The following is a 57,051-nucleotide window of genomic DNA, read 5'->3' as shown; positions in this document are numbered from 1 at the left end:
GCCTACTTCGGCGTGGCCCTGCCCGCGCATTTCCAGTTCTACTTCGACGTGGAGATGTTCAAGGGCCAGGGCGTCAGCGGCGCCACCGGCATGGCCGGCCTGCCCAACGGCGACGTGATCCGCTCCGGCTCCGCCAACCTGGGCAAATCGCCCTACGTGGCGCGCCGCTTCCTGCGCTGGACCCTGCCGCTGGGCGACGACACCGAGGACAACGAGCGCGCCATGGACCAGCTGCCCGGCAAGGAAGCCGCGCGCCGCATCGAAGTGAAGATCGGCAAGATGGCGATCAATGACGACTTCGACAAGAACCGCTACGCCGACGGTACCCGCACGCAGTTCATGAACTGGGCGTTGTTCAACAACGTGGCCTGGGATTTCGCCGCCGACACGCGCGGCTATACCGAAGGCCTGATGCTGGGCCTGGTCGAAGCGGGCTGGAGCCTGCGCTACGGCATCTACCGCATGCCCACCGAAGCGAACGGCTCGCACCTGGTGGAATCGCTGCGCAAGGCGCGCGGGCAGCAGCTGGAATTGACCCTCCAGCCGGACAAGGATGGCTGGGCCTTGCGCGCCCTGCTGTTCCAGAACCAGGCGAGCATGGGCGTGTACCGCACCGTGATAGCGCAGGCGCTGGCCACCGGCAGCACGCCGGATATCCGCGCGGATGACCGCCCCGGCCGCAAGAAGTACGGCGTCGGCCTCAATGGCGAACTGCCGCTGGCCGATGGCGGGGAAACCGGTTTATTCATGCGTGCCGGCTGGAACGACGGGCGCAACGAATCGTTTGCGTTTACCGAAGTGGATCGCACGCTGAGCGGCGGTTTCCAGCTGTCCGGCACGCATTGGGGACGCCAGCAGGATCACTTCAGCCTGGGCCTGGCGATCAATGCGCTGTCTTCGCCGCACCGCGAATATCTGGAGCTGGGCGGCAGCGGTTTCGTGCTGGGCGATGGCGCCTTGAATTACGGCCGCGAACAAATCATGGAGGCGTACTACAGCTTCGTGCCGTTCGAGCATCTGACGCTGAGCCCGGATGTCCAGTGGGTGCGGCACCCTGGCTACAACCGCGACCGCGGGCCGGCGAGATTCGTGGCGCTGCGTGCGCACGTAGAGTTCTGACGGGACCGCGACAACCTCTCAATCCTCGTCATTCCGGCGCAGGCCGGAATCCAGTGACGTCGGGGCTCGATTGTCGCGATATCGCCCACGCATTTCGCTTTTGGGCGATGACGCGACAATCCAACACTGTCGCTACTGGATTCCGGCCTACGCCGGAATGACGGCTAGGCGTGGAGGTGTTCGAATCCCTCGATCGCCGCCTCCTCCGTGCGATGCATATCGAACACCAGCACCTCGTTCTCCCCCGCCTTCAACCACGAAGCCGGACAGAACAACCGCTGCTGCGGCCCGATCCGCCAATACCTTCCCAGCAGATGCCCGTTCACCCACACATAGCCCTTGTCCCAGGCGCTCATGTCCAGATAGGTATCCGCCGTCTTCTGCAGCGCCAGCGCGCCCTTGAAGAACAGCCCCGGCCGCTCCGGCTTGTGCGCCAGCGGACGCAGCCCCGCCAGATAAGCATCGTCGAGCGGAAAACCATGCGCCGACCAGTGCTGCTGCACTTCGCCATCCAGCCGTATCTCGCCCACGATGCCCTTGCGGTCCGCCATCGCCTGCCCATAGCCGACGTGCCCGAAGCTGTCGACCAGGATCTCGATCGCCTCGCCATCCTGCGCATGCGGCGCCGGCACCTCCACGTAGGTGGCCTCGCGCAAGCCCGGCTTGCGCACGCGCGAGATGTAGCCGAGATAACGCCCCGCGCCGAACACGGTCGCGTAATCGCGCACGCCTTCGACGGACAGGCGTCCGCCCTTCGGTGACATCGCGCGATACAGCACCATGCCGTGGTCCTGCCCGAACAGCAGCTCGTTCGCCACCGGCCCCTGGTCGAGCGGCTTCGCCGGCGTAAGGTTCTCCCACAGCGACGCATACGGCTGCAGCTCGAACTTCGCGAACCGCATCGCCGGCGGCGCCGCCGGAACCGCCGGCAGCGGATGCGCCAGCTTCTCGCCGATGATGCGGCGGAACTCGCGGTAATCCGCCGTCGCCGCGCCGCGCTCGTCGATCGGCGCGCCGTAGTCGTAGCTGGTGATCACCGGATCGAACTTGCCGTAGTCGGCATCCGCATTGGCGCCCGCGCCGAAACCGAAATTGCTGCCGCCATGCGCCACGTACAGATTGAACGAGCGCCCCTCGGCCATCAGCTTCTTCAGCGTCGCCGCGTAATCGCCGCGCTGGAACTCCTGGTCGCCCCAATGCGTCAGCCAGCCGGGATAACCCTCGCCCACCCACACCGGCGCCTCGCCGGCGATCGCCTGCGCCGCGGCGAAATCGGTATCGCCGTCCAGGCCCAGCGCGCTGCCGGGCAGATACGTCTGCTGCTTCTGGATCGTGCCCAGCCCATCCGAAATGGAGAACGGCCCCTCGATGCCGCGCTCGCGCCACATCGCCTGGATCCGCTGCAGATACGCCAGGTCGCCGCCGAACGAGGCGTACTCGTTCTCCACCTGCACCATCAGGATCGGCCCGCCCTTGTCCGCCATCAGCGGCGCGATATGCGGCGCGATCGTGTCCAGATAACGCGCCACTGCCCGCATGTAGCGCGGATCGTCCTTGTCGCGCACGCGGATGTCCGGCTCGCGCAGCAGATACGGCGGCAGCCCGCCGAAATCCCATTCGGCGCATACGTACGGCCCGGGCCGCAGATACACCCACATGCCCTCCTGCTGGCACAGCTTGATGAAGCGCACGAAGTCGCGGTTGCCGCTTTCCAGATCGAACACGCCGGGTTCTTGTTCCAGCGCGTTCCACATCAGATAGATGGCTACCGTGTTCAGGCCCATCGCCTTGACCATGCGGATGCGCTGCGTCCAGTACTCCGCCGGCACGCGGATCGGATGCATCTCGCCGCTGCGGATCTGGAATGGACGTCCATCCAGCAGGAACTCGCGCTTGCCGAGTGCGAAGCGATGGACGCGGCCATCGGGCGCAGGCTCCGCCTGCTTCGGCGGAGCGGTTGCCGCGTCGACACGCAGGCTCAATGCACCCAACGGTGCGAGCGCACTCAGGCGCAGGAAGGCTCTTCGCCGCACGGGAACTCCTCAGGCTGGCAGGGGATGGAGGCGCATCCGCGTGGCGTCCGGGCTGGGCGAAAGCCGTTCGATGGTAGCGCGGGCCGGCAGGCCCCGCCGTGCGCGAATGCCCACGGCTGCCGCGCCCTGGCGAGCGCCCCGGGCCCGGAGTAACCTCCGGGGTCCTTGAGGGGGAATCAGGGTCATGCCACACGGAACAGGGAGTTCTGGCACGGGCGGGAGCGGCTCCGGCAGCGGGAGCGGGAGCGGTTCTGGCAGCGGCGGTTCGGGAGGCGGGCGCCCGCGCAGTTCCACGCCTTCGTCGTCGTCTTCGACCTCGGGGCAGCCACTGCAGCATTCGTCCACCTCGTCCACGCGCACGTCCAGTACGACGCTGTCGCCCATGGTCACCCCATCGCCCAGGCCGACCACGCTGTCGCCCGTGTTACGCAGTGGCGCGGCCAGCGCGCCACGGCCTTCGATCACCACCACGGCATCGACGACCTCCACGCCGCCGCCCTCGTCCACCACCTCCTCCTCAGCGCTTTCGCCCATGCTGCCCTTGCATGGCGGCGCGACGCATTCGACCGCGCCGGCCACCTCGTCCGGTGCAGCATCGCCATCGAGCTCGCTGTCGCCGATGCCACCGCCGCCGACCGCGCCGCCGACGCTGTCGCCCATGCCTGGCTACAAGGCCTCGTCCGACAAGACATTGACCTCGGGGCAGGCTTCTTCCGGCGGCTTCCGCCCCGCCGGCACCGAAAAAGTGGTGCAGGCCAAGCCAATCGACGAGAGCGAGTTCCGCTCACCGTCCAACCCGACCACCTCCGGGCACAGCAGCGGCTACCACGAGAGCTTTCTGCCGACGGACGCCATGCGGTTCCTGTCGCGGCGCAAGGTCAACACCGACGGCACGGCCACCATGCCGGCCTGGAGCGGCAACAGCGTGCTGCCCAAGTACGCCGGCAGCACGATCCTGGAACCGAACGTCAGGCCCGTCGCCGAAGCCAGCGACGGTGCGCGCACGGATACCGCGCAGACCGTGCTGAGCGTGCCCGGCGGCAAGCCCGCGGGCCATACCGGCTCCGGCGTCAAGACGACGGGACAGGCCGCGGCGCACGACTTCCTGCGCCACCAGGGCATGCGCACCCTGCAGGAACCCGGCGTCACCTCCGGCGTGGCAGGCACCGTCGCCGGCGCCATGACGGTCATGAGCGTCGCTCCGGGCCAGATCGCCAGCACCGCGCAAGGCGCCGGCAACCTCAAGGACGTGCAGGCCCGCTCGAGCTACGAGGAGCGCAGGAACGACGCCAAGCGCAAGCTTGGCGCGTACTACCAGTCGCTGCCGCCGAAAGAGCAGAACGTCGTGATGAAACTGGCCAAGCAGGGCATGGGCGATCTCAAGGACAGCGGCCGCCGCCTGCTGCCCGATCGTCCCCACTCGCCGCTGCGCGATCCGACCGGCGGTACCGGGGCCGCCCTCAGCGGCGGCGGCTACCTGCCCATGCCGCCCGTGCTTACGCCGACACCGCCGTCATCCGCGTTCGCGCCCATACCCGCCAGCAGCTCGTCGAGCTCGTCGTCGACATCCAGCGCGCACCAGACGCCGACGATCGGCACGCCTGTCGTCACCGCGCCCCCGAGACTGGCCACGACGACCACCACCACGACCACCGTCGCCACCGCCACGCCACCGACCACGCCGAGCACCGCGGCCGGCGGATCCGGCGCCGATGCCCGCGGCATCGCCATGGACATCACCAGTTCGTTCCGTTCCGATCGCAAATAGCCGTACGCGCGCAGCCTGCCGCGACCGGATGACGATCCGGCTCAGTCGCCGGCAGCGGCGCAGAGCCGGAACCGATGCGCGACCTCCCCGGCGAGGCGCCATGGATCGCCGGCGGGTTCCGTAACGTACGGCTCGCGCGAGCGCGCCCAGGACTGCTCCATCGCGTACCAATCGATCGGCTGCGTCCGACTGCCGTTCAATCCATCCTGCAGCGTGTCGAACAAACGCCGCCACCGTTGCGCATACAGCCCGTCGACCAGGCCCGCCAACTCGCGATTGGCATAGTCGTGCAAGCCGCCGCGATCGGCACCCGAGCGGTCGCCCCAGCTGGCCAGGATCGAGCGCTGGTCGTATTCGAGCTGCGCAGCTTCGGCGTCGTCGCGCGCGGCGGCCTTTGCGTGCATCAGCCAGCGGCCGAGCAGGAAGTCGGGGTCGGAGGCGAGCAGGCGGTCGAGCATTGCCATGTCGTCCATCCATGCGGTGGTCAGCGCCTGGAACTGCTTCCTGTCTTTCGCTTCGTAGGCTGCCTTGATGCGCGGCAGCAGCAGCCGCGATTGATTGCTGAGCGCCTGCCGCGTGATGTCGACCAGGTCGTGGCGATACGCAGAGGTGGTGCGCAATGCCGGCGCCACCTCGAGCAACTCGCATACGGCGCCGTTGAAGCGTGCGGGATCGTAGCGCGCAGCGGTGGGCGACCAGGTCGCCGCGCTGCGTATATCCAGGCTCGGCCTTGCGCCAAACAGACCGTCGTGCGGTTCCGACCATTCGCCCGACGGCATCGCATAAGCGGTCCGCGCGAGGATCCGCCACGCAGCGCGCGCATGAGCGTCGCCTCCGCCGTAGCGGTACACCGCATAGCGCTCGAACCAGCGCGGCGCATCGTCCGGCACCGGCGTCCAGGCCAGGGCCGTGAACAGCGCATACGTGGCCGGATCGGTGCCGCTGCCCTCCGGCATATAGGCGATGCCACGCAGCGAACCCGCATCCTCGCGCCGCCACGCGGCGAAGCGCCGGATCCACACACCGGCGTTCGCCCCGAGCGTGGTGTGGCCGCCGAAATTGGGAATGGTGCCGAATGCGAACGGCGCGCCCGCCCAATCGCGTTTGCGGTCCATGCCGTTGTAGCGGTCGGACAGGCCATCGACGATCAGCAGGCGCTCATGCGGCACCGCTTCCATCACCGCGTGCGGCGGATTGTGCTGCCAGCCGAGCAGCACCCAGCGCGCGGCTGGATGCGCGGCATCCAGCGCAGCGAACACTTGCTTCGCCGCGTCACGCACCGGCACGTCGCCAGCCCTGCCGCCCTCATGCAACAGATCCATCTTGTACAGCACACCATCGCCGAACAGCTCTCGCTGGTGGCGATAGAACGCAGCAGCCACCTTGGCGAAATCCGCATCGCGCGGATCCAGCCAGTCCGGCCGCTGGAATCCCACCCACTCGCCCTGCGGCACCAGGGCCGCACCGGGCTGCTTCGCCGCGAAGCCCGGCGGCACCGTGCCGAAATAACCCGGCAGCACCGGCTGCATGCCCAGTTCGTGCAGGCGCTCGACGATACGGCGACCCAATGCCACTCGCTGCGCGAACAGTTGCGCCGATATCGGCCCGCCGAAACCCGACATGTTCTGCAGCAGCCACCACGGCTGATGCGCGGGTGCCGGAATCCACGCGCGCAGTTCATCATCGCTATAGCCGAACTCACGGAACGCGCGGCGGTACACCTCCTCCGCGCCCACCGGCACGAACACCTCGTTGATGCCGCGCAATGCGAGCAGGTCGATCTTGTGTTCCCATCCCGGCCAGTCGAGATAGGCATCGGAATAGCCATCGTCGACGTCGTTGAGCGCGAAGCGGTCGGGCACCACCGCATGGCTTTCGATCGGATGCGTCGGCGCAGGCAGCGTGGCGGGCAGCCGGTCGAGGCTGTCGCCCGGCCAGCCGATGCTCACGCGGGGCACCTGTTCGAGATAGGCCTCGACGCCGGTAAGCAGCACCGCCGGGGAAGTACCGGCAATCTCGATATGCCCCGGCGTACCGCGGATGCTGTAGCGATCGCCGCCACCGGGAGCAAGCGCGGACAGTGCGATCTGCGCTTCATGCCGTGGCAGCAGGCGCTTCAGCGCCATTCGGGCCGGTGCCGTGTCGAAAACCGCATCGGCATGCGCAACACAGGAAATCAGCGCCAACATGGTCACCGCGAGCAGCTGCCGCAACGCCAGGTGCCGCAAGGATGTATCGGTGGCACGCATCGACTTCCCTCTCCGCAAAGATCAGGCCGCAGATTATCCGCTCCCCCCGCGAGCCGGCTAAGGGCTTGCATGCATTCTCTTCACGCCGCCAGCCACGCACTGGCGGCCTGGAATAACCGCGGCTAGGCTCCAACCTCCTTGATGGGGGAATCAGGGTCATGCCAAGGAAGCAGGACGGCGGCGCAGGTTCAGGGGCGGCCAAGCCGAGCACCATGCCCGCGGGCGCTCGCGCGGCTGCGGCTGCGGCCGCTTCGTCCCCGCCGGCCAGGCACACGCCTCCGGCATCACCGCCTCCGCTTGCTCCACTGTCCGCCGCCGCGAGCTGGCTTGCAGCTGCGCGGATGAGGCCTGCGGCGACTCCCGCCAGGCCGCCGCGGCGCCATCAGCTCCACATCCGGGCGGCGGCACGTGCGGCACAGGCTGTCGCTGCAGCAGCGGCGGCAGGGACGCCGCCGGTGACGCCTCCTTCCTCCCCCGGCCCCGCGGCGCCCACGCATCAGCCGCCCCGCGCCACAGCAGCTGCCGCCGCTGCAGGCGCAGGAGCGGGAGCACGGCAGATGTCGCCGCCGCCTCCGCGCCATTCCACGGCGTCAACCCATCGGCCACAGGCAGCCGCCGGAGCCGGAGCCGGCGCGTTGCAGGTGCCGCCGTCCGCACACTGGTCCGTAGCGTCCCCGCAGCAGACTCCCCGTGCGGCAGCCGCCGCCGCGGCGGCGTCCGGCACATCCGATTCGCTATCGCCGATGAGCGCCGCCGCCCATCCCGCGCAATCGGCATCCGTGGCGCCATATCGTGCGCTGGGTGACCTGACACTGACCGCAGCGAAAGCCAGAGAAGGCGGATTCAGGACGCAAGCCACCGCCAACGTCATCGCCGGCAAGAAGATCGCCGCGCAGCATTTCCGGGTCCCCTCCAACCCGACCAAGGCCAAGCACAAGAGCGGATACCACGAAGCAACGGTCACCACCGACATGGCGGTATTCCTGTCCCACCGCACCGTGGGCAGGATTGAATCCACTCTGCCGGTCAATACAGGCAACAGCGCATTGCGCGACTACTCACGCGCGACGATTTTCGAAGCCAATGTCAGACCGCTCATGGAAGCGGGCGATGGCGCCAGGCCCGACACGGCAAGGACCTTCCTGAGCGTGCCCGGCGGAACGGCGGCCGGGCATAGCGGCTCGGGCACGGACACCACGGGCCAGGCGGCGGCACACGATTTCCTGCGTGTGCAAGGGATGCACATGCTGCAGGCGCCAATCATGACGCCCGGTATTGCCGGCGTGGCCTCCGCCGCGCTGATGGTGATGAGCATGGCCCCAGGTCAGTACGCCAGCACCGTCGCGAATGCCGGCAAACTCAAGGACAGGGCGGCCCTGCAAAATTACGAAGGAGATCGAAACGCGGCGAAGCTCGACGTCCGGCACTACTTCATGCGGCTGCCTGCCAACGAGCGGCATGAGGTCATGCGTCATGCCCGCCAGGCGATGACTGACCTCAACGACAACCAACGGCAGTTGCTGCCCGACGCACCCTATTCTCCTATGCGCGACAGCGCCCGGCCCGCCGGGGCCGCCGTTGCCGGCGGTGGGTACCTCCCGTCGCACCCTGCGTTGCCGCCGCTCTTGGCGCTGCCTCCGCCGGCAGCGGCAGCGGCATCCGCGGCCGTATCCAGAAGCGCCAGCATCACTCAGCGCCACACCCCTCAGGCCGCAGCGGCAAGCGCGGCGTCCCCCTCCGCAGCAACAGCGGCCGCCGCCATGGCGGCAACGCCGCCACACGGCGCCGGCCAAGCCACAGGCGGCAAGCGGCGGTTCGCGGACTCTCCGCCCGCAGCGGCGGGTTCGGGGGCGGGTTCGTCGGCGCGCACCGCTGCGATTCACGCCCATCCACAGGCGCCGGCCACACCGGCAGCAGCCGCGGCTGCCCGGCCATCGAACAAGCGCGCGCGAACGCAATCGCCCGCCTTTGCCGCGGCGGCCGCCGCCGCGGCAAGCCCTGCTTCGCCCCAGGCTCTATCGCCGCTCCTGTCGCCACGCTCGATAAACCTTGCCGTGAGCGCTCATTTTCGCGCCAGGCGACGCTAGCAGCCGCACCGGCCGCTATTTGCTCCTGCGTTCCAGCACGAAAGTGTCCAGAGCCTTGCCGGCACGATCGAGCACGGTGACCTTCAGCTCCCGCTCGTCCGCTTCGACCCGCGCGATCTGGTCCTGGCCCAAGGCGAGAATGGTGAAGTCGTTGCCGCGCTCGCCCGGCTTCACCCGTTCCAGCCGGTGCAGATGGCCGGCGATGAACAGATCGACCTTGGCTTCGTTCGCGCGCTTCGTCCACTCCGCGTCGGCGCCGTCCAGCCAGCCCCAGTGGGGAATGTGGCCGAGCACCACCGTGAATGGCGCGCTGCGCACCCTGGGTTCGTCCGCGAGCACACGCTGGAACCAGGCGTATTCCTCGGCGCGGTACGCGCGCAGGTCGTTGAGGCCCGCGTAGACGTTGGTCGCATCCGGCTTGTCCTCGCCGGTATCGACCACCACCAGGTGCACCGGCCCCTGATCGCGGGTGTAGTAGTAGCGGCCTTCCTGCGCATGCAGATAGTCGCCCAGCGAGCGGGCGAACTCGCCGCGGTATTCGTGATTGCCACGCGCGTAGATCAATGGCGTGCGGCCTTGCAACCCGGTGGCCAGCGGCTCCAGGAACCGGTCCTTCAGCTGGTTCTCGCTGGTGGCGTAATGCACGCCGTCGCCGGTATGCACGATGAAATCCACCGGCTGCCGCTGCGCGAGCGCGGCCAGGGCACGGACGCGCTCGACGTCCTCGTGCGTGTCCGTCATCGTCGCGAAGCGGGTACTGGCCTTCGACGCATCGAAGGTGGTGAAGCTGTAGAGCGGACTTTGCACGGTCCGGCCGCGATCCGGCCAGTAGGGTTTCAGCGCAACCACGCGCCGCGAGGCGATGCGGTACTGGTAAGTACGGCCGGGTTGCAATCCGCGCAGCACCACGCGATGCATCGTGCCCACCGAGACCAGGCCGTCGACCTGCGGCACCGCCTCATGGTCGAGCGCATGCTCGCCGTAGCTGACCTTGGCGTCGCTTGGCGCATCGGTCATCCACTCGATCACCACCGAGTCCTCTGCCATGTCCAGCAGCAGCGGACCCATGGTGATGGCCGGCGTGGCGTCGTAGACCTTGTAGGGCGCGTTGGCGTCGTCGTCCGCGGCGGCGGGCGCCGCCGCGGCCTTGGCTGGCATCGGCTGGGCATGCATGGTCGATATCCCGCACAGGAAAATAAGGATCGAACCTGCCTTGATTAGCCCCAAACCGGCCATCGATATCTCCGCCCGCTGCAGTTCAAATCATCCGGACACGCCATGTGGCCGAATGGGCATTCCATGGAAAGGCACGTCCCTGTGCCGTCGCTCATCAATAGTCGTAAGTCACCGAGAAGCGCAGGTAGCGCGGCGCCTGCATCACGCGCGGCGTGCCGTACAGCGGATTCAAGGTGCCGTCGGACTTGGCATACAGGTTCGGCGTGATGTTCACCACCGGCTGGCTGTTGAACACATTGAACACGTCCAGGTGCAGGCCCAGCTTGTGCGCGGCGAAGTCCGGCGTGTACTTCACGCCCAGGTCCACCTGGCGCTGCCACGGCAGGCGGCCGATGCTGCCCGGCGTCACCGGCACGCCGCGGCAGAAGTGGTACGAGGAGCCATAGCCGGACGGATCCGGATTGTCGCCCGGGAACAGCCCCAGGCACACATTCGGCGCACCCGAGATCAACGACACATTGCCCGACACCAGCCACTCCGGCGTGATCTGGTAATAGCCCCACAGCTTGATCTGGTGGCGGTGGTCGTTGCCCTGGTCGCCATTGCTGTAGACCATGATCGGCGCATTGTCCCAGTCGGCCGATTCGCTCGGGCCGTCGGACTGCACGTTCGACTGCGTCCAGCCCTCGGTATTGCCGTAGCTGCGCGAGAACACGTAGTCGAGCTTGCCGTACCACTTGCCGTCGAACGGATGCTCCAGGAACAGGTCGAGCTCGTAGTACTTGCGCTTCATGTCCGGGAAGCCGAGTTCCTCGCGGCTGAGCTTCACGTCGTGGTGCTGGCCCGCGTCGTCCACCACCACGAAGGTGTTGGCGCGGCCGGCGTTGATCAGATAGCAGCTGTTGAGCGAGCTGACGTTGTAGCCCAGCGCCTGCGCCTTGGCGGTGATCAGGTCGACGTCGCAGAAGTCGTCGATCGCGCTGCGCAGCACGCGGCGGGTGGCCTTGGCGCCGTACACCCACTCCTGCCCCAGGGTCTTGGTGAAGCCCAGGATGTACTCGTCCTGGTACATCGACTTCAGGTCCTTGGCCGTCACCGTCTTCGGGTCGGGCAGCACGCCGAAGTTGTTGTTGGCCGAGACCGGTGGCGACATCTGGGTCAGCCCGCTGGGCGTGCCGTCCGGATTGATGCCGCTGTAGGTGAAGTACTGCGTGGTGCTGGTCTGCGCGCCGGCGGCGCTCAGCGCCGGCTCCAGCGGCGAGGCCAGATAGTAGCGGCCGATATTGCCGAACACCTTGAAGCTGGAATCGCCGTTGACGTCCCAGGCAAAGCCCAGGCGCGGCGCCCATTGCGCGGTCTGCTTGATGTACGGCTGCGCGTTGGCGTTGTAGTTGGTGAACTGGTCGTTGCGGATACCGAGCGACAGCAGCAGGCGGTCGTTGAACTGCCAGTTGTCCTCGATGTACTGCGCATGCTCCACCGTCTTGACGTTGGCCAGCTGGCTGTTGACGTTCCTCATCACGTAATAGCCGGTGGCGCCGTTGGGAAAGCCCGCGGTCGGGCCCACGCCCAGGCCTGGATCCAGCGGCGCGGTCGGATGATCCGAATGGCCATAGCTCCAGCTGTAGCCGGGACCGGAGGTCACCCTGCCCTGGTTCAGCGCTTCGGCGGTGAGGTTGTCGATGCCGGCGGTCAGCGTGTGGTCGCCCAGCTTGTACTCCAGCGCCACGCGCAGGTTGGTCACCGTGTTGCCGCGGTCCGGGTCGTACAGCGAAGTGGTGGTCTGGTTGTTGAAGCGCGGCTGGCTGCCGACGATGGCCGGGTTCTGCGCGGTGATGCCCGACACGTAGGTCAGATCCGGGGCATAGCCGACCGGCTGCTGGAACGCGCGCGTCTTCATCTTGCCGTACTGCGCGGTGAGCGTGAGGCTCTCGGTCAGGTAGCCGGTGTACTTGCCCGTCCACAGGTCGCCGCCGTTCTTGGTGCTGTCGGCATGGCTGACCAGGCGGCCGGGCACCATGTTCTGGAAGTCGTAGCGGTACAGGTTGCCCTGGTAGGAGCGCTTGTTGGAGGCGCCGGTCAGTTCGACGATATTGCTGTCGTTGATGTTCCAGTCCAGCTTCGCGTACCACTTGGGCATCTTGTACTGGTAGGTCTGGTACGGCGAGCTGCTGGTCACCGTGCCGACCGAGCTGCCCTGCTGCTTGGACATCTCCGCCGAGGCGAAGAAGAACAGCTTGTCCTTGACGATCGGGCCGCCGACATAGGCGTCGTAGGTGGTGATCCAGTATTCGTTCTTCTCGCGCGGCGAATACAGCGAGCCGGTCGGCAGCGGCGGATTCGGCAGGCCGTTCTGGTAATAGAAGTTCTTGGCCGAGGAACGCAGCGATGCCGGTTCCCAGCTCGCGCGTCCGCCGAAATGCCATTCGTTGGTACCGCGCTTGCCCACCATGTTCAGCACGCCGCCGTCGGAGCGGCCGTACTGCGCGCTGTAGCCGCCGGTGTAGGCCTCTTCCTGGTCGATCGAGCCGTAGGGCAAGGTCAGGCCGCCCTCCGACTTCAGCGGATCGGTCGTGTTGAAGCCGTTGATGTAGTACGCGTTCTCGTTGGCGCCCGAACCGCCGAAGCTGACCAGCGAACCGCCGGTGGCGCTGGTGAAACCGCCGCCGTTGTTCACCGCGCCCGGCGCCAGCCGCGCCACGGCTTCGGCCGAATAACCCAGCGGCAGCTTGGCCAGCTGCTCGGAAGTGATCACCGTGCGCGAGTCCACGCTGGTCACGTCGATCGCCGGCAGTGCATTGGCGGAGACGCTGACGCCTTCGAGGTTCTTGGTGGCGGCCTCGGTAAACGACACGTCGGTGGCCGCACCCACGCGCAGGGCCACGTTGTCGCGCGTCTGCACGGCCTGGCCGCCGCGCTTCAAGGTCACCGTGTAATTGCCCAGCGGCAGCTGGTTGGCCGAATAACGGCCGCGCTCGTCCACCGCCACGTCGCGCTGCAGGCCATTGCCGCTCTGCAGGGTGACGGTATCGCCCATGCCCGCCGGCACCTGGCCGACGATGCTGCCGGTGGTGGACTGCGCATGCGCGATGCCGCCGGTGAGGCTGAGCGCGATCAACAGGCTCAATGGGCTTGGACACAGACTCTGGTACTTGGCTTGACGCTTGTTCATTTCGGCAACTCCCCAATCGTTTTATGGCTCATTGATTGACCGCTCCTTCCCCGCTGCCGGCGCGCGGCCGGCAGCTATCGGCGTCCATGCCGGCCCTTTCAAACCATCCGTTCGAAACTCAGCAGCGCGGCGCTGCCGCGCGGCACGGCGATGCGCGCCGCGCCTTGCGTATCCAGGTGCACGTCTTCGTTGGCATCGGCGAAGCTCACGCCATCGCGGCTGTCCAGCGCCGGCGCGCGCAGGCGCATGGTGTTGCCCTTGCCGTAGCCGGCCAGGCCGCCGACGGCGACGTCGGCGTCGCGCAGGCAGTCCTTGTTGATCATGGCGACCAGCACGCTGTCGCCGCGCCGCGCGGCATAGGCGCCGAGGTTGGCGCCGCCGGTGTCGAAGCGCGCCGGCAGCATGCGTGCGCCGGCAAAGCGCTGCGCCAGCTCGATGCCGTGGAACAGCGGCCGCGGCTGGAAACCCAGTTCGACGTTGCCGGCGATGGCCGAATAGCGGGAACTCACGGCATCGCGGCGCGCGGCGATGTCCGTCGCCGTGGTCGAAGCATTGGCCTCGCGGCCCAGCGAGGCTTCCACCGAAGCCAGCGTGCCGCCATGGAAATGGATGCCCGCCACGCCCAGTTGCGCCAATGCGAGCATGAAGTCCGCGCCCCAGAGCGCGGAAGCGAAAACGTTGCTGACGCCGTCGCGGCCGCCGAAGTAATACGAGTTGGCTTCGGTCAGGCGCAGCGGCAGATGCGTGGCATCGGCAAGGCCCGCCAGGCGCTCGGTATCTTCGATGCAACCTGGATCGCCGCCGAGCAGGTCGCCGATCGAACCGCGCGGCGCGGCATCGCGATAGTAGTGGCGGCTGAGAAAAACGCTGTCCTTGCCGTGTCGCCGGGCGAACTCGGCCACCCAGTCGGAGTTGGCGCCGGTATCCGGTCCGCCGAGCGGCAGGCCGGCCTTCCGCAACGCTTCGGCGTACGGCAGCCACATCGCCTCGAAGCTGGCGTAGTCCTTGGCGTAGTTGTTCGCCTCGTTGCCGATCTGGATCGCCACCAGGTCGTCGCCCACCGCCTTGCGCACGGCCAGGGCCAGCTCCACTGCCATCGCCGGCACGCCGATCTTCAGATTGACGCCGAAGATCAGCTTCCATCCGGTCGCACGCAGGAAGCTGGCCAGTTCGCGCAAGGCCTCCGGGCGCAACACCACCGGATGCTGCGGTCCGCCCTTGCGCGCCGGCTGCGGCGGCAGCGTGCCGCGGTATTCGCTCCATACCGTGAAGTCGCTGGTATTGCCGCCGATGCGCAGCACGCCCCGCGGATTCATGCGGCGCAGCAGTTCCACCAGTGAGCGATTGCCGGCCGAGAAGAAGGTCGGATCGGCCAGCTGGCCGGTCTCGTAGCTGAGGCTCGCCAGCGACTCGCTGACGACGCGCCCCGTTCCTTCCGGTTTGATCGCGAAACTCGCCTGCGCCGCATCGGCCACGGACGATGCCCGCTCCGCTGCCCGCGCCAGCCCGCCCAGCGTACCCGCCAGCGGCAGCAGGGCCGCCGCTTTCAACAGTCCGCGCCTCGTGCGCTCGAACGTGGTCATGCCTACCTCCCCGAAGATCGCCAGCCGTCCGCGCACCTCCCGTGGCGGACGGCCGGATCCGCTCAGCGCGTGGGTGTCAGTTCCAGCGTCAGCACTTCGAACGGCGCCAGCTGCACCGTCGCCGCGTGGTCGGCATCGAGCGAAGCGGGCACCTGCCCGCCGCCGGTCTTCCACACGTCGCGCACGCCGAAGTGGCGCGCGGCATCGGCCGGCAGCTGCAGTTGCCGGGCCAGGTCGAGCACGGCCGTCTGCGGCTGCGCATCCGGATTGCGCAAGGTGACGATGGATTTCTTCGGCGACCACGCGCCCCAGCCGTACACGTCCAGGCGTCCCGGGTCGCCGCCGATCCAGTGCGAATCGCGCAACACGTCGGCGTTGTCGCGCGCCCAGCGCGCGGCCTCGGCCAGCACGTCCCAGTCCGCTTCGGTCAGCAGCGTGGGCGTGATGTAGAGCTCCTGCAGCTGGGTGCCGGTGGCGAAGTACGAGCGCACTTCGCTGGCGAAGTCGTGGCCCGGATCGCTGCCGAGGTTGCGGTTTTCCTTCGCATAGATGATGCCGTGGAGCATCAGCGAATTGAGCGGGAACAGCGGCCCCTTGACCACGATATTGCGGTAGGTCTCGCGGTCGCGGTAAGTGATCCAGCGCTCGCGCTTGCTGCCCACGCCGGTGAGGTCGTCGTCCTCGCCGTCGCGCCAGATCGAATCGGCGTAGCGCAGCCAGAACGGCGAAGCCGTGGTGCCGGTGGTCAGGTTGATATAGGTGCCCGGCTTGGCCGCGCGGATGTCCTCGATCAGCTGGATCGCCGCGCCGAAGTCGCTGTCGAACACGCTGCCCGGGAATACCTTGTCCGCATTGCCGGTGCCGTCGAACTTGAACTGGTTGACGCCGTCCTTGGTCACCAGCTCCATCACCGCATCGTGGAAACGCTGGTAGTACTTCGGGCCGGACAGCGCCAGGCCGCCGTCGATGATCTCGTAGCCGGCCTGCGCGCCGCGCTCGGCGCGCTCCTTCTTCGGCGGGCCGTAGCCGCCCCAGGGCGACAGCCACATGCCGGGCGCGGCGCCGTACCTGGCGGCGGCATCGCGCAGCGGCAGGAAGCCGTGCGGGAAGTCCTTGCTGAAATGCCAGCTGCCGCTGCGGTCGTCCCAGCCGTCGTCGAACAGGAAGGAATCGAGCTTGACGTGGCGCTTCACGCTCAGCGCTTCGCCGAAGGCATGGATGCGGTCCAGCGCCTGCGCTTCCGTGTAGGGCGTGAAGTAACCGATGTCGTACCAGGAGTTGTAATGCAGGAACGGCGCGTAAGGCCGCGCGCGCTCGCGTTCGACGTAGGCGGCGAAATCGCGGCGCAGCTGGTCGCCATGGGTGGCGCCGATCACCGCCGAATAAGTCACCGACTGCCCCTTGCGCAGCGGCAGCTCGCGGTCGATCCACAGATTCACCTTGCTGCCGTGCACCTGGCTGCCTGACAGCGGATGTTCGAAGCCGAGGTAATCGCGGCCCGATACCACCGGCGAGCCGGCCACCGTGCCGATCACTTCCGCATCGGCGATCTTCGCCTGCAGCAAGTCGATGCGCTTGATCGCCTCGTCCTGCTTCAGCGCCGTGACGGTGACGATCTCGCGCAGGTAATCCGAACCTTCGCGCTGCACCAGTTGCCAGTCGACGCGGAAGCGGCCGTCGGCGTCGGTGAAGCTGGTCCGCACCGACTGCCCCTTCAGGCGCTCGGCCAGGCGCGAAGCCTTGGCATTGGCCTTGAGTGCCGCTGTCTTCGGCGCGGCGCTGGCGCGCATGTCGGCCGTGGTGATTTTGCTGCCGTCCGCGAGGGTCAGCACGAAGGGTGCGGTGATCTCCAGCGGGCGCTGGTTGATCTTGTCGTCCACCACCAGGCGATCGAGCTTGCCGCCGGCATACGACCAGCGCGCGGCGATGGCGCTGTTGCCGAAGGCCGCATCATCCGCGGCCTGGGCGGAGCCGATGCCGAGCACGGCGAGCAGCACGGCGATGAATTTGCGGCGCGGCCTGGCTAACGCAGGCCGCAGCGAAGGCGGAAGTTCGGATACGGATACAGGTGACATGCCGCAGTTCTCTCCAGTTCTGGAAAACACCACGGTCCTCCCCGTGGCCTCGTAACACCGTCCCGCGCGCCGCCGCTCCCACGGCGTCGCGCGGTGTCGTCAACCGTCGTAGCGGACCAGCCGTACCTCCGGCAGCAGCGCTTCCACCTGCGCCCGCTGCACATAGCCGGTCTCCTCGTGCAGCGCGTTGGCCGCGCCGCAGGCCACGCCCAGGCGCAGCGCCTGCGCGGGCTCCTGGCCGCGCCGCAGCGCCACCGCCACGCCGGCCAGGAAGCAATCGCCCGAGCCCACCGCATTCGCGCTGTGCGCGATGGCGAGCGAGGCGTGCCAGCAGGCCGCGCCGTCGAACCCCAGCGCGCCTTGCGCGCCGAGCGTCATCACCGGAAATGCCACGCCGCGCGTGTGCAGCTCGCGCGCCACGGCGGCGGCGTCTTCCAGCGTGTCCACCGCGCGGCCGGCCAGGTGGCCCGCCTCGTCGCGGTTGGGCTTGAGCAGGAAGGCGCCGGCAGCGGCGGCCAAGCGCAGCGCTTCGCCGCTGGCGTCGACCAGGCAGGGCAAGCGGCGCGGCGCGATCTGGCGCAGCAGCGCGGCATAGGTATCTGCTTCGAAACCGCGCGGCAGGCTGCCGGAGAACACCATGGCGTCAGTGTCTTCCACGCAGCGCCACAAGGTGTCCAGCAATTGCTGCTGCGCGCGCGGCTGCAGCAACGGGCCGGGATCGAGCACTTCGGTCATGCGCCCGCCGCGCTCGCGCAGCGCCAGGCAGTGGCGCAGCTCGCCGGGAATTTCCACGCCGTGGAACAGCACGCCGCGCTCGCTCATGCGGCGGGCGATCAGGTTGCGGTGGAAGGCGTCGGTCAGGCCGACCAGCTGCACCGGCTCGCCCAAGGCGGCGATGGTCTGCGCCACGTGCAGGCCCTTGCCGCCGGGATACGCCTGCACGGCGGCGGCGCGCTGAACTACGCCGGGCTCCAGCGCGTCCAGCGTATACAGCCGGTCGATCGCGGTGTTGAAGCCGGCGACGGTGATCATGCGGCGCCCGCCAGCAAGGCCGCGACTTCGTCCGCGCTGGCCTGGCGCGTGGTGCCGCCGATGCCGCGCGTGGAAAGGCTGCCGCAGGCATTGCCCCAGCGCAGGCAGTCGCGCAGCGGCAGCTGGCGCAGCCACGCATGCAGGAAGCCCGCATCGAAGGAGTCGCCGGCACCCGTGCTGTCCACCGCTTCGATGGCGAGCGCCGGTGCGATCAGCAGCGCGCCGTCATGCAGCACCGCGCAGCCTTGCCGGCCGCGCTTGGCCACGATCAGGGTGCGGCCGTTGTCCAGGGCGGCCAGCGCCTTGCGCACGTCGGTTTCGCCGGTCAGCGCGCGCAGCTCTTCTTCGTTTGGCAGAAATACGTCGACGTCTTCGAGCACGCCGCGCAGATCGTCGCCCCAGCGCTGCTCGGGATCGAAACCCGGATCCAGCGAGATGCTCAGCCCAGCCTTGCGGGCGCGCGCGAACAGTTGGCGGATTTCGGGGCGCAGCGCTTTCTGCAGATAGAACGAAGACACATGCAGGTGGCCCGCGCCCGCCAGCAGCGCATCGCTGACATCTTCCGCGCGCAGCGCCGCGATGGCGCCGCTGAAGGTCACCAGCGCACGGTCGCGCGGCGTGGACAGCGAGACGGTGATGCCGGTGCGCAAGCTGGCTTCCGGCTGCAGCGAAGCGACATCGATGCCGGCCTCGCGCATGGCGCCGAGGCAGTAGTGCCCCCACGCATCCGCACCCAGCCGGCCATGGAACGCCACCGCATTGCCCAGCCGCGCCAGCCCCATCGCGCAGATCATCGAGGAACTGCCCGGCGTCATCAGGAAATCGTCGGCCAGCACTTCCTGGCCCGGCGCGGGCTCGGCGTGCAGGCCTTTCAGGACCAGGTCGACATTGACCTCGCCCACCACCAGCACGCGCCCAGGCACGGCCGTCGTCACGCGCCGTTTCCGTGCAACGTGAAGGACTGCACCACGCGCGTGAGCACGCCTTGCGAAGGTGCGTCGGGGCGATCGCCAAGACGCAGGCAGCGGAAGAATGCCAGCAGCTGGCCCACCGCCACGTCCGCCAGCAGCGAAGGCAGTTCGCCGTGGTGGCCCAGGCCGGCGAGTTCGATCGCCACGTCGCCGGGCCGCAGTACGTCGGCGGGGATGCCCTCGCCCACCACCAGCTTGGCCAGGCCCAGCTGCTTGCGGTCCAGTTCGCGCAGCAGGTCCAGCTCGTAGCCGCGCACCGCCGGATCCGCCGACAGGAAGCCGACGATCAGCGTGCCGGGGCGGATGCTCGACATCGGCCCGTGGCGCAGGCCCAGGAAAGTCTCGGCCATGGTGATGACCTTGCCGCCGGTCATCTCCACCATCTTCAGCGCTGCCTCGTGCGCGGCGCCGATGCCGCCGCCGCTGCCCAGGTACACCGCGCCCTCGACGTTGCGCGAAGCCAGTTCCGCCAGCGCCACGGCTTGTTCGTCGAACAGGTAGTCGACCACCGCGGCCAGCGCGGCGACGGCCTGCCCGGTCAGCACGCCGGCGCTGTCCAGCAGCAGGCCGGAACCGGCCAGCAGCAGGTTGGTAAAGCTGCTGGTCATCACCAGGCTGCGGTCGTTGGTGCGCTCGTCCAGCACCAGCACGGTGACGCGCGGATCGTGGTTGTAGCGCGTGGCGAGCTTGCCGTTGGCATTGCAGGTGATCACCAGGTGCCGCCATGCCGGCGCATCGGCCAGCACGCGGTCCACCACGCCGCAGCTTTCGGGGCTGTCGCCCGAACGCGCCAGCGAGATCAGCAGGCCCTCGCCCGGCGGCAGCACGCCGCGCCAGTGCGTAAGCAAGGTGCCGGCGGCGATCGCCTGCGCGGGAATGCCTAAGCCTTCCTGCAGCGTGGGCGCCAGGCATTCGCCGATATACATGGAGCTGCCCGAACCGGTCAGCACGATGTGCGGCGGCCGCGGCGACATGGCGCGCGCCAGCCGCTCGCGCACCGCCGGCTCGCGCAGCAGGGCCGCGGTGCCGCGCCAGGTGGCTGGCTGCTGCAGCACCTCGCGCAAGGTGTCGGCATAGCCGGCCGTCTGCTGCTCCGCCACGGGACGGCTGCGCAGTCCGGAAAGACCATCGTTTTCTTTCGTTTTCTTATCAACTATTGACATTTCGGCCGTTTCGCTCGAATGTGAAACCGTTCGATCATGAAACGCAGGGTATTCGAAATGATTCAGAGCACACAAGCCCTTTCGAAAACTTCCGAACGGTTTTCGAAATTGGCGCTTTCACACGGCAAGCGCACCCGCCTGTGGCGCCTGCTGTACGGCCATGGCCCGCGCAACGGCAGCCTGCTGGTGCTGCCGCTGGACCAGGGCCTGGAACACGGCCCGACCGATTTCTTCCCCAACCCGCCCGCGATCGATCCGGACTACCAGTTCCGCCTCGCCGTGGAAGGCAACTTCTCCGCCATCGCGCTGGGCGTAGGCCTGGCCGAGAAGTACATGGGCGAGTACTGCGGGCGTATTCCGCTGATCCTCAAGCTCAACGGCAAGACCAATATCCCCAGCGACGCGGAAGCCACCTCGCCGCTGTTCGCTTCGGTCGAGGATGCGGTGCGCCTGGGCGCCGACGCGGTGGGCTACACCATGTATGTGGGTTCGCCGCGCCAGGCGGACGAGATCCGCCAGTTCGAAAAGGTGCGCCAGGACTGCGAGCGCTACGGCATGCCGCTGGTGATGTGGTCGTATCCGCGCGGCGAGGCGATCGAGGCGAAGGGCGGCAAGAACAGCCTGTTCGCGCAGGACTACGCGGCGCGCGTGGCGATCGAGATGGGCGCGGACATCGTCAAGCTGCACGAGCCCAACGACCACCGCACGAATGCACCGGCGCCGTACGACCAGCTGCAGGAAGATGCCGCCGCGCGTGCCGAACGCGTGGTGCGCTCGGCCGGCCGCACCATGGTGCTGTTCTCCGGCGGCGAGAAGAACGACGACGATGCGGCGGTGCTGCGCAAGGTCGAGTTCTACATGGCCTCCGGCGCGCAGGGCGTGATGTTCGGCCGCAACATGTGGCTGCGCCCGCTGGACCAGGCGGTGGCGCTGGTGCACGAGGTGCACAAGATCATGGCCAGGTACCCGCGCTGATCGTCGGACGTAGGTTGGGGTGAGCCGCAGGCGAACCCCAACAACCCGTGCACCGCCGTCACCACGTTGGGGTTCGCTGCGCTCCCCCCAACCTACGCGACCAGAAAACGCTCACATGCCCAAACCCTGCCTCTGCTGCTCCCCGCCCACCGGCGCCGGCACTGTCCGCATCGACAGCGGCAAGAACCAGCTCGCCACCGCGCCGGACGAGAGCAAGAGCAGCCTGCGCCTGTTCGACTTCAAGCCGCGCAGCATGCTGCACGTGAAGCAGACCCGGGTGGAGCGCCCGCGCTTCCCGGTGATCGACATGCACACCCACCTCACCTGGACCGCCAACGTGCGCAACGGCGTGTCGGTGGGCGAGGAAATCACCGTCTTCGCGCAACCGGAAGACCTGTTGCCGGTAATGGACCGCAAGGGCATCCGCACCCTGGTCAACCTCACCGGCGGCACCGGCGCGGGGCTGGAGCAGGCCATCCGCACCTTCGACCAGGCCGCGCCCGGCCGCTTCCTCACCTTGACCGAACCCTCGTTCGGCCTGTTCGGCGAAGCCGACTATGCCAACCGCCAGGCCGACGCCATCGTGCATGCCCACCGCGCCGGCGCGCGCGGCCTGAAGCTGCTGAAGACGCTGGGCCTGTACCTGCGCGAGCGCATCGACGACGGCCCGCTGGTGGCGATCGACGACCGCCGCTTCGACCCGATGTGGGAAACCTGCGCCGCGCTGGGCTTGCCGGTGTTCATGCACGTCTCCGATCCGGAGGCGTTCTTCCTGCCCACCGACGCGGGCAACGAGCGCTACGAGGAATTGGCGAGGCATCCGGACTGGTCGTTCTACGGCCCGGAATTCCCCAGCAATGCCGAACTGATCGCCGCGCGCGACCGCCTGATCGCACGCCACCCGAACACCACCTTCGCGCTGATGCACGTGGGCAACGGCGCGGAAAACCTCGCAGCCGTGGCGGCCTGCCTGGAGCGCTATCCCAATACCCTGGTGGACATCAGCGCGCGCATCGGCGAGCTGGGCCGCCAGCCGCGCACGGCGCGGCGCTTCTTCGAGCGCTTCCAGGACCGCATCCTGTTCGGCACCGATGCGGTGCCCTCGCCCTGGGGCGACGACGTGCCGCAGCAGCTGTTCGGCGACGCGCTGTACGAGATCTACTACCGCTTCCTGGAAACCGACGACGAGTACTTCGACTACGCCCCCGCGGAAACCCCGCCGCAAGGGCGCTGGTCCATCTATGGGCTGGACCTGCCAGACGCTATCCTGCGCAAGGTATACCATGACAACGCCGCACGACTTCTAGGCCTTCCATGACTCCAAACCGAGCCTCCGCCCCGACGCGCCGCCTGCTGGTGGAAGAGCGTCGCCGCCTGATCGTCGAATACGTCGAGAAGCAGGGCCGGGCCACGGTGGAAGAGCTGGCCAGGCAGTTCAGCACCTCGGCCGTCACCATCCGCAACGACCTCGAATCGCTGGCGCGCACGTCGGCCATCGCCCGCTCGCACGGCGGCGCCCTGCCCGCCACCGCGCCCAATGCGCACGACACGCCGCTGAACATCAAGGAGACGCGCCATCACGCGCAGAAGCTGCGCATCGGCCAGGCCGCGGCGCGGCTCATCCAGAATGGCGAAACGGTGATTCTCGATTCCGGCTCCACCACGGTGGAGATCGCGCGGCAGATCCGCCAGCAGAAATTCGAGTCGCTGACCGTGATCACCAATGCGCTGAATATCGCGCTGGAGCTGTCGGGCCTTTCCAATATCCGCGTGATGATGCTGGGCGGCCTGCTGCGCGAGACCTCGTATTCGCTGGTCGGTCCCGACGCGGAACAGGCGCTGGCCAAGCTTTCCGCCGACAAGCTGTTTCTGGGCGTGGATGGACTCGATCCGGTGGTGGGCGTCACCACGCCGGATCCGCTGGAAGCTTCGCTCAATGCGCTGATGATCCGCGTATCGCGCGAAACCATCGCGGTGTTCGACGCGAGCAAGCTGGGGCAGCGCAGCCTCTCGGTGATCACGCCCGTGCAGCAATTGCATCGCGTGATCACCGACAACAGCGCCGAGCCGAAGGCAGTGGAAGCACTGCGTGCGGCGGGCGTGGAAGTGATGCTGGTCTGAATCCTTAGCAGCGCACGACGTAGGTTGGGGTGAGCGCAGCGAACCCCAACGATGCGTCGCGCCTGCATGGAGCGTGTTGGGGTTCGCTGCGCTCACCCCAACCTACGGCGCCCCTCCCCCTTCATCGCGCTACTGCGATGCGCAGCACTTGCATCGCCGATAACTTTCATTATCCTCCGATTTCCGTCGATTAACTTCCGTTTTGGATCAATAACTTTCATTTTCGCTTAAAACGAAAACGAAACCGGAATAACGATCGACGCGACGCGAAACCTGCCTGACCCGCAACACCGGACCGCTGGGGGCGGTCCGCCTGACGAATCGAAACGTCACTACTTGGGAGGGAGTCATGCGATCGATTGCGTACCAAAGCCTCGCCTTGCTGTTTGCGATGTCCACCGCCGCGCACGCAGCCACCAGTACCGTGCCACTGGGTGGCAATGCCTTCATCACGCAAACCTCGTCCAGCGCGAACGAACTGATCAACGACACCGGCCTGCACAACTGGAATTCCAGCCAGGCGGTGATCAGCGTCTACGTCGACGTGCAGCAGGCCGGCACCTTGTCGCTTGCCCTGGCCGGCGCGCTCAACGGCGCCAGCAGCAGCACGGTGAAAGTCACCGTCGCCGGCCAGTCGCACAACGTGAATCTCAGCAGCACCTCGCCGGGTCCGTTCAGTGCGGGCAACTTCAGCGTGGCGCAGGCGGGCTACGTCAAGGTGGATCTGCAAGGCGTGTCCACCAACGGCGGCTACTACGGCGACATCAGCGGCCTGCAGGTTTCCGGCAGCGCCACCAACGCGGGCGTGACTTACGCCAATGATTCGGCCAACTACTACTGGTCGCGCCGCGGCCCCTCGGTGCACCTGGGCTTCACCGCGCCCGCCAACACCGAATACTTCTACAGCGAGATCAACGTCCCCGCCGGGCAGGACGCGATCGGCTCCTACTTCATGGCCAACGGCTTCAACGTCGGCTACTTCGGCATGCAGGTGAATTCCGCCACCGAACGGCGCGTGCTGTTCTCGGTGTGGGATCCGCCGAGCGGCAGCACCACCCTGGTGCGCAAGAGCGCCAACGTCACCACCAATGGCTTCGGCGGCGAAGGCACCGGCGGCCAGAGCTACCTGGTCTACAACTGGGTGGCGGGCCACACCTATCGCTTCCTTACCCGCGCGCAACCGGATGGCAACGGCAATACGCAGTACACGTCGTGGTTTTCCGACGCCTCCACGCCGGCCACCTGGAACCTGATCGCCACCTGGCAATACCCCGGCACCAGCGCTTATCTCAGCGGGCTGTATTCGTTCCTGGAATGCTTCGATCCGGAACGCGGCTATATCGGACGCCGCGCCACCTACGGCAACGAGTGGGCGAAACCGGCGGGCGGTGCCTGGACTGAGCTTACCTCCGCGTATTACGACGTCGACCCCACCGGCCTCAACAGGCAGCGCCTGGATTTCGCCGGCGGCCTCAGCGGCGCCAACGCGTTCTATCTGCGCAACGACGGCTTCTTTACGCCATCCGTCGCTTCCGGCCAGACCTTCGTGCGCAGCGCGAACGGCACCGCGCCGGACATCGATCTCAACGCCCTGCCCTGAGGCAGCCGCGCCGCTTTATCCCGCGCCGGCCGCGGGACGCACCACCGTCATCCACTGGGAGGGAATCATGCGATCGATCATGTACCGCAGCCTCGTCGCGCTGCTTGCCATGTCCGGCGCCGCCATGGCGCAGGACGCAACCGACACTGTGCCGCTCGGCGGCAACGCCTACGTCACTCATCCCGCGCCCACCGCCGACGAGACCATCGCCGACGACGGCCTGCACAACTGGGATTCCAACAAGGCCGTGGTCAGCGTGTTCTTCGACGTGCAGCAGGCCGGCGAACTGAAACTCGCCCTGGTCGGTTCGCTCGGCGGCGCCAGCCACAGCACGGTGAAGGTGTCGGTGAACGGCCAGTCGCGCTTGGCCAACCTCAGCAGCGCCGGGGCCGGTCCGTTCGACGCCGGCAGCTTTACCGTGGCGCAGCCTGGCTATGTGCGCGTGGATCTGCAGGGCGTGTCCACCGACGGCAGCTACTACGGCGACATCAGCGGCCTGCAGGTGTCCGGCAGCGCCGCCGCGGCTGGCCTGACCTACGCCAACGATCCGGACAATTTCTACTGGTCGCGCCGCGGTCCCTCAGTGCACCTGGGCTTCAAGGCGCCGGCGAATACCGAATACTTCTACAGCGAGATCACCGTGCCGGTGGGCGCGGATCCGGTCGGCTCGTACTACATGGCCAACGGCTTCAACGTCGGCTACTTCGGCATCCAGGTGAACTCGCCCACCGAACGCCGCGTGCTGTTCTCGGTATGGGACCCGCCGAGCGGCGGCAGCACTTCCCTGGTGCGCAAAGGTCCCGGCGTCACCACCAATGGCTTCGGCGGCGAAGGCACCGGCGGCCAGAGCTACCTGGTCTACCCGTGGGAAGCGGGCCATACCTATCGCTTCATCACTCGCGCGCAGCTCGACGATGCGGGCAATACGCTGTTCAGTTCGTGGTTCGCCGATGCGGCCTCGCGCGGACAGTGCAATGCGCACAGCTCGCACGGCAATTGCAGTTGGCATCTGATCGCCACCTGGAAATATCCCGGCGTGGCGACGTATCTGAAGGGCCTGTATTCGTTCCTGGAATCGTTCGATCCGGACCACGGCTTTATCGGCCGCCGCGCCACCTACGGCAACGAGTGGGCCAAGCCCGCAGGTGGAGCGTGGACCGAGCTGACCTCGGCCTACTACGACGTCGACCCCACCGGCCTGAACAAGCAGCGCCTGGATTTCGCCGGGGGCCTGAAAGATGGCAACGCGTTCTATCTGCGCAACGACGGCTTCTTTACGCCGTCCGTCGCATCGGGTCAGACTTTCGTGCGCACGGCAAATGGCGCGCCGCCGGACGTCGACCTCGACAACCTGCCTTGATTGCCGCATAGCGATCCTGGCTCCCTCCGGCCGGGAGGGAGCCAGCATTTCAGGCGGAAAGCCCGCCCCCAGTCGAACCCGCGCCAGGCCCGGCTCAGGCCAGCTGCGCCCGCTCCAGCGCCGCGATGCGCCGTTCCAGCCGCGGCCCCAGATAGCAATGCGAGCCGCATGGCAGCAGCCCCGCCTCGCGGAAGTTGCGCAGATACCAGGACGGCGCGCGGGAGGCGAAGCCGTCGTGGTCGCCGGCCACGTCGTCCTTGCTGGTATAGGCCTCCAGAAAGGCCACGCCCTCCAGCATGTCGACGATGCCGACCAGACCCGCACGGATTTCCGCCGGCTTGAGGTAATGCAGCACGTCGGTGCAGACGATCAGGTCGAAGCGCTCGTCGAAGCGCAGCTCCGCCAGCTGCCCGAACCGCGCCCAGCCGATATTGCGGCTGCGCCCGTAGCGCGCCACCACATATTCGCTGGCATCCAGACCGCGATAGGCGATGCCCGGCCGCAATGCGCGCAGCGGCGCGCGCCACGGCGCCTCGCCGCAACCCACGTCCAGCACGTTGCGGATCGGCCGGCCCAGGTAGTACTCGGCTACCGCCACCACCATCGCCACCTTGCGCCGCAACTCCGTGGGCGAGGCCACCGAATGGCGCGGGTTGCGGTACCACTTGTCGAAATAGGCGCGGTCGTAGGTCTTGGGCATGGGCGATGCGTCGGCTGGCACTGCGCTTATTGCAGCATGAAAAGCCGCGTCGCCACTACTGATCCTTACCGCTTGCATCACCCGTTGCATACAGGCCCCGCGCCAGCATGTCGGCGCATCCGCAGCACCCGGTACTCCGCCATGCCCATGATCCGAATGCGCGTCTCCGGCAACCGCGACAAGATCGATACGCTGATCGGCGCGATCCGCGGCATCGATGGCATCGAACACGTCGAGGACGTGGACGAAGAATCCATGGACGAGATGCGCGACGATTCCAGTTCCAGCGACCTGGTCGACGACAACCAGGCCGACGTGGTGCGCGTGGAGATCGAAGCGCCGCAGAAGAAAGCCGAGCTGGTGCGCAACGTCGCCCTGCTGGCCACGCGCGAGCTGGATATCGCGGTGGAGTTCGTCGACGAGTTCTGAAAGCGCCCGCCACCGCAAGTTCATGCGGCAGCCCGGGTGGTGAATGCCGGCCGAATGCGGCCCGATGCACGGATGGCCCGTGTCGACGCATGGCAAGGTGACGCGTTGTCAGTTCCCGCAACCCTCGCCGACGTCAACCGCCAGGAAGCCAAGACGCATGCGCCGCTCCGCTCCATTCCGCCCACAGGCATTACGCCGACACCTTTCCACCCTGCTGCTCGCCTGCGCCGCGACGCTTGCGCTCGCCGCGCCGCCCGCTTCCGCGCACGGCCGCGACGCGCTCGGCGCCGACGACGTGGCCTGGCTGCGCCGCGACGGCTTCGGCCTGGACAGCGCCAGCGTGGCGCGCTATCGCGAGCTCGGCCGCGACCGCTATCTCGATGCGCAACTGGACGACAAGCTCGGCGACGAGCTGCCGCCGGCGATCGACCAGCTGATCCGCGGCTACGAGGTGGTGAGCACACCGCCCGATCAATTGATCGCCTCGTACCAGGCCGAGCAGGAACGCATCAAGGACATGCCCGACGGCGATGCCAAGGTGGAGGCGCGCAAGGCCCTGCAGCAGCGTGGCAACGACCTGCTGCAGGAAGCCCAGCAAGCCGCCCTGCTGCGCGCTGTGTACGGATCCAACCAGCTCAAGGAACAGATGGTGTGGTTCTGGCTGAACCACTTCAGCATCTACGGGGCCAAGGGACGCGTGCGCTGGGTGGCCGCGCGCTTCGCCGAGGAAAGCATCCGCCCGTATGCGCTGGGCAAGTTCAAGGACCTGGTGATGGCCACGCTGAAAAGCCCGGCCATGCTCGAATACCTGGACAACGCGCAGAACGCCAAGGGCCACGTCAACGAGAACTACGCGCGCGAGCTGATGGAACTGCACACGCTGGGCGTGGGTTCCGGCTACACGCAGCAGGACGTGCAGCAGCTGGCCCTGGTGCTCACCGGCGTAGGCATCGCGCCGCCGGCCGACAAGCAGCGCATCAATCCGAAGATGGCCTCGCTCTACGTGCGCGATGGCCTGTTCGAGTTCAACCCGATGCGCCACGACTTCGACGACAAGCAGCTGCTCGGCCAGCGCATCAAGGGCAGCGGCTTCGACGAAGTGGAAAAGGCGGTGGACCTGATCACCCGCCAGCCCGCCTGCGCGAAATTCATCGCCACCAAGCTGGCCCGCTATTTCGTCGCCGACGAGCCACCGCCGGCCCTGGTCGACAAGATGGCGCGCACCTTCCAGCGCAGCGACGGCGATATCGCCAAGGTGCTGCGCACCATGCTGGAGGCCAAGGAATTCACCGCCGACAGCGGCAAGAAGTTCAAGGACCCGATGCAGTTCGTGGTCTCCTCGGTGCGCCTGGCCTACGACGGCCGCCCGGTGGTGAATGCGCGTCCGCTGCTGAACTGGCTCAACCAGCTGGGCGAGCCGATTTATGGCCGCCTAACGCCGGACGGCTGGCCGCTGGACGCCGCCGGCTGGGCCAGCTCCGGCCAGATGGCCAAGCGCTTCGAGATCGCGCGCGCCATCGGCACCGGCAACAACCGCCTGTTCGTGCCCGAGGGCAGCAACGGCGTGGCGCCCGGCTTTCCGATGCTGACCACGCGGCTGTACTACGACGCGATCGATCCGCATCTTTCGGTGGCCACGCGCGATGCGCTGGGCAAGGCCGCCTCGCAGCAGGAGTGGAACACCTTCCTGCTGTCGTCGCCCGACTTTAATTACCGCTGAGGGATCGCCATGAACCGCCGCCAGTTCCTGCTTGCCGCCGCGGCTGCCGCCGCCTCGCCGATGTTCGGCTACTCCGGCCGCCTGTTCGCGGCGCCGGCCAGCACGCCGCGCCTGCTGCTGGTGTTCCTGCGCGGCGGCTACGATTGCAACAACCTGCTGGTGCCCTGCGGCAGCGACTTCTATTACGAGTCGCGCCCCACCATCGCCATCGCGCGCCCCGATGCCGCCAATGCCAACAGCGCGATCGCGCTGGACAGCCAGTGGGGCCTCAACCCCGTGCTGCGCGATTCGCTCTATCCGCTGTGGCAGCGCAAGCAGCTGGCCTTCGTGCCGTTCGCCGGCACCGACGATATGTCGCGCAGCCATTTCGAGACGCAGGACAATATCGAATCCGGCGAACCCACCGGCCAGCGCAGCGACTATCGCTCCGGCTTCCTCGCGCGGCTTTCCGGCTCGCTGTCGAACGTACCTTCGATCGCCTTTACCGATGCGCTGCCGCTGAGCTTCCAGGGCGGCGGCAAGGACATCCCGAATATCTCGCTGCGCGGCGTGGCCAAGCCGGCCTTCGACGAACGCCAGTCGGCCATCCTGGCCGAGATGTACAAGGGCACCACGCTCGCCGCCGCTGCCACCGACGGGCTGGAGCTGCGCCAGAAGGTCTCCAGGGACCTGCAGGACGAGATGATGAAGGCCAACCGCGGCGCCACCACCGCGAAAAACTTCGCCGCTGAAACGCAGCGCATCGCCACCATGATGCGCGACCAGTACCGCGTGGGCTTCGTCGACGTCGGCGGCTGGGATACGCACGTCAACCAGGGCGGCGCCAACGGTGCCCTGGCCAACAACCTCACCAATCTCGGCCAGGGCCTGGCCGCTTATGCGGATGCGCTAGGCGACGAGTGGAACAACACCGTGGTGGTGGTGGTTTCGGAGTTCGGCCGCACCTTCCGCGAGAACGGCAACAAGGGCACCGACCACGGCCACGGTACGGTGTACTGGGTGCTCGGTGGCCGCGTGCGCGGCGGCCGCATCGCCGGCGAACAGGTGGCCGTGAACGCGCAGAACCTGCTGCAGAATCGGGACTATCCGGTGCTCAACAACTACCGCGACGTGCTCGGCGGCCTGTTCGCGCGCACCTGGAGTTTGTCGCCGGGCCAGCTGCAGGCGGTGTTCCCAGGCGCAAAGCCGCGCGACCTGCAACTGGTCTAGAACAGCGCCACCTTATCCGTAGGTTGGGGTGAGCCGAAGGCGAACCCCAACATCGGCGCGTCCATGCGCATCGCACTGTTGGGGTTCGCCTTCGGCTCACCCCAACCTACGGTTATCGATCGCGCGCTTCGCGCAGCTCCTGTTGCGCTTCTTCCAGGCGGCGCTGTTTCTTGGCGATCTTGTCGGACTTGCCGGTGGCCTGCGCCTCGCCCAGACGGAGGCGATTGCCGGGATTGGCAGCCATGCACGGAGAAAACGCATGGGCGCGCTATGGCCCGATGTGCTTCCTAAAGTTCGGAGCCAAGATCCCGAATGAGGTCGCTGGCGAGAGCTCGCCGGATCAGGCGATGCGGCGATACGTGCCGCTCATTACCGCTTCCCACTGCACGCCGCCGTCGAACGAACTCTCCAGCGCGAGCGTGTAGCTGCCGTCGTCCTTCGGCGTGTACACATGGCGCGTCTGCCCGCGCGGCGAGCTGCGCAGGAACACCAGGCGCTTGCCGTCCCAATGGCCCGGCGCCGGCGCGGACGGCACGAAGCCGTAGCTGTCGAACCAGAACAGTTCGAAGCGATCGTGTTCGGGACCCGCGGCAATCACCGCGTGCGCTTGCAGTGCCGGCTTGCCGTCGCGCTGCTCGCGATAATCGATCACCAGCGACTTGCCGCCCAGCTCGATACGCGCATCCACTTCCGCTGTAGCGGGGCCGCCCTGGCCCCAGCGCGTGGTGGCGATCTGTTCCTCGCCGCTCCAGCGGCCGATCAGAAATCCCAGCGTGTCCTGCATCTAAGAACCTCGTGCGCGGTGCGCTCAGTGCGCGCCCTGGTTGGCAGGCGACACCAGCAGGTCGCCCGGTCGTTCGTCGGCTTCCATCCGCCAGCCTTGGTTGAGTTTCAGGGTCCAGCCCGGACCTTCGATGGTGCCTGTGCGTGCGGCCTGCTTGCCCGGCACGGCCACGTAGAGATGCTTCCAGTCCGGCGCCAGCAACGCGCCCGCGCTCACTTCGATGGCGCCCCAGTCCGACAGCACCTTGATGGTGGGATAGACCGTACCCGCCTCGCCCAGCGGCACCAGGGTGCTGGGATTGAACATCACCTTCGGCTCGTGCAGCGGCAGCACCAGGCGCGGGCCGTCGACCAGCAGCGCCTTGTAGCGCGCGATGTCCTGCTGGTGGCGCTGCTCGCGCGCCTGTTCCGCGGCGAGCAGCGCGGGGCCGCCGTAGGCGATGGCGTCGCGTTGCACCTCGGCGTCGGTGGCGTTGGCGTTCTTGATGCCCAGTGCACCGGCAAGCAGATCGGAGAGTCCAGTGTCCGGCGTTCTGATGCGTTGCCGCCACGCCGGCAGATAGCGATCCAGCAGCAGGCCATAGCCCGGCCCCGTGGCATAGGCGAACGAGCGCACGAAGCTGGGCGCCGACACGTGCGAAACCAGGTCGTCCGCGGTCAGCGCGGTGCGCTCCGCGGGCGACACCGCGCCGATCGCGATGCCGGTGTATTCGGCCAGGCCTTCGTTGCGTTCCAGCGAGCGCTCGCTCTGCGCGGCGTCGGGAAATTGCCGGTAGCGCGCCGCGCGGAACAGCAGCGCATCCGCGGCGTGGCTGCGCCGTGCCTTGTCGTCGGCGGCCGCCACGGCCTTGGCCAGGGCACGCCACTCCAGTTGCATGAGGTAGCGGCCCTGCAAGGTGTCGAGCTGATCGTTGCCCAGCTCATGCGGCGGATCGAGGCCCACCTGCGGCTGGATGCGATGGAAGGACTCGTGCGCCATCAGCACGCGCCGCTGCCCCGCATCCGCCGGCAACGGCCAGCCCATCTGCGCCCAGCGCACGCCGGCCCAGTCCAGCGAGCTGTTGGCGAAGGAGACGTCGTCCGGCAGATGGCCGGTGAACACGCCCTGCTCGGCTTTCAGCAAACCTTGCGCGTCCGCCTGGTTGGCGATCACGCGGCGGGTGGGCGGATCGACCAGCATGATCGGGCCGCACAGGCTGGCACCCCATAGCTTGCCGCCGTCCTTCTGGCATTGCTGCGTCGCCTCGGCGAACCAGGCTTTCGCCTGTGCGGGCTCGAAAGGCGGCGCATCCGCCGCCACGGCTGCGAAGTTCGACGACAGGCACAGCGCGAAGATCAGGCACGAACGCGTACGAAGCATGAGGCCTCCGGCGACGGACTGGCAGGGATCAGTTGACGCTGCGCGACACCAGCAGGCTCTTGGCGATCAGCCCATGCATCCGGCCGAGGCCGCGCACCAGGTGCAGCGTGGCGAACAATAGCAGCACGCCGACGGCCAGCAGCACCAGTGCATCGCCGAACGTAGGAACGTGCGCGCCATAGCCCCAGTGGATGGTGGCCAGCTCGTGATCGAAGTCACCGAAGGTCCACGCCAGCGGCGCCCCGATAAATGCGATCGACACCGACAGCAGGGTCACGGTGATGGTGAAGTAGACGATGCCCAGCGGCAGCATCAGCACCATGTACAGCATGGTGGTCCAGGTGCGCGCGTCGGTGAACATGGCGCCGATGCGGCTCATCAGCGAACGGCCGGCCACCGGAAATGGCGGACGCCGCGGCATGCGCACGCCCAGCATCGTCTCCACGATGCGTCCTTCCATCAGCGACAGCCCGCGCACCGTGCCGAAGAACAGCACGATAAAGGGAATGCCGACGATCAGCACCGCCAGGCCCGCCGACATCGAGATGCCGGTGATCACCCAGGTGAAATAGATGATGCCGGTGGCCAGCGCCAGCAGCATGTAAAACAGCGAGCCCCAGGTACGCGCATCGGCGGCGACGCCGAAGAAGCGCCCGAACAGCGAATGGCGCTTCGGCGGCGGCGGCGGACGCAGCGCGCGCTGGATCTTGATCTCCTGGTCGCGGTAGATGTCGGCTACTTCCTCGGGCGAACCGTAGCTGCCCACCACCTTGGCCAGCATGTCTTCCTGCGACATGCCCGGATGCTCCTGCAGCTCGGCGCGCAGGTGTTCCTCGGCGTCGTAGAGCGCGTCCTGGATCAGCGCCGGATCGGCCCCGGCCAGCGCGGCGCGCAGCTGCTCCAGGTATTGCGCGATGGTGCGCGGCGTGTTCATGTCACCCCTCCTTGCAAGACGGTATCGACGGAATCGCGGGTAGCGCTCCACGCCGCCACCCACTCGCGCAGCGCTTCGCGGCCCAGCTTCGTAATGCGGTAATAGCGGCGCGGCGGCCCGCTGACCGAAGGCTCGACTTCGCTTTCCAGCAAGCCGTAGGCCTCCAGGTTGCGCAGCACCGGATAAAGCGCGCTCTGCTTCCCCGCCAGCACGCCCTCGCCCACTTCCTCCAGCCGCTTGGCGATCTGGTAGCCGTACATCGGCTGCCGCGACTGACCCAGTACCGCCAGCAGCACCAGGGACACGGTGCCCGCCGACAGCTCCTTCTGGAATTTCTTCAACAGGCCGGCGACGTCTTCCACCTGGCTCACCCTCTGGGCTACTTAGCCGTGAGTGAAGCATAGTGTGAAGTTATGGATAGTCCATGCGCTGGAAGTCATGGCGTTGGAATGGGCTTTTGGGCATGACACCGACGTATGTGCAGGTTCTCCGATCGCGGACAGATGATTTGCCCGGCCTTTTGCAAAGGCCTTGGCAAGCGAATATGATGTGCGTCATATGAAACGTTCTCCCACCCGTTCCAAGGAAGCCACCCACGAGCGCATCGTCGATGTGGCAGCACGCGCCATCCGCTGCAACGGCTACCACGGCATCGGCGTCGCCGACATCATGAAGGCCGCCGGCCTGACCCACGGCGGCTTTTATGCCCACTTTCCCTCGCGCGACGCCTTGCTCGCAGAGGCAGCCGACCGCGCAGGCTTCGAGAGCGTGCAGTCGCTGCAGCGCCTAGCCGCGGGTTCGTCGGGGCCGCAGGCGCTGCAGGCAATGATCCAGGGCTACCTGTCCAAGGGCCACCTGGAAAGTGCGGAGACGGGCTGCCACATCGCCGCGCTCGGTTCCGAGATGGCGCGGCAAGTGCCCGAAGTGCGGCACGCGGCGACCCGCCGACTCAAGGAAACGATCGATCTGATCGCCCGGCAGTTCCCGGACTGGGGACAGCCGGCTGCGCGCGAACGGGCGCTCGTCACGTTGGCGACGATGGTCGGCACGATCGTGCTCGCCCGCGCCGTCGACGACCCCAAGATGTCTGACGCGCTAATCGACGCGGCGCTCAAACACCTCGATCCGATCTCGCACTGACGCGGCAAGCGCTGCCGCGTTTTTTTATCGTCCGCACATATTACGACCATCATATAAACACCCCCTTTCAACACGCGAAGGCACGGTTATGAACTCCAAGAACAAGGTTGCCCTGGTCACTGGCGCGTCGTCGGGCATCGGCGAAGCCATCGCGCAGCGCCTCTTCACCGCTGGCTACAAGGTCTATGGCACCAGCCGGCGCGGTGGCGTTTCGAAGAACGAGTTCGAGATGTTGCCGCTGGATGTCACCAGCGACACGTCCATCGTCTCCGCCGTCAGCGACCTGATCCGACTGGAAGGCCGCATCGACTTGCTCATCAATAACGCCGGCTTCGGCACGGCCGCCGCCGGCGCCGAAGAGAGCTCGATCGAGCAGGCCAAGGCGATCTTCGAAACCAACTTCTTCGGTGTGGTGCGCATGACCAAGGCTGTCGTACCGCACATGCGACGGCGGGGCAGCGGTCGGATCATCAACATCAGCTCCGTGCTCGGCTTTCTGCCCATGCCCTATGGCGCGCTGTACTGCGCAAGCAAGCACGCGGTCGAGGGTTACTCCGAATCGCTCGACCATGAGCTACGCACGCACGGCATCCGCGTGTCGACGATCGAGCCGGCCTACACGCGCACGCAATTCTTGACCAGCGCGATCGCGGCGGATACTCCGATGGCCGAGTACGAGAGCGTGCGTACGCATGTCGACGCAGTGACCAAGGAGTTGTTCGCCGAGAGCGACGACCCCACGGTCGTGGCCGAGGCGGTGCTGCAGGCGGCCACCGCCGAGCATCCGAAGCTGCGCTACACCGCGGGCAAGCAAGCCAAGGTCCTGAGCCTGCTGCGTGCCTTTGCGCCGGCGTCTGCGGTCGATGCCGGCATCCGAAAAAAACTTCGCCTGCACCTGCTGCCGACGAAGTAACAGACGATATTGCGCGCGAGGCCAGCCCCTCCATCCACCACACGGTGCCCATCAGCATGAATGACGTCATCATCATCGGCGGCAGCTTTGCTGGCCTCGCCGCCGCACTGCAGCTCGGCCGTGCCCGTCGCAAGGTGATCGTTCTCGATACCGGCCTGCCGCGCAATCGCTTCGCCGGCCACTCGCATGGCCTGCTCGGCCACGATCACAAGCCACCGCTGGATATCCTGGCCGAGGCACGGCAGCAGCTGGCGCGCTATCCCACGATCAAACTGGTCCATGCCTGGGCCGACAGCATCTCCGGCGCCATCGATGATTTCTCCGTCCTCACTGGCGATGGCGAAAGTCTTAGGGCGCGCCGTCTGATCCTGAGCTATGGCGTCGCCGACCAGATGCCTGATGTTCCGGGCTTTGCCGAAAGCTGGGGCACGTCCATCGTGCCTTGCCCCTATTGCGATGGCTTTGAAGTTGCCGGCCAGCATTGGGGCCTCGTCTGGTCCGGCCCGCAGTCGCACCAGTCTGCCAGGCTGTTCCACGATTGGACCGACAGGTTGACCGTCTTCGCTGATGGTCATGACATTCCGCTCGATATCCAGGCTGATCTGGCGAGCCGCAACATACCCGTCGTCGATGGCGGGATCGTCGAAATCGCGCATCACAAGGGCCATATCACCACCGTCAATCTCGATACCCGCCGCCATGTCGCGGTCGACGTCCTGTTTGCCCATCCGCGCAACGAGCCGTCCGCAAGCCTGCATGCATCGCTGGGCCTCGCCACGATCGATACGCCCACCGGCTTCGTCCTCAAGGTCGACGAGCGCCGCCAAAGCAGCACGCCCGGCATCTACGCCGCCGGCGACCTGACGACGCCCTTCTTGCCGTCGGTCACCCAGGCATCATCCCAGGGCGCGATGGCGGGTATCTTCGCTCAGCAATCGATGCTGGTTTGAGTGCACCGATTCCCTCAGGGTGCGACGCACCGTAAAACCGTATTGACTATTTGATCGGGGCTACCGACTTCTTCAGGGCGAATGCTTTTTTTCGTCTACGCCGAAGGCCAACCATGCGACATAGCCTTTGGTTATCAGACCAGGGGGCGTGTCGCCGCTCCATTCCCGCAACCGGTTGAATTAACCGATCGCGCACGTACTTTGCCCTTCCGCGCAAGGCGAAGTACGTGCAGCCACACCTTCATAAGCACGAACTTTGCTTAAGAAATGGGTACACACTTTGGTGCTATGCCCACTTTTTGGCATGCCCACCCAAGCGCCGATTGCACGAATAAAAACCTCCATCGGCGCAGTCCGTGAGACAGCAAAATTGGATGATTACGGGGTCGCAACGACCGCTTGCGGACCCGCCCCGGACCTGGTTTTCCGGCCGATCAGCCGATCGTCGTCAGGTCAGCGCAGGGCGGAGCTATCAAGATCGGATTTCACTTCAAGGAGGGGAGCGCTGCGGGCAGGGGGCCACGCGGCTGGCGAAGGTGGTTTGAATTGAACCTCAAACAGATTTGACGTTATTCAACAGGGAGAAGCATCAGTGATCAGCACCACCATGAAGGTATCGCTCGGCATCGCCATCAGTGCCGTCAGCGCCGTTGCAACGTTCGCCCAGGCCGCATCGCTGGACCCGGCGTTCGGTTCGGCCGGCATCACCTCCACCGCCTTTGGCGCCTACGGTTCCGCTGCCCGGACGGTCATTCAGCCGGACGGCCGCATCGTCACCGCCGGCCAGGACGTCGGCGGCGACTTCGCGCTGGCGCGCTATACGGCCAGCGGTGCGCTGGATACGAGCTTCAACGGTACCGGCAAGGTCACCACCACGCCGTCCGGCAGCTGCTCGGGACAGGCGCGCGCACTCGCCCTGCAGACCGACGGCAAGATCGTCGTCGCAGGCACCTCGTGCCCGAACTTCAGCTCCATCCGCAACTTCACCGTCTATCGCTACAACACGGATGGTTCGCTGGACACCAGCTTCGGCAGCTCGGGCAAGGCGACCGTCAGTTTCTATGCGGGCGCCTCGGAAGCCTTCGCCGTTGCCGTGCAGGGCGGCTCGATCTGGGTGGCTGGCTATGCGGGCTCCAGCTTTGCGCTGGCGCGCCTTACCAGCAGCGGCAGCCTGGATTACAGCTTCGGCAGCGGCACCGGCATGGTCACCTCGGCGCTCGGCACCAGCTCGGCCTACGCCAACGGCCTGGCCATCCAGGCCGACGGCAAGCCGGTACTGGCCGGCTATGCGTCCAGCGGCGGCACCGTCTTCGCGTTGACGCGCTACACCACCACGGGCGCTCTGGACACCACGTTCGGTACCGGCGGCAAGGTCCTGACCAATGTGGGCGGCACCTTCAGCGGCAACGCCGCCATCGCCACGTCGCTGGCGATCCAGGGCGACGGCAAGATCGTCGCCGCCGGTTATGCGAACAGCAGCAGCGGCGGCTACTACCGCTTTGCCGCGGTCCGCTACACGACCGCCGGCGCGCTGGACAGCGGCTTCGGCTCCGGCACGGGCAAGGTGCTTACCGCGATCGGCAGCGGCGATGCGATCGGCAGCGACGTGGCCATCGATGCCGGCGGCGGCATCATCGTCGGTGGCTACTCCAGTGCAGGCAGCTATCGCCAGCTGACCTTGAATCGCTACGACCAGCTCGGCAACCAGGACTACAGCTTCGGTCCGGTGAGCACCGCCGTCGGCAGCGCGAATGCCGCGATCCAGGGGCTCGCCATCCAGAGCGACGGCAAGATCGTCGTCTCGGGTTATGGCAACTCGCCGACGACGTTCGTTGTAGCGCGCTATCAGTAATCTGCTGTATCGCCAGCCTCAAGGGCTGCATCAGGAAAGCCCCCTCCCGCTCGCTGCGGGAGGGGGCGACATGCGTTTACTTTGGAATGAAGGTGGCACAGGGTGGATGCAACGGCAGCTACGAGGAAGGCTTGGGCTTCTGCCGCGGAGAATTCTGCGGCTCATGCGGCGTCTGGGCATCGGGCATGCTGCTGCCCTTGCGATTCGGCACCGGCTGAGGCTCGGGATAACCGGAGGTCCCCGCAGGTCGACGCGGTTTATGCTTCTGCTCTTTGCTCTCGCTCATGATGCACGGCTCCCAGGGCGGTAGCGCCAACATGGCCCGCTGACGATCAAGGTTGCGTCATGCGGTCGTCAATGCGGGCAGGCATGGCCTTTCGACGCCACCGGTCCGGGGCAATGATTCAGCTTACTTGGCCGCCGCTCCACGAACGCGCCATGAAACGCGACTGGCCACCCGACAGCACATACATCGCGCGCTCGAGATGCCGCGCCTTGGCCTCGGCTGATTTCACCTGCTGGAAATAGCGCAGGATTTCCTTCTGCAGGCTTGGAATCAAAGCTTCCCAGGCCTGCCGCGCGACCGGGTTGCTTTCCAGCGCCGCACTGAACTCCGGCGGCATGGAATGGACCGGTCCGCTGCGATAGCCGTCGTCGAACGCGAGCTCCACGTCGACGGCATCGCCCACCTGGCTGGCTGCCGCCTTGCGCACCTCGGCATGCAGGTACAAGTAAAACGAGCCGTCGCCCAGCGGCATCATATTGATACGCCACCACGCCTCCGGCACGCCGTTCACCCGGACCCGCACCGGCATCGGCCTGCGCCAGCCCTGCTTCAGCCGTTGCGCATCGCGCGCACTCACCAGCACGTAAGGATTGATGTTGTTGATCCCGATCGTGGCGCGGAAACGCAGGATGTCCGTACTGTCCATCGCATCAGGCTCCGGTACGTCATGCGGCGGTCAAAGAAGCGCCATCGGCGCATCGCGATTTTCCGGCCGGCGTGGCGGTTGTCAAACGAGTCCGCGGCCAGCGGCCGAGACGATGCCTGCATGCTGTAGTCCGGCTTCCCGCAGAGCGCCTTCCGGTTTTCCTTGATCCTCCGGCATGACACCAGCCGGCCCGCGCCGAAAAAATCCATTACGACTTTCACATGTCTCGCCCGGGTCGCCTTGGGTAACTTAGGCACGCCTTCGCCATGGGTCGTTCGAGGAAATGATCCGGGTGATCTGGCGCGAAGAAGCCGCAAGAAAAAAAGCTTCCGCTAAAAGATAATGATCCCGGCAGTCCCCACTGCCTAGCTTCAACTGACATCGATCGCAAACCGGCTGCTGCGCAAGCGGTCGACCGGTTTGCCGTGCCCCCATCTCCGAGAACCCACATGAAGACCAGCCAGAAAACCGCACGCCGCCATGCGTTCCAGCTCATGACGGCGATTGCCGTGAGCGCGTTCGGCATCGTCGCCGTCAACGCCGCCTACGCGCAGTCGACCAGCTCCAGCATTCTCGGCAAGAGCCCCACGGACGCCTCGGTCACCGTGCACAGCGACAAGGGCATCACCCGCCACGGCTCGCCCAACAGCAAGGGCCGCTACAACCTCTCCGCGCTGCCGCCGGGCACCTACGAGGTGTCGCTGGAGCGCGATGGCAAGACGCTCGCCACGGTGGGTGGCATTCCGCTTTTCGCAGGCCGCGCCTCCCAGGTGGATTTCACCTGCGAGAACGACCAGTGCACCGGGGTGTTCAATCACTGATCGCCCAGGCCCGGTGCCATGCCGTCGCGGCATGGCACCAGGGCCATTGTCGAACGACGCGGCGCGGATCAATGGCGCTTGTCTTCGTCCCGCTGGCGATCGCGCTCCTTGCCGACCTCCTTCTGGATCTTGCCGGCATTCTTTTCGACATTGCCGGCTACCTGCTTGGCCGGATTGTCGGTGATCTTGCCTACGCCTTCTTTGATGGCGCCTTTGACTTCGTGCTTGGTGCCTTCGATGCGATTCTTGTCCATGACATCCTCCAGTTCGCCGCATTACGGCAGGCGTTTTTATAGGAAGAACGCGGTGGCACGGCCGTGAAATCCAGGCATAGCGATTAAGCATTCGCCTTCACTTTCATCTGGCTCAAGCGGCGCTTTCACATCGCGGATGAAAACCTGAAAACCTCCGGCGAGGAAATCGGGAATGGCGCGACGAAAACCTGCTGCTGCCGCATCGGACGCCGCGGCGGTGCGGCTCATGTATGTCAGCGACGATCAGGCAGGCTTGCGGCGATATCGCCGCGGCAAGGGTTTCGTCTATCTGGATGCACGAGGCCGCCGCGTGACGCGGGAAGATGTGCTGGCACGCATCCGCGCGCTGGCAATACCGCCGGCCTATCGCGACGTATGGATCTGCCCGCATCCGCGCGGCCACCTTCAGGCCACCGGCCGCGATGCCAAGGGACGCAAGCAGTATCGCTACCATCCGCGCTGGCGCGGCATCCGGGACGGCAGGAAGTTCGAGCACATCAGGGATTTCGGCGCGGCGCTGCCGCGTATCCGGCGCAGGGTCCGCGCCGACCTGGCGTTGCCGGGATGGCCCAGGGAAAAAGTGCTCGCCCTGGTGGTGCGCCTGCTGGACACCACGCAGATCCGCATCGGCAACGAACCGTATGCCAGCGAGAACGGCAGCTATGGCCTGACCACCCTGCGCTCCTATCACGTGCATCCGCGGCGCGGCCGACTGCGCTTGAGCTTCAAAGCCAAGAGCGGACGCCGCAGCGAGATCGAGCTCGACGATCCGCGCCTGGTCCGGCTGCTGTCGCGCATCCAGCAACTGCCCGGGCAGCGCCTGTTCCAATACCTGGACGACGACGGCAAACGGCAGGCCGTGGACTCGGGCATGGTCAACGATTATCTGCGCGAAATCGGCGGCGGCGATTTCACCGCGAAGGATTTCCGCACCTGGGCCGGCACGGTATATGCCATCGGCCTGCTGGCGCGCACGCCGGTGCCGCCTGACAAACCCAAGCGCGCCAGGCAGCAGGCGGTCAACGAAATAGTCAAGCAAGTGGCCGGTGTGCTGTGCAATACACCGAGCGTCTGCCGCGCTTCATACATCCATCCGCGCGCTTTTACGGGCTGGGAAGACGGCAGTCTGTCGCGCATGGTGCCGCCGGAAACGAGTCGTCACCCGCGGCGGCTGGAATCGGCGGTACTGCGTTACCTCAAGAAACGGTAAGCGCCGCCGCGCGGGCGGCCCGAAGGCCGCCCTGAAAAGATCAACGGTTCTTGTGGCTCTGCTCGCCAGCCTTCACGTGCTGCTCGTGGCTGCCGCCACGCTGGCCGCTGGAGCCTGCCTGCTTGTTGCTGCTGCTGTCGCTGTCGTTCTTGTGGCTCTGCTGGCCTGCTTTGACGTGCTGCTCGTGCGAGGCGTGATCACCACCGCGATTACCGGGGTTGTTGGTATTGGGCATGTTGAAGTCCTCGTGCGCACATGGCGAATGGATGCGGACCGGCGTGCGCGTTTACGGCCGCGGGGACATTCTTGGACGTCGAGGCAGAACGCCGCGTCTGCGACAAATGAAGGCGCCCCATATCAAAGTGAAGGGGCACATGCACGAAGCCTTAGTCGCAGCTTGGCGCTGCCTCCCTGGAATTCGAATAACCAGTAATCCGGCTTCAGTGCGCGGCGGTCATCGACGCCGGTGCATCGCCCGGATCCGCACCCCACGCCTTGTTCGGCTCCGGCCCCATCTGGAGTTCCAGCGTCGCGCCGCCAGCGATGTCGGCATGGCTGAACCATGGTTTGTTCCATGGCTTGCCATTGAGCGTTGCGGACTGGATATAAATATTCTTCGCCGAGTTATTGCGCGCGACGATCTCGAACGATTTGCCATTGCCCATGCGCAAACGCACCCGGTCGAAAATCGGGCTGCCGATAATGTAATCGGGAGTCGCCGGATCGACCGGATAGAAACCCATCGCGCTCAGCACATACCAGGACGAGGTCGAACCCTGGTCGTCCATGCCCGGATAGCCATAACCGCTGGCATCGCTGCCATAGAGATCTTCGAGAACGCGGCGCACCAGCGCCTGCGTCTTCCACGGCTGCCCGCTCCACGCATAGAGATAGGCGGCCTGCTGATCCGGCTGGTTGCCTTGCACGTATTGCCCGATCAGGCCGGTGCAATCGCGGCAGATACCCTTGGGCCGATAAGGCGTGGAGAAGAATGCGTCCAGCTTGGCGTTGAATCCATCGCGTCCGCCGAGCAGTTCGATCAGGCCCTGCACGTCATGCGGCACCAGCCACAGCGTGGACCAACCCGACGCCTCCTTCATCATGAAGTTGTAGTACGGCTCGCCCGGATCGAATGGCGAAATCCACTGGCCGTCCTCGGTACGTCCACGAACAAAACCCACCGAAGGATCGAATACGTTGCGATAGCTCGCGGCGCGGCGCATGAACATCTGCGCGTCTTCCGCCTTGCCCAGGCGCCTGGCGACATCGGCCAGCGCATGGTCGTCCCAGGCGTATTCCAGCGTGGTCGCCGCGCCGGCCTTGCCGCCGGCATAAGGCGGGCTGGGATTTCCCGGCGGAACGATATCGGAGATCCAGCCATTCTTGATGTACTCGGCCAGATAACCGCGCGGCCCGTTCGGGTCGGTGGCGTTCTTGCGCAGATACGCATAGGCGGAGGCGTAATCGAACGGAATGCCGCGCTGCCACGCGCCGTCGTAAAGAAAGACCGCATGGTCGCCATGAAACGAGGTGTTCATGTAGCCCCGCTCGCGCGCCATATCCAGCTCGGAACGCATGATGTCCTGCACCACCTTCGGTTCCAGCAGCATCAGCAGCACGATCTGGTTGCGGCCCGTATCCCAGAATGGCACGGGGCCGTAGCGGTCGTAGCCGGCGACCTGCACCTGGCCCTTGCTGTCGATGAAGCGCTCGCCCTTGCGCGCCACCAGGCGCGGGCTGGCAAACGAGTGGTACAGCGTCGAATAGAACAGCATGCGCTGCTTCGGCGTGCCGCCGGTGACTTCGACGCGCTCGAACAGCTGCGCCCAGGCTGCACGGGCCCGCGCATGGATCCCGTCGAAATCCCACGCAGGATCTTCGGCACGCAGCCGCTGCTCGGCTTCCTCGGCGCTGTGGCCATGCGCGATCTTTACCAGTACCTGCTCGCCGGCCTGGGTATCGAACGTGACGTAGGCGCCGGCATAGCTGCCGGAAATCTTGCGCCGGCCGGCCTCCACATCCTGCCCACCGATACCGTAACCCTCGTGCTCGCGGTTTGCATGGAAGCTGCCGAACGCCGCGAACGGCCGCGAGAACTCCGCCACGAACCAGGCGCCATTGGGGTCGCGCGACGCGCGGCCATCCGTGCTGACGCCGCGGATCGTACGGTCGCCAACCACTTCCACCTCGCCGCCAGCGCGGCGCAGATTGATCACCACGTTGGACCGGCGGCTCGCCGGGAAGGTGAAGCGCATCAGCGTGGTCCGCTGCGTCGCCGTCAGCTCCGCCCTGGTGTGGAAGCTGACCAGATCCACCGCGTAGTAACCGGGCGACGCTCGCTCGCTGGCCTTGTCGTAATACGCTGGCGTGTAATCCGGCGGCACCGTCCAGTCGCCCACCACCGGCATGACCATCGGCGTGCCGCGCCCGCCATAGGTCGAACCGCCGCCGCCGGTGAAGCCGATCATCGTAGGGCGTCCATAGCCGTACGAAGTGGCCACGCCGGTCGGGTAACTGAGATCGACATTGATATTGACCGGCGCCGCTTCGGTCGAGCTTTGCGGCAGACTCGCGCCGGGCGAGGTCATGCCGGAATACAGCGGCTCGCCCGGAGGCGGCGCATTGCCGATCAGTTCCTGCCGGTCCAGCGGGGCGGTGCCGACCAGGGGATTGGCGATGTCCACCGGCGCCGTGGCGGGAGCCGCATGCATGGGGTCCTGCGCCGGTGCGGCCATCGCTGAAGTCACCACGGCGAGCGCCGACAGCGCGGCCGCGACGGCACGATGGGGAAGGCGTGCCATGGAGGTATTCATGCGGTTTTCCTTCTGGAAAAGAACAGGGGCCGGGTGATGCACCCGGCCCCGTCGTTTCTGCTTACCGGTTGCTGTCTCCACCGAACTTGTAGGTCACGCCCAGGTAGTACTGCCGGCCCGGATACATCAACTGGACCAGGCGCGCGCGCGTGTCGCCACCGAGGTAGGTGTGCGGCGTGGCCTTGTTGAAGTTGATGATCGACGCGGTGACCATCAAGTGCTTGTTGATCTCGTAGTCGCCGTTCAGATCGATCTGGTGATACGGCTGCGCATAGATCGGCAAGCCCGCGGCCAGGCCCTGCATGGTGCGGCCCGTCCAGTTCTCGCTGGCGCGCAGCAGCAGGCCGTGCTTTTCGTAGAACAGCGAGATATTCGCCGCGTACTTCGCGCTGCCGATCAGCTCCGCCTTGCCCACCTGCGTGTCGCCCAGCGTCACCGCGGTTTCGTTGGTCTTGTTGAGCGTGTAGTTGGCGATATAGCCGAAGCCCGAGTCCCAGGTGTGCTGCGCGTAAAGCTCGATGCCCTTCGACGTGCCGGAGCGGCCGTTGGCATTGGTGCTGTACTGGCGGAAGTTGGTCTGGGTACCGCCTACGTTCACGTCGATGTTGTTGACGGTGACCGGGACGACGAAATTCTTCACCTTCTTCTGGAACAGGTCGATGCCGACCACGCCGTGGGGGGCGTAGTACCACTCGCCGGCGAGATCGAACTGGGTGGCGGTGAAGGGTTTCAGCTCGGCGTTGGCGCCGGAGCCGTACCAGCCCGGCAGCGGCGCGCCGAACTGCTTGCGGTCGTTGTAGTAGTCCTGCGTGTTGTTGGTGAGCTGGCCGAGCTGGGCCAGGTCGGTGTAGTTGGCGCGTGCCAGCGCCTGCGAGCCGGCGGCGCGCAGGACGAACTGGTCGGCGATGGTCCAGGCGACGTTGAAGCTCGGCAGGAGCTTGTTGTAGCGCTTGTTGGTGGTCGAGTTGGTGAAGTTCTCCACCACCGCCACTTCGCGCGGCAGGTACTGGAAGTCGCCCGGCGCGCACTTGCCGCCGCCCGCGTTGATGCCCGAGGCCGGGCAGATCAGGATGTTGCCGCCGGCATCGTGGTAGTACACCGCGTTGTTGGTGGTGACCTGGTTGGCGACCGTGAGGTCCTGCTTGGTGGAGACGAAGCGCAGGCCGACGTTGCCGCGGATGGTGCCCGTGTCGAAATTCGCCTGCACGTAGGCGGCGGCGATCTTCTCGCCGATCGACGACTTGTTCTGCGGCTTGTTGTAGATCACCCGGTCGTAGGTCGAATTGAGATGGTTGTAGTACGCCGGGAAGTTGATCGCCGGGAAGATGCTGTCCTCGTAGGCATGGTTCGCGCCGTTGAGGTAATTGGGCAGGAGGAAGCTCGCCGGCAGCTGGCCCGCGGTCGGATCGCAGGTCTGGAACTGCGAGGTGGTGCCTTTGCAGTACCAGCGCACCTCGTTGCTCTGCTGTTCGGCATTGGCATCGCTGTACTTGGCGCCGAACTGCAGCGACTGCAGCCACGACGACTCGAACGCCCAGGTGAAGTCCGCTTGCGCGAAGTTCTGCGAGGTGCGGGTATTGACCATGTTGGAGCCGGTCGAACCCAGGTCGACCTGGCCCGCGCCGGCCAGCATGTTCTGCAGTACCGACTGGTCGGCGACGATGCCCGGCTCGCCGCTGAAGGTCCAGGCCGCGCCGGTGCTGCCGTCCACCCACTGGCCGTTCACGAAATTGCGCGGCTTGGCCGCCATGCCCAGTTCGATGGAGGGGCCGCCCTTGGCCCAGGTCCGGCCGACGTTGAACGAGCCGCTGAGGCTGCCGCCGTTATCCCATTCGCCTTCCAGGTTGAGAGTCTGCGAGGTGGCCTTCTCGACGGAGTAATTGCCGTTGAGCCACGGGATTTCCGTCGAGCACACGTCCACCGCCTGGCGGGCGGCGCCGGTGACCGGGTTCACCGCGGCATTGCATCCGACACCCGCCGGCGGCAACACGTAGTTCGCCCCCGTGACGATCGTGCCGGACTTGTCGAAGGTCAGGCCGTTGGGCGCGAGCAGGCGGCCGTTCTGGTCGGCGTAGTTGCTGTTGTTGGGCAGGCCCCACTCGGGAATTTCCAGGGTGTTGGTGATCTGGGTCTGCTGGCGCTGGAAGCGGAAGTAGTTGCCGGTCAGCAGGAAGTGGTCGCTCGGCTTGAACTGCATCGTGGCCTGGGCGCCCTTGGTCTTCAGGGTCAGGTCGTTGCGGCTGGTGGCGAACTGCTGCGGCATCCAGAAGCCGTTGGAGACGTGCCCGGCCTGGTCGACGACACCATTGCCCCACAGGTCGATGTTGTTGTTGACCGCGGACGGATACGGCCTGCCGTTGACGTTCACCGGCGGCTGGGTGCAGGTGGTGTGGTCCGTACAGTTGTCCGACCACCAGTGCCAGCTGGTGGCATCGGCTTCGTAGGTGGTCGCCTGGCGCTTCTGGTAGGAGCCCGCGACGAGGACGCCGAAGGTTTCGTCCTTGTTCTTCCACGACCACAGCGCGGAGACCTGCGGTTCCGTCTTCGAGCTGGTGTCGGAGCTGGCGGCGGTGCCGGAGATGAAGCCTTCGTTCGCCGCCATCTCCAGCGGACGGCGCGTGCGCAGGTCGACGTTGCCGCCGATGCCGCCTTCGTCCAGGCGCGCTTCAAGGCTCTTGTAGAGCTTGATGTCCGCGAACATGTTGGCCGGGAACAAGGTGTAGTTGAACGAACGCGAGAGGCCCGCCGAGGTGTCGGCCGACGCCACGTAGTTGCCGTTCAACTGGGTCAGCGTCAGCTCGGGCGCGAGGCCGCGGATGCTGACGGTCTTGCCTTCGCCCGACTCGCGGCTGATTACCACGCCGGGTACGTGCGCCAGGGCATCGGCGATGTTCTTGGCCGGGAACTGCGCGATGTTCTGCGCATTGATCACTTCGACGATGGAATTGGAATCGCGCTTGTCCTGCATGTTCTGGTCGACCGACTGGCGGAAGCTGGTGACCACGACCGTCTGCAAGGTGGTGGGGTTGCGGTTGTCCCCATTCTTGTCCTTGCCGGTTTTCTTCTCGTCGGTACTGCTGGATTGCGCGCCGTCGGCGGCCTGTTGCGGTTGCGCCGCCGGTGTGGCGGCAGGCGTCGCGGCAGCTGCGGCCGGCTGTGTGGCGAAGGCTGCCGTGGGTGCGTTGCCCATGGCTAAAGTGGCTAAAGCGAGTGCGATGTACAGCGGTTTGCGAGTGAACACATGCGACTGGTAAGTCATTGCTCTCCCCTACATGGTGCGCGCCGTTTTGCATCGGCGCGGATATCCCCCGTTCGATCACGTGCTGCGGATGCGCGTTTGCCCTCCTCTGTCATTGGATCGATTGAAACTAACGGCGCCGGAAAAGCGTCAGTTCCGTCGTCTCCGCGGCATGAACCGAATCACGCTTTATTTGGATCGATCTAAATCCCCGGGCGCCAATTAAGGCGCTGAACGGGCGAGCTGTCACGCTGCGTCGCAAAAAGTTGAGTGGGAAGCCCCAGGGGTTTCAGGCGGCTAGATGGCCGCCTGAGAAAAACTCTTGGCCCTCATTCCGGCGCAGGCCGGAACGACGCTGTCTCGCATGGTTGCGCCAGGTTGGCGGTACGGAGAGTGGCAGATCACCGCGCCTCAAGCCGCGTTGATCGCCAACTGCGCCGCAAACGCACGCTGATACGCCGGCCGCGCCTCGCCCCGCGCGACATAGGCTGCCAGACTCGCAAACTCATCCAGCATCCCCGACGGCCTCAGCCTCAACAACACCGACACCATCAACAGATCGCCCGCGCTGAATGCGCCATCGAGCCATTCCGCATCGCCCAGGCGGGCGGCCAGCTGATGCAGCCGCTGGCGGATGCGCTCCTGCACCAGGGGCGTGCGCTCCTTGGACCAGGGCTTGTCGCCCTCGATGATCCTGACGGTGACCAGATCCAGGATCGGCGGCTCCACCGAATTGAGCGCCGCGAACATCCAGGTGATCGCACGCGCCCTCGCATGCGCATCGCGCGGCAGCAGCTGCGCATGGTGCTCGGCGATATGGAACACGATCGAACCGGTTTCGAACAAAGCCAGCCCGTCTTCCTCGTAGGTGGGAATCTGGCCGAACGGATGCAGCCGCAGATGCGCCGGCTCCTTCATCGCCTTCGGTGAAACCAGGCGCACCTCGTACGGCAGCCCCGCTTCCTCCAGCGCCCAGCGGACACGCGTATCGCGCGCCAGTCCCTTGCCGCCGTCGGGCGACTTCTCGAATGCGGTAATGGTGATGCTCATGGTTGGCTTCCTCCGTGCAAAGGTTGTAGTAAGCGCACCCTGCACGTGGTGCCTAAGGGCGATGGTCGTCCGGCCACCACCCTTAGGCACACGCCTCAGAAGCGCACCGACATCGCTGCTGTTACGTTCTGATCCACCAGGCGCTGGCTGCCGGCCTGGCCGGTATAGCTCAGCGAGAACACGGCGTCCGGCGCCAGCGTGAAATCCAGGCCGGCATCGAGCACGCCGACGTTGCGGCTCACCACCAGCCCGTGCAGGCCATACGCGCTGCCGCCCGCGCGGAAGACCAAGGCGTGGTTGACGTCCACATCGCCCGTGGCGTGGCGCCAGGCCAGGCCGGCGCGTGCATTCACCGCCACCGTGCCGAGCTGGAAACTGTCCGCCACGAAATGCACGCCGAGCGTGGAGTACGTCACGTCCGCGTCGTGGCTGCCGCCGGCCAGCGCCGCGGCGCCGCCGGATTCGCGGAACGACTCGAAGTTCTGCCGCACCTGGGCCAGCTGCAGATACGGCTGCAAGGTGCTGCCGCCCCAATGCACGCCGTAGCCGAGTTCGCCGAAGACCTGCGCGGTATGGCCGTAGTAATCCGTGCCGAGGTGCGCCGCGGCGAGCCCGGGCACCTGCACGAAGCGGTCGGTGGCGATGTCGTGGCGCACGTACGCCGCGCCCAGCTTGAGCGTGAACGCACCCCACTGCGTGCCCGCATACGCGCCGTAGGTGGTGTCGTGCGTGGTGGCGGTAGAGTCGCGGCTGTCGGCGTCGATGCGCGCATGGTCGTAGCCGAACAGCAGGCCCACGCGCCAGCGGTTGTCGAAGATCAGCGTATCGACGCCGCCCATCACGCCGCCCATGTCGCGCGAGATGGCGCCGGCATTGCCGTTGTTGCCCTGGTGGCTCCAGCCGCCGGCGGCCTGCGCCCACAGATGGCTGCCGTCGGCGCAGCCGGCCGCGCAGGAAAGCCGTGCAAAAGCCGCGTCCCGGGCGAAATGGCTGTCCTCGATCATCTGCGTGCCGACCGCGGCGTGGATCTCGCCGGAGAGGCGATCGTAGGCAGCGCCGGCTGCGGCGGGATCGGCAGGCCATTGGCTTTGCAGCGAAGTGCGCAAGGCGCTGCGTGCGGGCAGCGATTGCAAGGCCTTCGCCACCGCCACCTGGTTGGACGAACCGGCAGCGACGAAAGGCTGGCTCTGCGCGAGGGCGCCGGTCAACGGCGCGGCGGCCAGTGCGGCGCCGATGGCCAGCACGTGGCGGATGCGCCGGGCGCCAGCCCGCGGCGCGCCGGGATTACGGTTGCAGATATTCATGCAAAGCTCTCGATGATCGCCACCGGGCGTGGCAACCACCGAGTATCTGCATCGCCTTGCAAATTTATGTGTGCATGGGGCCGATACGATCGCGCTTCGTGCAATGGCACACACTCGCGGTTTCAGAGCGGTACATACATGGCTGCGGCGATACCGCGCCCCATGCCGATTTGGCCCGGGGCGATCGCAACCCATAGGCGCATACCTGAACATGTCAGGCGTCCACACCCAGGCCGAGATCGTCCATCTCGTACAAGGGCCGGATCTCGATCTCGCTCGGCCCCGGCATCGGATTGGGGCAGCGCTTCACCCACGCCACCGCTTCGTCCATGTCCTTCACCTGCCACAGCCAGAAACCGGCCACCAGCTCCTTGGTCTCGGCGAATGGCCCGTCGATGACCAGGCGGCCCGCGCCGTCGAAGGCCACGCGCTTGCCGTCCGAGGAAGGCCTGAGGCCATCGCCGGACAGCATGATGCCGGCCTTGGCCAGCTCATCGTTGTAGCGGTCCATCGCCTCGAGCATCCGCATGTTCCAGGCCGTGGGCTTGAAGCCCTGCTCGCTGTCTTCGGTCGCCTTGACCAGCACCATCACGCGCATCGCCGTTCTCCTCGATTTGCGGCCGGCAGATCGGCCTTACACAGGAGCGACGAACGAGCCGGGCGAAAATCGACATCGCAAACTATTTCGATGTTCGGCGCGTTGGCAGGCGTGGCCCTCGCCGCTCCGGGCTAAGGTAGTCTTGCCCAGCTCACGTCATGCCCTTCGCGCCGCAGGGCGAAAGCCACCACCTTGCCCTGCCCGTCGCGCCGGAATACCAGGCGCTTGCGCGGTTGCCCTTTGAGGAAGAACACGTCGGCGGCTTCGGCCAGCAGCGGCTGCAGCGTGCCGCCCTCGGTGCCGCCCAGCAGAGTGCCGTGTTCGATGCGCACGACGTAGCGCAAGTCCGGCGCCGCCTGGTAGCGGCCCGTGTACTCGGCGAGTTTTGCCGCCGGCAACGCGATCGCCGGTGGATCGTCGTTGACCACATAGACGTGCGCGGAAGCCAGCTTCCACTCGTTCCGTTCGAGCCGCCAGGTTTCGGTCATCAGGTAATGCGCCAGCAGCGCCTGGCCGTGGAACATCTCGCGCTCTTCGTCCCGGTGGATGACGAAAGCGCTGTCGCCATGCCGTTGCACGCGGTAATCGGTGATCGCAATGGAACCGCTGACACCATGCGGCAGCGGCACCAGCGAGGTGAGGAAGGCCTGGCGGTCCATGATCGTGCCGTTCTCGTCGACGTAGATGGCGTCGCCCGCCAGCGTGCGTTCCCACAGTGCACGGTCGCCGGGGGCGATGGCGTCCAGCAGCGCCTGGTCCTTCGCTCGCAGCGTGGTTTCGAGCGGAGCTTCGGCGGGGCCGGCCAGGGCAAGAGCGAGCAGAAGAGTGATCATTCCGGCAGCTTGGCGCCGCCGTTCGCGCGCGTCTTGAACGAATGTGACCTGGCGCGCCAGGCCGTCGGCGTGGCGCCGGTCAGGCGTGTTATGGCACGCGTCATGTGCGCCTGGTCGGCAAAACCGCAATCGGCGGCGATCTCCGCCAGCGGCTTGCATTCGCCGGTGATGCGCAGCCATGCGGCGCGTGCGCGCGCATCGGCGCGGAAGCCGCTGGGCGATACGCCGTACAGGCGGGCGAAGCCGCGCGACACCGTCTCGCGCGCAAGGCCCATGTGCTCGGCCCATGCGTTGATCCGCGGCGAATCCGTTTGCATCAAGGCAGCGGCGAGGACGTCGGCGGGGTCTTCCATCAGCGCTGGCCGCATGGGCCTGTACGCAAGCTGCTCGCGCAGGGCCACGGCCGCTTCCACCACGTCGCGCTCGGCCAGGCGCGCCAGCATGTCCACGTCGCAGCCGGCATGGACGCCGCCGCATCCCGCGTCGCGCGGCCAGGCAAGGCGTAGCACGGTCAGTCCGGCGCTGAGCATGCGGTCGGCATGGCAATCGAGCGTGGGCTGCACCAGGACGTCGCCTGCCGCGACGCGCATGCGCCCGGCGTAGCCCGATTGCTCGAAGCGGCCGCGCAACAGCACGGTGGCGTAGGCTTCGTAGTGCTGGTGCCGGGGCGGCGCATAGCCGGGCGCGAGACGTTCGATGCCGCGCCTTGCCATACGAAAGCCGTGTGGGGTCGCCATGCGTCGCACCTCGCGCGTTCTAGCCGCTCTATAGCAACGGTGGCGTGCGGCTGGAAGTGCGGGTCGTCGTGGGGCGCGGCGGCCGGGCCTGGCTTGCCCGCGCCGTATCAACCATCCATCGCCATGGCGACTTTCCGCAGCGGCGGCTGCCTGTAACGCGCGGCCAGCAGCGCGATCGGAATACCCACCAGCACGATATGGCTGAACCATTGTTCGCCCAGGCTGACCATGCTCACGCGCTGCAGGATCGCCGGCCAGCGCAGCGGCAGAACGATCAGGTACATCACGCACCACAGGCCCAGGCCATAGAGGCTGCCCGCGATGAAAGGATGCCGCACGGCCCACTCCCGCCGGCGCGCCAGCATCACATAGCCCCAGACCATCACGCTCATGATGGCGAAATGCAGCAGCACGCCCGCCAGCATGCCCGCCAGACCCGCATTGCGCGCCCCGGGCCAGACGCCAGAGGCGATGGCGAACAGCACGCCGAGCGGCGGGTGGCCTTCGAGCATGGCATAGACGAAGGCCGAACCCAGGTCCAGGAAACCGGCGATCAAGGTCGCCTTGATGATGAGCCGCTTCGACTCGTTGTATGCATCGTTCGCCATCGTGTGCTCCCGCATTCCAGGCCAGACCCCTCGCTGGAGTCGGCCGGCAGGCTAGCAACCGTGCCGGCGGTGCAGTTGCGCTTTTCGGCGAACGGACCGCTTGCGGCCGTCAACCGGTACGCGGATGGCTTCCACGCATACCTGGCGTGGCGCAAACTCTGCTGCCCATGACGGAATCCATCGATCCCAGGCAGCGCCCCCGGTTCTGGCTGATCCACTTCGGTGGCTGGCTGGGCTATGGCGTGGTCAGTGCGCTGGGCGCGCTGCCCTATCGCAATGTTTTTCCGGTGCTGATGTATTTCCTCGGCACCACGGCGATGGCATTTCTGTGCAGCCCGGCCATCCTCGCCATCAGCCATCGGCTGGCGGTGGCGAAGGCTTCATGGCCGCGCACCTTCGGCATCGTCATCGCCTGCGCCTATGCGATGGGCATCGTGTGCTCGACCACCGGCGCCGCGCTGGAAACGGCATTCGGCCATCCGCCGGCGGAGTCGGCGCATTGGTATGCGGTGGCCTTCGTCGGCTTCGCCAACGCCTTCAGCCCTACGCTGATGCTGGTGGCGTGGGCCGCGCTTTATCGCGGTGCCTGGCATTGGCAGGAAGCGCAGCAGCGCGAGCGCCAGTGGCTGCTCACCGAAACGCTGGCGCGCGACGCGGAGCTGAAGGCATTGCGCTACCAGATCACGCCGCACTTTCTGTTCAACACGCTCAATGGCGTGTCCACCCTGGTCGGCGAAGGCGAAACCAGTGCGGCGCGGCGCATGATCGCGCTGCTGGCGGACTTCCTGCGTTCGACCCTGGAGCCCACGCGGCAAGGCGACGTGAGCATGGCCAAAGAACTGACCCAGGTGCAGCAGTACATCGAGATCGAGCAGATCCGCCTCGGCGCGCGCCTGGCCGCTACGGTGCAGTGCGATGCAGGCGTGCTGGATACGCCGGTGCCGCACCTGCTGCTGCAACCGCTGGTGGAGAACGCGATCCGCCATGGCATCGCGCCGTTCGCCGAAGGTGGCAGCTTGTCGCTCAGCGTGACGGGAGATGGCGAGGTCGTGCGCATCCTTATCCGCAATCGTGCCGAGGGCATGCTGAGCAAGCGTCCGGAAGGCGGCGGACTGGGATTGGCGAACACACGTGCCCGGCTTGCCGCGCGGTACGGCGATGGCTGTCGCTTCGCCGCGCAAGGCACGCCGGATGGTGGCTGGGAAACGCTTATCGAGATCCCGCGGCTTGCGGGTGCGGCTGCAGGTCCGGCGGCATGATCCGCGTGCTTATCGTCGATGACGAACCGCTGGCGCGCCGCGGCGTGCGGGTGTGCCTGCGGCGGGTGCACGACGTCGAGATCGTCGGCGAAGCGGACTCCGGCGAGAGCGCGCTGGAGCGGATTGCCGCCCTACGCCCGGACCTGCTCTTTCTCGACGTGCAGATGCCCGGCATGGATGGCTTCGGGATGTTGTCGAAGCTCGATCCTGCCGAGCTGCCGCTGGTGATTTTCCTCACCGCCTACGATGCCTATGCGCTGGAAGCGTTCCGCGTGCATGCGCTGGACTATCTGATGAAGCCGATCGACGACGACCGCTTCGACGAAGCGCTGCGGATCGCTCGGCACCGCCTGCACGAGCAACGGGCCGGCGAGCAGGTCGACAAGCTGCTGCGCCTGTTGCACGCCGGCGCGTCGCCCGGCGATGCATGGCTGACCCGCTTCGAGGCCAGGCAGGGCGGCCGCACGCTGTGGATACCCGTGGACGAGGTCGACTGGATCGAGGCCAGCGGCGATTACGTGATCCTGCACTGCGGCCCGCGCATGCACATGCTGCATGCGCGCATGGATGGGATCGAGCAGCGTCTCGATCCTGCGCGCTTCGCACGCATCCACCGCTCGGCCATCGTCGCGCTCGAGCGCGTGCGCAGGTTCGCCCTGCTGCCGACGCGCGACGCCTTGCTCACGCTGGCCGACGGCACCGAGCTGCGGGTGAGCCGGCGGTTCCGGCATCGGTTGCGGTTGGACAGCATGGGATGACTGGACGCTCCCGCTGAAGCGACCGCGCTCACGCCGACGTCTTCGTCACTTGGCAAGCAGCCCGTTTTCACACCCGGTTCGCGGAATGCCGCAGCACCCATGGCGCGATGCGCGCAGGTAATTCCATTTGCAGTATTAACAGCGGGCCGCCCGGATCGGACGATTTATATCCGCATGGTCGACCGGCCATTGGCGGCTACAAGCTTGCATGTGTTTCTCAATAACCGCTGCGGACCCGCCGGAGCGCCCGCGATCCGCACGCTTCCTTCCGCCACGGCGCGCCAGAAGGAGATCGCCATGTTCATAAGCACCCTTTCGTCCCGGGCATGGCTCGGGCTTCGCCTGGCACCGATCGTCATTGCCTGGCTTGCGGTTATCCTGGTGTTATCGACACCCGTGCGGGCCCAAGCCGCCAACCTGGTCAGCTGCACCGGTACGGAGACCGTGAGCTTTGCGCCCGGCCTGACAAATACGCCGCACCCGCTGACCGTCACCACGGCGGACAACTTTCCGGTATGCATTCATGCCTCGGCCCCGATCTTGATGCCCGCCACGGCCCAGGCGCAGATTTCGCGCACGGCCTCGTGCCTGGATCTGCTTGGCGGCGGCCCCGGTACGCGCGTGCTGCATTGGGCGAACGGCCAGACCAGCACCTACAGCTTCGTCAGCAGCGCCAATGTGGTGAACGGGAACATCGTCACCGTATCGACCGGCACGATTACCGACGGTCTCTATAAGGGCGCATCCGCCACCGGGAATGTCGTACTGACTCCGCTGCTGGCAAACGGCACCCTGAATTTGAACGACACCTGCAACTCGGCGCAAGGGATGATCAGCGCCAGCGGCACGTATATTTTCAATGTATTGCCACTCTAAGGGCGATCTGGCTTGAACGATGGACTTATGGTCCCGCGCCACGCTTATGCGGCGCGGGATCTGCAATGCCAGTCGTGCCGCAAAGCGGTGGTGCATCGTGCCTGCCCGCCGATCCTCGTTGAGGATTCCGCGTATCTCAACTGCCGGTATTCACGCGGCGAACCTCGCGCAGGTCTTCGGCGCGGCAGCCTGCCTCGCTCAGGATGGTGAGCAGGAAATCCGTCTTGCCCATGCTGTAGCGGAACGGCTCGTAAGGGTATTGATCCGCCAGCCGCAGTTTCAGCTCGCCATAGGCTTGCGCGGTGCCCGGATGGGCGCGCAGGTAGTCGCGCACTTTCAAATGATTTTCCAGCGCCACGCCGCCGCGCACGCAGGCATACAGGTGATGCGGCGGCGAACCCGGCGGCGGTTCGAACGCCTCGCGGTCTTCGATGCCCAGGTCGCCGACGTGCAGATAGCCGATCCCGGCCAACCGCTCGATCGTCGCCGCCATGCCGGCGCGGGACGGCACGATCACGTCGATATCGATGATCGGCTTGGCCGCCAGCCCCGGCACCGAGGTGCTGCCGACATGCTCGATGGCGATGGCGGCGTCCCCGACCGCGGCCTGGATGCCTTGCCGCAAGCGCTCGAACTGCTGCGGCCAGGCGGGATCGTAGGCCTCGACCAAGACGCGCCGGCGCAGCAGGTCGGGGGCATCGGATGCGGGTGGGTTCGGGGTCATGGGTCGGCACTATAGGCCAAATAGTTGATGCTGACTAGTTGATCTCAACCAAAGAGCCACCGACACTGCCCCACGGCAGCGACAGGAGGCCCGGTGAGCAGTCGAAAAGTGTCCAATCCGCTGGCTTTGGCCGTCATGGCCTGGCTGCTGACCGGCCCGATGCATCCCTACGAGCTGGGCAAGCGTCTCAAGGACACCGGCAAGGACCGCAACATCAAGTACAACCGCGGCTCGCTCTACATGGTGGTGGAGCAGCTGCTCAAGGCCGGCTACATCGTCGAGCACGAAACCCTGCGCGATACCTCGCGGCCCGAACGGACGGTCTACGCCTTGACCACCCTGGGCCGGCACGAGCTCTACGCATGGATGCGCGAGTGGACCGCCACGCCCCAGCACGAATACCCGCAGTTCGGCGTGGCGCTGTCGCTGTTGAGCGTGATGGAACCCAGCGAAGCCGTGGAACTGCTGCTGCAGCGGCAACGCGCCATGCAGGCGCAGATCGAAACCATCGAGTCGATGTTCGACCAGGCCAGGCGCGACAACGTGCCATGGATCTTCCTGA

50 protein-coding genes (2 of these 50 only partly in view) are annotated in these 57,051 nt (G+C 66.5%); 21 read left to right on the top strand and 29 right to left on the bottom strand.

Features of this window, described 5'->3' with window-relative positions:
• Positions 1–1,119, top strand: the 3' portion of a protein-coding gene (locus FHW84_RS07470; RefSeq protein ID WP_243867982.1) for a carbohydrate porin. 207 nt of this gene lie to the left of the window's left edge; the window shows 1,119 of its 1,326 coding nt (coding positions 208–1,326); its start codon lies off the left edge, out of view; it ends in the stop codon at positions 1,117–1,119.
• 164 nt (positions 1,120–1,283) lie between these two features.
• On the opposite strand, the gene FHW84_RS07465 is transcribed toward FHW84_RS07470, so the two are convergent.
• Positions 1,284–3,152 (bottom strand): beta-galactosidase, encoded by a 1,869-nt coding sequence (locus tag FHW84_RS07465; RefSeq protein ID WP_167254025.1) that lies wholly within the window; start codon positions 3,150–3,152, stop codon positions 1,284–1,286.
• A 9-nt stretch (positions 3,153–3,161) separates the two neighbouring features.
• A complete protein-coding gene (locus tag FHW84_RS07460) occupies positions 3,162–3,812 on the bottom strand; it encodes a hypothetical protein (protein WP_167254023.1) in 651 nt (216 codons plus the stop codon).
• On the opposite strand from FHW84_RS07460, the gene FHW84_RS07455 reads away from it, so the two are divergent.
• Positions 3,811–4,920: a hypothetical protein gene (locus FHW84_RS07455; protein WP_167254021.1), complete on the top strand. Its 1,110-nt coding sequence runs from the start codon at positions 3,811–3,813 to the stop codon at positions 4,918–4,920. The two genes, FHW84_RS07460 and FHW84_RS07455, sit on opposite strands and share 2 nt — an antisense overlap.
• A 41-nt stretch (positions 4,921–4,961) precedes the next feature.
• On the opposite strand, the gene FHW84_RS07450 is transcribed toward FHW84_RS07455, so the two are convergent.
• Positions 4,962–7,169 carry an alpha-N-acetylglucosaminidase gene (locus tag FHW84_RS07450; RefSeq protein WP_167254019.1) on the bottom strand — a complete coding sequence of 736 codons (2,208 nt, stop codon included), beginning with the start codon at positions 7,167–7,169 and terminating at the stop codon, positions 4,962–4,964.
• A 743-nt stretch (positions 7,170–7,912) separates the two neighbouring features.
• On the opposite strand from FHW84_RS07450, the gene FHW84_RS07445 reads away from it, so the two are divergent.
• The gene (locus tag FHW84_RS07445) at positions 7,913–9,256 is read left to right on the top strand and encodes a hypothetical protein (RefSeq protein ID WP_167254017.1); all 1,344 of its coding nucleotides are present in this window, start codon (positions 7,913–7,915) and stop codon (positions 9,254–9,256) included.
• 15 nt (positions 9,257–9,271) lie between these two features.
• Here the strand turns inward: FHW84_RS07445 and FHW84_RS07440 are convergent, their stop codons facing one another.
• The 7 genes from FHW84_RS07440 to FHW84_RS07410 all read right to left on the bottom strand — a co-directional run bounded on the left by FHW84_RS07440 (position 9,272) and on the right by FHW84_RS07410 (position 20,365).
• Positions 9,272–10,429, bottom strand: a complete 1,158-nt coding sequence (locus tag FHW84_RS07440; protein WP_167254015.1) for a metallophosphoesterase family protein — start codon at positions 10,427–10,429, stop codon at positions 9,272–9,274.
• A gap of 157 nt (positions 10,430–10,586) precedes the next feature.
• Positions 10,587–13,604: a TonB-dependent receptor gene (locus tag FHW84_RS07435; RefSeq protein WP_167254013.1), complete on the bottom strand. Its 3,018-nt coding sequence runs from the start codon at positions 13,602–13,604 to the stop codon at positions 10,587–10,589.
• Positions 13,605–13,702: 98 nt separating this feature from the next.
• Positions 13,703–15,187, bottom strand: a complete 1,485-nt coding sequence (locus tag FHW84_RS07430; RefSeq protein WP_167254011.1) for a hypothetical protein — start codon at positions 15,185–15,187, stop codon at positions 13,703–13,705.
• A gap of 62 nt (positions 15,188–15,249) precedes the next feature.
• Positions 15,250–17,262 carry an enterotoxin gene (locus FHW84_RS07425; protein ID WP_243867980.1) on the bottom strand — a complete coding sequence of 671 codons (2,013 nt, stop codon included), beginning with the start codon at positions 17,260–17,262 and terminating at the stop codon, positions 15,250–15,252.
• 99 nt (positions 17,263–17,361) lie between these two features.
• Entirely contained in the window at positions 17,362–18,294 is a 933-nt protein-coding gene (locus tag FHW84_RS07420; RefSeq protein WP_167254009.1) for a hexose kinase, read from the bottom strand.
• Positions 18,291–19,229: a carbohydrate kinase family protein gene (locus FHW84_RS07415; RefSeq protein ID WP_343203575.1), complete on the bottom strand. Its 939-nt coding sequence runs from the start codon at positions 19,227–19,229 to the stop codon at positions 18,291–18,293. The genes FHW84_RS07420 and FHW84_RS07415 overlap by 4 nt, the downstream gene beginning before the upstream one ends.
• Positions 19,226–20,365, bottom strand: a complete 1,140-nt coding sequence (locus FHW84_RS07410; protein WP_343203574.1) for a tagatose-6-phosphate ketose isomerase — start codon at positions 20,363–20,365, stop codon at positions 19,226–19,228. The genes FHW84_RS07415 and FHW84_RS07410 overlap by 4 nt, the downstream gene beginning before the upstream one ends.
• Before the next feature lie 171 nt (positions 20,366–20,536).
• Here FHW84_RS07410 and FHW84_RS07405 point away from each other — a divergent pair, with 171 nt between their 5' ends.
• The 5 genes from FHW84_RS07405 to FHW84_RS07385 all read left to right on the top strand — a co-directional run bounded on the left by FHW84_RS07405 (position 20,537) and on the right by FHW84_RS07385 (position 26,484).
• The gene (locus FHW84_RS07405) at positions 20,537–21,403 is read left to right on the top strand and encodes a fructose-bisphosphate aldolase (protein WP_243867977.1); all 867 of its coding nucleotides are present in this window, start codon (positions 20,537–20,539) and stop codon (positions 21,401–21,403) included.
• A 115-nt stretch (positions 21,404–21,518) separates the two neighbouring features.
• A complete protein-coding gene (locus tag FHW84_RS07400) occupies positions 21,519–22,721 on the top strand; it encodes an amidohydrolase family protein (RefSeq protein ID WP_167254005.1) in 1,203 nt (400 codons plus the stop codon).
• Positions 22,718–23,524: a transcriptional repressor AgaR gene (gene agaR, locus FHW84_RS07395; RefSeq protein WP_167254004.1), complete on the top strand. Its 807-nt coding sequence runs from the start codon at positions 22,718–22,720 to the stop codon at positions 23,522–23,524. Before FHW84_RS07400 ends, agaR begins: the two co-directional genes overlap by 4 nt.
• Before the next feature lie 349 nt (positions 23,525–23,873).
• Positions 23,874–25,124, top strand: coding sequence for a DUF5077 domain-containing protein (locus FHW84_RS07390; protein WP_167254002.1), 1,251 nt, complete (start codon positions 23,874–23,876; stop codon positions 25,122–25,124).
• A 67-nt stretch (positions 25,125–25,191) separates the two neighbouring features.
• Positions 25,192–26,484 carry a DUF5077 domain-containing protein gene (locus FHW84_RS07385; RefSeq protein ID WP_167254000.1) on the top strand — a complete coding sequence of 431 codons (1,293 nt, stop codon included), beginning with the start codon at positions 25,192–25,194 and terminating at the stop codon, positions 26,482–26,484.
• Between the two features lie 94 nt (positions 26,485–26,578).
• On the opposite strand, the gene FHW84_RS07380 is transcribed toward FHW84_RS07385, so the two are convergent.
• Entirely contained in the window at positions 26,579–27,184 is a 606-nt protein-coding gene (locus FHW84_RS07380; RefSeq protein WP_167253998.1) for a class I SAM-dependent methyltransferase, read from the bottom strand.
• A gap of 141 nt (positions 27,185–27,325) precedes the next feature.
• On the opposite strand from FHW84_RS07380, the gene FHW84_RS07375 reads away from it, so the two are divergent.
• The 3 genes from FHW84_RS07375 (at position 27,326) to FHW84_RS07365 (ending at position 30,542) form a co-directional block, all read left to right on the top strand.
• Entirely contained in the window at positions 27,326–27,613 is a 288-nt protein-coding gene (locus tag FHW84_RS07375) for a hypothetical protein (protein ID WP_167253996.1), read from the top strand.
• 157 nt (positions 27,614–27,770) lie between these two features.
• Positions 27,771–29,333, top strand: coding sequence for a DUF1800 domain-containing protein (locus FHW84_RS07370; RefSeq protein ID WP_167253994.1), 1,563 nt, complete (start codon positions 27,771–27,773; stop codon positions 29,331–29,333).
• Between the two features lie 9 nt (positions 29,334–29,342).
• Entirely contained in the window at positions 29,343–30,542 is a 1,200-nt protein-coding gene (locus FHW84_RS07365; RefSeq protein WP_167253992.1) for a DUF1501 domain-containing protein, read from the top strand.
• 112 nt (positions 30,543–30,654) lie between these two features.
• Here FHW84_RS07365 and FHW84_RS07360 read toward each other — a convergent pair whose 3' ends face one another.
• From FHW84_RS07360 to FHW84_RS07340, 5 genes are all read right to left on the bottom strand, one after another.
• Positions 30,655–30,786 carry a DUF1090 family protein gene (locus tag FHW84_RS07360; protein ID WP_167253990.1) on the bottom strand — a complete coding sequence of 44 codons (132 nt, stop codon included), beginning with the start codon at positions 30,784–30,786 and terminating at the stop codon, positions 30,655–30,657.
• 96 nt (positions 30,787–30,882) lie between these two features.
• A complete protein-coding gene (locus FHW84_RS07355) occupies positions 30,883–31,326 on the bottom strand; it encodes a DUF1579 family protein (RefSeq protein WP_167253988.1) in 444 nt (147 codons plus the stop codon).
• 24 nt (positions 31,327–31,350) lie between these two features.
• Complete coding sequence (locus FHW84_RS07350; protein WP_167253985.1) at positions 31,351–32,685, bottom strand: hypothetical protein; 1,335 nt, start codon at positions 32,683–32,685, stop codon at positions 31,351–31,353.
• Between the two features lie 28 nt (positions 32,686–32,713).
• A complete protein-coding gene (locus FHW84_RS07345; RefSeq protein ID WP_167253983.1) occupies positions 32,714–33,619 on the bottom strand; it encodes a sensor domain-containing protein in 906 nt (301 codons plus the stop codon).
• Complete coding sequence (locus FHW84_RS07340; RefSeq protein ID WP_026636043.1) at positions 33,616–33,981, bottom strand: PadR family transcriptional regulator; 366 nt, start codon at positions 33,979–33,981, stop codon at positions 33,616–33,618. The genes FHW84_RS07345 and FHW84_RS07340 overlap by 4 nt, the downstream gene beginning before the upstream one ends.
• A 196-nt stretch (positions 33,982–34,177) precedes the next feature.
• Here FHW84_RS07340 and FHW84_RS07335 point away from each other — a divergent pair, with 196 nt between their 5' ends.
• The 4 genes from FHW84_RS07335 to FHW84_RS07320 all read left to right on the top strand — a co-directional run bounded on the left by FHW84_RS07335 (position 34,178) and on the right by FHW84_RS07320 (position 38,474).
• Entirely contained in the window at positions 34,178–34,759 is a 582-nt protein-coding gene (locus FHW84_RS07335) for a TetR/AcrR family transcriptional regulator (protein WP_167253981.1), read from the top strand.
• 88 nt (positions 34,760–34,847) lie between these two features.
• Positions 34,848–35,672, top strand: a complete 825-nt coding sequence (locus FHW84_RS07330; protein WP_167253979.1) for an oxidoreductase — start codon at positions 34,848–34,850, stop codon at positions 35,670–35,672.
• 56 nt (positions 35,673–35,728) lie between these two features.
• Entirely contained in the window at positions 35,729–36,622 is an 894-nt protein-coding gene (locus FHW84_RS07325; RefSeq protein WP_167253977.1) for an NAD(P)/FAD-dependent oxidoreductase, read from the top strand.
• Positions 36,623–37,214: 592 nt separating this feature from the next.
• Positions 37,215–38,474, top strand: a complete 1,260-nt coding sequence (locus FHW84_RS07320; protein ID WP_167253975.1) for a delta-60 repeat domain-containing protein — start codon at positions 37,215–37,217, stop codon at positions 38,472–38,474.
• A gap of 404 nt (positions 38,475–38,878) precedes the next feature.
• On the opposite strand, the gene FHW84_RS07315 is transcribed toward FHW84_RS07320, so the two are convergent.
• A complete protein-coding gene (locus tag FHW84_RS07315; RefSeq protein WP_167253973.1) occupies positions 38,879–39,406 on the bottom strand; it encodes a YdeI/OmpD-associated family protein in 528 nt (175 codons plus the stop codon).
• Positions 39,407–39,855: 449 nt separating this feature from the next.
• Here FHW84_RS07315 and FHW84_RS07310 point away from each other — a divergent pair, with 449 nt between their 5' ends.
• On the top strand, positions 39,856–40,227 hold the full coding sequence (locus FHW84_RS07310) for a carboxypeptidase-like regulatory domain-containing protein (RefSeq protein WP_167253971.1): 372 nt from the start codon (positions 39,856–39,858) through the stop codon (positions 40,225–40,227).
• A 68-nt stretch (positions 40,228–40,295) separates the two neighbouring features.
• Here the strand turns inward: FHW84_RS07310 and FHW84_RS07305 are convergent, their stop codons facing one another.
• Positions 40,296–40,481 carry a CsbD family protein gene (locus FHW84_RS07305; RefSeq protein ID WP_167253969.1) on the bottom strand — a complete coding sequence of 62 codons (186 nt, stop codon included), beginning with the start codon at positions 40,479–40,481 and terminating at the stop codon, positions 40,296–40,298.
• A 36-nt stretch (positions 40,482–40,517) separates the two neighbouring features.
• Positions 40,518–40,709 (bottom strand): hypothetical protein, encoded by a 192-nt coding sequence (locus FHW84_RS07300; protein WP_167253830.1) that lies wholly within the window; start codon positions 40,707–40,709, stop codon positions 40,518–40,520.
• Between FHW84_RS07300 and FHW84_RS07295 the strand changes: the two genes are divergently transcribed.
• Entirely contained in the window at positions 40,708–41,691 is a 984-nt protein-coding gene (locus tag FHW84_RS07295; protein WP_243867975.1) for a DNA topoisomerase IB, read from the top strand. The two genes, FHW84_RS07300 and FHW84_RS07295, sit on opposite strands and share 2 nt — an antisense overlap.
• A 40-nt stretch (positions 41,692–41,731) precedes the next feature.
• On the opposite strand, the gene FHW84_RS07290 is transcribed toward FHW84_RS07295, so the two are convergent.
• The 9 genes from FHW84_RS07290 to FHW84_RS07250 all read right to left on the bottom strand — a co-directional run bounded on the left by FHW84_RS07290 (position 41,732) and on the right by FHW84_RS07250 (position 52,872).
• The gene (locus FHW84_RS07290) at positions 41,732–41,926 is read right to left on the bottom strand and encodes a hypothetical protein (RefSeq protein ID WP_167253965.1); all 195 of its coding nucleotides are present in this window, start codon (positions 41,924–41,926) and stop codon (positions 41,732–41,734) included.
• A 205-nt stretch (positions 41,927–42,131) separates the two neighbouring features.
• Positions 42,132–44,504, bottom strand: coding sequence for a GH92 family glycosyl hydrolase (locus tag FHW84_RS07285; protein WP_208399695.1), 2,373 nt, complete (start codon positions 44,502–44,504; stop codon positions 42,132–42,134).
• A gap of 61 nt (positions 44,505–44,565) precedes the next feature.
• Positions 44,566–47,694 carry a TonB-dependent receptor gene (locus FHW84_RS07280; protein WP_243867973.1) on the bottom strand — a complete coding sequence of 1,043 codons (3,129 nt, stop codon included), beginning with the start codon at positions 47,692–47,694 and terminating at the stop codon, positions 44,566–44,568.
• A gap of 459 nt (positions 47,695–48,153) precedes the next feature.
• On the bottom strand, positions 48,154–48,792 hold the full coding sequence (locus FHW84_RS07275; protein WP_167253961.1) for a glutathione S-transferase family protein: 639 nt from the start codon (positions 48,790–48,792) through the stop codon (positions 48,154–48,156).
• Between the two features lie 95 nt (positions 48,793–48,887).
• Positions 48,888–50,096: an autotransporter domain-containing protein gene (locus FHW84_RS07270; RefSeq protein WP_167253959.1), complete on the bottom strand. Its 1,209-nt coding sequence runs from the start codon at positions 50,094–50,096 to the stop codon at positions 48,888–48,890.
• 214 nt (positions 50,097–50,310) lie between these two features.
• Positions 50,311–50,694 (bottom strand): YciI family protein, encoded by a 384-nt coding sequence (locus FHW84_RS07265; RefSeq protein ID WP_167253956.1) that lies wholly within the window; start codon positions 50,692–50,694, stop codon positions 50,311–50,313.
• Between the two features lie 131 nt (positions 50,695–50,825).
• The gene (locus FHW84_RS07260; RefSeq protein WP_167253954.1) at positions 50,826–51,527 is read right to left on the bottom strand and encodes a DUF4440 domain-containing protein; all 702 of its coding nucleotides are present in this window, start codon (positions 51,525–51,527) and stop codon (positions 50,826–50,828) included.
• The gene (locus tag FHW84_RS07255; RefSeq protein WP_167253952.1) at positions 51,524–52,264 is read right to left on the bottom strand and encodes an AraC family transcriptional regulator; all 741 of its coding nucleotides are present in this window, start codon (positions 52,262–52,264) and stop codon (positions 51,524–51,526) included. Before FHW84_RS07255 ends, FHW84_RS07260 begins: the two co-directional genes overlap by 4 nt.
• 107 nt (positions 52,265–52,371) lie before the next feature.
• A complete protein-coding gene (locus FHW84_RS07250) occupies positions 52,372–52,872 on the bottom strand; it encodes a DUF1440 domain-containing protein (protein ID WP_167253951.1) in 501 nt (166 codons plus the stop codon).
• A gap of 146 nt (positions 52,873–53,018) precedes the next feature.
• Here FHW84_RS07250 and FHW84_RS23475 point away from each other — a divergent pair, with 146 nt between their 5' ends.
• The 3 genes from FHW84_RS23475 to FHW84_RS07235 all read left to right on the top strand — a co-directional run bounded on the left by FHW84_RS23475 (position 53,019) and on the right by FHW84_RS07235 (position 55,765).
• The gene (locus tag FHW84_RS23475) at positions 53,019–54,131 is read left to right on the top strand and encodes a histidine kinase (RefSeq protein ID WP_167253949.1); all 1,113 of its coding nucleotides are present in this window, start codon (positions 53,019–53,021) and stop codon (positions 54,129–54,131) included.
• Positions 54,128–54,889: a LytTR family DNA-binding domain-containing protein gene (locus FHW84_RS07240; protein ID WP_167253947.1), complete on the top strand. Its 762-nt coding sequence runs from the start codon at positions 54,128–54,130 to the stop codon at positions 54,887–54,889. The genes FHW84_RS23475 and FHW84_RS07240 overlap by 4 nt, the downstream gene beginning before the upstream one ends.
• 297 nt (positions 54,890–55,186) lie before the next feature.
• Positions 55,187–55,765: a hypothetical protein gene (locus FHW84_RS07235; RefSeq protein ID WP_167253944.1), complete on the top strand. Its 579-nt coding sequence runs from the start codon at positions 55,187–55,189 to the stop codon at positions 55,763–55,765.
• Between the two features lie 136 nt (positions 55,766–55,901).
• Here FHW84_RS07235 and FHW84_RS07230 read toward each other — a convergent pair whose 3' ends face one another.
• Positions 55,902–56,489 carry a GrpB family protein gene (locus FHW84_RS07230; protein ID WP_167253942.1) on the bottom strand — a complete coding sequence of 196 codons (588 nt, stop codon included), beginning with the start codon at positions 56,487–56,489 and terminating at the stop codon, positions 55,902–55,904.
• Between the two features lie 93 nt (positions 56,490–56,582).
• Here FHW84_RS07230 and FHW84_RS07225 point away from each other — a divergent pair, with 93 nt between their 5' ends.
• On the top strand, positions 56,583–57,051 hold the 5' portion of the coding sequence (locus FHW84_RS07225) for a PadR family transcriptional regulator (protein ID WP_208399694.1). The gene runs 140 nt beyond the window's last position; the window shows 469 of its 609 coding nt (coding positions 1–469); the start codon lies at positions 56,583–56,585; its stop codon lies beyond the right edge, outside the window.

It is taken from the genome of Dyella sp. SG562 (genome assembly GCF_011759495.1).
Taxonomy (GTDB): Bacteria; Pseudomonadota; Gammaproteobacteria; order Xanthomonadales; family Rhodanobacteraceae; genus Dyella_D; species Dyella_D marensis.
This window is presented reverse-complemented; position numbering and strand designations above follow the sequence as displayed.

What these genes read in the sequence shown, in the direction of transcription:
- FHW84_RS07455 (WP_167254021.1), top strand. Translation starts at nt 3,811, where the DNA reads ATGCCTGGCTACAAGGCCTCGTCCGACAAGACATTGACCTCGGGGCAG.
- FHW84_RS07460 (WP_167254023.1), bottom strand. Translation starts at nt 3,812, where the DNA reads ATGGGCGACAGCGTCGGCGGCGCGGTCGGCGGCGGTGGCATCGGCGAC.
- FHW84_RS07450 (WP_167254019.1), bottom strand. Translation starts at nt 7,169, where the DNA reads ATGCGTGCCACCGATACATCCTTGCGGCACCTGGCGTTGCGGCAGCTG.
- FHW84_RS07445 (WP_167254017.1), top strand. Translation starts at nt 7,913, where the DNA reads ATGAGCGCCGCCGCCCATCCCGCGCAATCGGCATCCGTGGCGCCATAT.
- FHW84_RS07440 (WP_167254015.1), bottom strand. Translation starts at nt 10,429, where the DNA reads ATGCATGCCCAGCCGATGCCAGCCAAGGCCGCGGCGGCGCCCGCCGCC.
- FHW84_RS07435 (WP_167254013.1), bottom strand. Translation starts at nt 13,604, where the DNA reads ATGAACAAGCGTCAAGCCAAGTACCAGAGTCTGTGTCCAAGCCCATTG.
- FHW84_RS07430 (WP_167254011.1), bottom strand. Translation starts at nt 15,187, where the DNA reads ATGACCACGTTCGAGCGCACGAGGCGCGGACTGTTGAAAGCGGCGGCC.
- FHW84_RS07425 (WP_243867980.1), bottom strand. Translation starts at nt 17,262, where the DNA reads ATGTCACCTGTATCCGTATCCGAACTTCCGCCTTCGCTGCGGCCTGCG.
- FHW84_RS07420 (WP_167254009.1), bottom strand. Translation starts at nt 18,294, where the DNA reads ATGATCACCGTCGCCGGCTTCAACACCGCGATCGACCGGCTGTATACG.
- FHW84_RS07400 (WP_167254005.1), top strand. Translation starts at nt 21,519, where the DNA reads ATGCCCAAACCCTGCCTCTGCTGCTCCCCGCCCACCGGCGCCGGCACT.
- agaR (WP_167254004.1), top strand. Translation starts at nt 22,718, where the DNA reads ATGACTCCAAACCGAGCCTCCGCCCCGACGCGCCGCCTGCTGGTGGAA.
- FHW84_RS07390 (WP_167254002.1), top strand. Translation starts at nt 23,874, where the DNA reads ATGCGATCGATTGCGTACCAAAGCCTCGCCTTGCTGTTTGCGATGTCC.
- FHW84_RS07385 (WP_167254000.1), top strand. Translation starts at nt 25,192, where the DNA reads ATGCGATCGATCATGTACCGCAGCCTCGTCGCGCTGCTTGCCATGTCC.
- FHW84_RS07380 (WP_167253998.1), bottom strand. Translation starts at nt 27,184, where the DNA reads ATGCCCAAGACCTACGACCGCGCCTATTTCGACAAGTGGTACCGCAAC.
- FHW84_RS07375 (WP_167253996.1), top strand. Translation starts at nt 27,326, where the DNA reads ATGCCCATGATCCGAATGCGCGTCTCCGGCAACCGCGACAAGATCGAT.
- FHW84_RS07370 (WP_167253994.1), top strand. Translation starts at nt 27,771, where the DNA reads ATGCGCCGCTCCGCTCCATTCCGCCCACAGGCATTACGCCGACACCTT.
- FHW84_RS07365 (WP_167253992.1), top strand. Translation starts at nt 29,343, where the DNA reads ATGAACCGCCGCCAGTTCCTGCTTGCCGCCGCGGCTGCCGCCGCCTCG.
- FHW84_RS07360 (WP_167253990.1), bottom strand. Translation starts at nt 30,786, where the DNA reads ATGGCTGCCAATCCCGGCAATCGCCTCCGTCTGGGCGAGGCGCAGGCC.
- FHW84_RS07355 (WP_167253988.1), bottom strand. Translation starts at nt 31,326, where the DNA reads ATGCAGGACACGCTGGGATTTCTGATCGGCCGCTGGAGCGGCGAGGAA.
- FHW84_RS07350 (WP_167253985.1), bottom strand. Translation starts at nt 32,685, where the DNA reads ATGCTTCGTACGCGTTCGTGCCTGATCTTCGCGCTGTGCCTGTCGTCG.
- FHW84_RS07345 (WP_167253983.1), bottom strand. Translation starts at nt 33,619, where the DNA reads ATGAACACGCCGCGCACCATCGCGCAATACCTGGAGCAGCTGCGCGCC.
- FHW84_RS07335 (WP_167253981.1), top strand. Translation starts at nt 34,178, where the DNA reads ATGAAACGTTCTCCCACCCGTTCCAAGGAAGCCACCCACGAGCGCATC.
- FHW84_RS07330 (WP_167253979.1), top strand. Translation starts at nt 34,848, where the DNA reads ATGAACTCCAAGAACAAGGTTGCCCTGGTCACTGGCGCGTCGTCGGGC.
- FHW84_RS07325 (WP_167253977.1), top strand. Translation starts at nt 35,729, where the DNA reads ATGAATGACGTCATCATCATCGGCGGCAGCTTTGCTGGCCTCGCCGCC.
- FHW84_RS07315 (WP_167253973.1), bottom strand. Translation starts at nt 39,406, where the DNA reads ATGGACAGTACGGACATCCTGCGTTTCCGCGCCACGATCGGGATCAAC.
- FHW84_RS07310 (WP_167253971.1), top strand. Translation starts at nt 39,856, where the DNA reads ATGAAGACCAGCCAGAAAACCGCACGCCGCCATGCGTTCCAGCTCATG.
- FHW84_RS07305 (WP_167253969.1), bottom strand. Translation starts at nt 40,481, where the DNA reads ATGGACAAGAATCGCATCGAAGGCACCAAGCACGAAGTCAAAGGCGCC.
- FHW84_RS07295 (WP_243867975.1), top strand. Translation starts at nt 40,708, where the DNA reads ATGTATGTCAGCGACGATCAGGCAGGCTTGCGGCGATATCGCCGCGGC.
- FHW84_RS07300 (WP_167253830.1), bottom strand. Translation starts at nt 40,709, where the DNA reads ATGAGCCGCACCGCCGCGGCGTCCGATGCGGCAGCAGCAGGTTTTCGT.
- FHW84_RS07290 (WP_167253965.1), bottom strand. Translation starts at nt 41,926, where the DNA reads ATGCCCAATACCAACAACCCCGGTAATCGCGGTGGTGATCACGCCTCG.
- FHW84_RS07285 (WP_208399695.1), bottom strand. Translation starts at nt 44,504, where the DNA reads ATGAATACCTCCATGGCACGCCTTCCCCATCGTGCCGTCGCGGCCGCG.
- FHW84_RS07280 (WP_243867973.1), bottom strand. Translation starts at nt 47,694, where the DNA reads ATGGGCAACGCACCCACGGCAGCCTTCGCCACACAGCCGGCCGCAGCT.
- FHW84_RS07275 (WP_167253961.1), bottom strand. Translation starts at nt 48,792, where the DNA reads ATGAGCATCACCATTACCGCATTCGAGAAGTCGCCCGACGGCGGCAAG.
- FHW84_RS07270 (WP_167253959.1), bottom strand. Translation starts at nt 50,096, where the DNA reads ATGAATATCTGCAACCGTAATCCCGGCGCGCCGCGGGCTGGCGCCCGG.
- FHW84_RS07265 (WP_167253956.1), bottom strand. Translation starts at nt 50,694, where the DNA reads ATGCGCGTGATGGTGCTGGTCAAGGCGACCGAAGACAGCGAGCAGGGC.
- FHW84_RS07260 (WP_167253954.1), bottom strand. Translation starts at nt 51,527, where the DNA reads ATGATCACTCTTCTGCTCGCTCTTGCCCTGGCCGGCCCCGCCGAAGCT.
- FHW84_RS07255 (WP_167253952.1), bottom strand. Translation starts at nt 52,264, where the DNA reads ATGGCGACCCCACACGGCTTTCGTATGGCAAGGCGCGGCATCGAACGT.
- FHW84_RS07250 (WP_167253951.1), bottom strand. Translation starts at nt 52,872, where the DNA reads ATGGCGAACGATGCATACAACGAGTCGAAGCGGCTCATCATCAAGGCG.
- FHW84_RS07240 (WP_167253947.1), top strand. Translation starts at nt 54,128, where the DNA reads ATGATCCGCGTGCTTATCGTCGATGACGAACCGCTGGCGCGCCGCGGC.
- FHW84_RS07235 (WP_167253944.1), top strand. Translation starts at nt 55,187, where the DNA reads ATGTTCATAAGCACCCTTTCGTCCCGGGCATGGCTCGGGCTTCGCCTG.
- FHW84_RS07230 (WP_167253942.1), bottom strand. Translation starts at nt 56,489, where the DNA reads ATGACCCCGAACCCACCCGCATCCGATGCCCCCGACCTGCTGCGCCGG.